The organism is Candidatus Planktophila lacus (assembly GCF_002288385.1).
Classification (GTDB): domain Bacteria; phylum Actinomycetota; class Actinomycetes; order Nanopelagicales; family Nanopelagicaceae; genus Planktophila; species Planktophila lacus_D.
Map to the genome: position 1 here is coordinate 399,226 of NZ_CP016783.1, position 57,671 is coordinate 456,896.

General features: G+C 48.3%; 55 protein-coding genes and 4 tRNA genes (2 of these 59 only partly in view). 40 read left to right on the forward strand and 19 right to left on the reverse strand.

Annotated elements, in window-relative coordinates:
- The 6 genes from A1sIIB60_RS02005 to A1sIIB60_RS02030 all read right to left on the reverse strand — a co-directional run.
- On the reverse strand, positions 1-642 hold the 5' portion of the coding sequence (locus tag A1sIIB60_RS02005) for a beta-ketoacyl-ACP synthase III (RefSeq protein WP_095688936.1). The gene continues 381 nt to the left of window position 1, outside the view; 642 of the gene's 1,023 nt are visible here — the first part of the coding sequence; its start codon is at positions 640-642; its stop codon lies beyond the left edge, outside the window.
- A gap of 16 nt (positions 643-658) precedes the next feature.
- The gene (locus tag A1sIIB60_RS02010) at positions 659-1,573 is read right to left on the reverse strand and encodes an ACP S-malonyltransferase (protein ID WP_095688937.1); all 915 of its coding nucleotides are present in this window, start codon (positions 1,571-1,573) and stop codon (positions 659-661) included.
- Positions 1,574-1,645: 72 nt separating this feature from the next.
- Complete coding sequence (gene glgX, locus A1sIIB60_RS02015) at positions 1,646-3,697, reverse strand: glycogen debranching protein GlgX (RefSeq protein ID WP_223298736.1); 2,052 nt, start codon at positions 3,695-3,697, stop codon at positions 1,646-1,648.
- On the reverse strand, positions 3,634-4,569 hold the full coding sequence (locus tag A1sIIB60_RS02020; protein ID WP_223298709.1) for an SGNH/GDSL hydrolase family protein: 936 nt from the start codon (positions 4,567-4,569) through the stop codon (positions 3,634-3,636). The genes glgX and A1sIIB60_RS02020 overlap by 64 nt, the downstream gene beginning before the upstream one ends.
- Before the next feature lie 2 nt (positions 4,570-4,571).
- Positions 4,572-5,717 (reverse strand): glycosyltransferase, encoded by a 1,146-nt coding sequence (locus tag A1sIIB60_RS02025; protein ID WP_095677194.1) that lies wholly within the window; start codon positions 5,715-5,717, stop codon positions 4,572-4,574.
- A complete protein-coding gene (locus tag A1sIIB60_RS02030; RefSeq protein WP_095688939.1) occupies positions 5,714-6,898 on the reverse strand; it encodes a glycosyltransferase family 4 protein in 1,185 nt (394 codons plus the stop codon). Before A1sIIB60_RS02030 ends, A1sIIB60_RS02025 begins: the two co-directional genes overlap by 4 nt.
- Before the next feature lie 130 nt (positions 6,899-7,028).
- Between A1sIIB60_RS02030 and A1sIIB60_RS02035 the strand changes: the two genes are divergently transcribed.
- From A1sIIB60_RS02035 to A1sIIB60_RS02185, 32 genes are all read left to right on the forward strand, one after another.
- On the forward strand, positions 7,029-7,811 hold the full coding sequence (locus tag A1sIIB60_RS02035; RefSeq protein ID WP_095688940.1) for an electron transfer flavoprotein subunit beta/FixA family protein: 783 nt from the start codon (positions 7,029-7,031) through the stop codon (positions 7,809-7,811).
- A complete protein-coding gene (locus A1sIIB60_RS02040; protein WP_095688941.1) occupies positions 7,808-8,761 on the forward strand; it encodes an electron transfer flavoprotein subunit alpha/FixB family protein in 954 nt (317 codons plus the stop codon). Before A1sIIB60_RS02035 ends, A1sIIB60_RS02040 begins: the two co-directional genes overlap by 4 nt.
- 26 nt (positions 8,762-8,787) lie before the next feature.
- The gene (locus A1sIIB60_RS02045; RefSeq protein WP_095688942.1) at positions 8,788-9,921 is read left to right on the forward strand and encodes a cysteine desulfurase family protein; all 1,134 of its coding nucleotides are present in this window, start codon (positions 8,788-8,790) and stop codon (positions 9,919-9,921) included.
- Positions 9,918-10,991: a tRNA 2-thiouridine(34) synthase MnmA gene (mnmA, locus tag A1sIIB60_RS02050; protein WP_095688943.1), complete on the forward strand. Its 1,074-nt coding sequence runs from the start codon at positions 9,918-9,920 to the stop codon at positions 10,989-10,991. Before A1sIIB60_RS02045 ends, mnmA begins: the two co-directional genes overlap by 4 nt.
- Positions 10,988-13,012, forward strand: a complete 2,025-nt coding sequence (ligA, locus tag A1sIIB60_RS02055) for an NAD-dependent DNA ligase LigA (protein WP_095688944.1) — start codon at positions 10,988-10,990, stop codon at positions 13,010-13,012. The genes mnmA and ligA overlap by 4 nt, the downstream gene beginning before the upstream one ends.
- Before the next feature lie 9 nt (positions 13,013-13,021).
- Complete coding sequence (locus tag A1sIIB60_RS07260) at positions 13,022-13,159, forward strand: hypothetical protein (RefSeq protein ID WP_190276908.1); 138 nt, start codon at positions 13,022-13,024, stop codon at positions 13,157-13,159.
- A 24-nt stretch (positions 13,160-13,183) separates the two neighbouring features.
- The gene (gene nadD / locus A1sIIB60_RS02060; RefSeq protein WP_095670848.1) at positions 13,184-13,738 is read left to right on the forward strand and encodes a nicotinate (nicotinamide) nucleotide adenylyltransferase; all 555 of its coding nucleotides are present in this window, start codon (positions 13,184-13,186) and stop codon (positions 13,736-13,738) included.
- Positions 13,725-14,102, forward strand: a complete 378-nt coding sequence (gene rsfS / locus A1sIIB60_RS02065; RefSeq protein WP_095670849.1) for a ribosome silencing factor — start codon at positions 13,725-13,727, stop codon at positions 14,100-14,102. Before nadD ends, rsfS begins: the two co-directional genes overlap by 14 nt.
- Positions 14,092-14,760: a histidine phosphatase family protein gene (locus A1sIIB60_RS02070; RefSeq protein WP_095688945.1), complete on the forward strand. Its 669-nt coding sequence runs from the start codon at positions 14,092-14,094 to the stop codon at positions 14,758-14,760. Before rsfS ends, A1sIIB60_RS02070 begins: the two co-directional genes overlap by 11 nt.
- A gap of 21 nt (positions 14,761-14,781) precedes the next feature.
- A tRNA-Ala gene (locus A1sIIB60_RS02075) sits at positions 14,782-14,854 on the forward strand.
- 48 nt (positions 14,855-14,902) lie between these two features.
- Positions 14,903-15,817, forward strand: a complete 915-nt coding sequence (locus A1sIIB60_RS02080) for an oxidoreductase (protein ID WP_095688946.1) — start codon at positions 14,903-14,905, stop codon at positions 15,815-15,817.
- Between the two features lie 19 nt (positions 15,818-15,836).
- On the forward strand, positions 15,837-18,317 hold the full coding sequence (gene leuS, locus A1sIIB60_RS02085) for a leucine--tRNA ligase (RefSeq protein WP_095688947.1): 2,481 nt from the start codon (positions 15,837-15,839) through the stop codon (positions 18,315-18,317).
- Positions 18,318-18,374: 57 nt separating this feature from the next.
- Complete coding sequence (locus A1sIIB60_RS02090) at positions 18,375-18,989, forward strand: ComEA family DNA-binding protein (protein ID WP_095688948.1); 615 nt, start codon at positions 18,375-18,377, stop codon at positions 18,987-18,989.
- Between the two features lie 62 nt (positions 18,990-19,051).
- Positions 19,052-21,163, forward strand: coding sequence for a ComEC/Rec2 family competence protein (locus A1sIIB60_RS02095; protein ID WP_095688949.1), 2,112 nt, complete (start codon positions 19,052-19,054; stop codon positions 21,161-21,163).
- Positions 21,164-21,198: 35 nt separating this feature from the next.
- On the forward strand, positions 21,199-22,149 hold the full coding sequence (gene holA / locus A1sIIB60_RS02100; protein WP_095670855.1) for a DNA polymerase III subunit delta: 951 nt from the start codon (positions 21,199-21,201) through the stop codon (positions 22,147-22,149).
- A gap of 132 nt (positions 22,150-22,281) precedes the next feature.
- A complete protein-coding gene (rpsT, locus tag A1sIIB60_RS02105; RefSeq protein WP_095670856.1) occupies positions 22,282-22,551 on the forward strand; it encodes a 30S ribosomal protein S20 in 270 nt (89 codons plus the stop codon).
- A 49-nt stretch (positions 22,552-22,600) separates the two neighbouring features.
- Positions 22,601-24,478 carry a translation elongation factor 4 gene (gene lepA, locus A1sIIB60_RS02110; protein ID WP_095670857.1) on the forward strand — a complete coding sequence of 626 codons (1,878 nt, stop codon included), beginning with the start codon at positions 22,601-22,603 and terminating at the stop codon, positions 24,476-24,478.
- Positions 24,478-25,599, forward strand: coding sequence for a radical SAM family heme chaperone HemW (hemW, locus tag A1sIIB60_RS02115; protein WP_095677206.1), 1,122 nt, complete (start codon positions 24,478-24,480; stop codon positions 25,597-25,599). The genes lepA and hemW overlap by 1 nt, the downstream gene beginning before the upstream one ends.
- Before the next feature lie 22 nt (positions 25,600-25,621).
- Positions 25,622-25,960 carry a DoxX family protein gene (locus tag A1sIIB60_RS02120; protein WP_095677207.1) on the forward strand — a complete coding sequence of 113 codons (339 nt, stop codon included), beginning with the start codon at positions 25,622-25,624 and terminating at the stop codon, positions 25,958-25,960.
- Between the two features lie 34 nt (positions 25,961-25,994).
- Positions 25,995-26,735, forward strand: coding sequence for an HrcA family transcriptional regulator (locus tag A1sIIB60_RS02125; protein WP_095677208.1), 741 nt, complete (start codon positions 25,995-25,997; stop codon positions 26,733-26,735).
- Positions 26,736-27,836: a molecular chaperone DnaJ gene (gene dnaJ / locus A1sIIB60_RS02130; RefSeq protein ID WP_095677209.1), complete on the forward strand. Its 1,101-nt coding sequence runs from the start codon at positions 26,736-26,738 to the stop codon at positions 27,834-27,836.
- The gene (locus A1sIIB60_RS02135; protein ID WP_095677210.1) at positions 27,836-28,555 is read left to right on the forward strand and encodes an RsmE family RNA methyltransferase; all 720 of its coding nucleotides are present in this window, start codon (positions 27,836-27,838) and stop codon (positions 28,553-28,555) included. Before dnaJ ends, A1sIIB60_RS02135 begins: the two co-directional genes overlap by 1 nt.
- A 16-nt stretch (positions 28,556-28,571) precedes the next feature.
- Positions 28,572-28,919 (forward strand): histidine triad nucleotide-binding protein, encoded by a 348-nt coding sequence (locus A1sIIB60_RS02140; protein WP_095677211.1) that lies wholly within the window; start codon positions 28,572-28,574, stop codon positions 28,917-28,919.
- 18 nt (positions 28,920-28,937) lie between these two features.
- Positions 28,938-29,921 carry a PhoH family protein gene (locus tag A1sIIB60_RS02145; protein WP_095677212.1) on the forward strand — a complete coding sequence of 328 codons (984 nt, stop codon included), beginning with the start codon at positions 28,938-28,940 and terminating at the stop codon, positions 29,919-29,921.
- A gap of 13 nt (positions 29,922-29,934) precedes the next feature.
- Positions 29,935-30,372, forward strand: coding sequence for an rRNA maturation RNase YbeY (gene ybeY, locus A1sIIB60_RS02150; RefSeq protein WP_095689613.1), 438 nt, complete (start codon positions 29,935-29,937; stop codon positions 30,370-30,372).
- On the forward strand, positions 30,369-31,649 hold the full coding sequence (locus A1sIIB60_RS02155; protein ID WP_095688950.1) for a hemolysin family protein: 1,281 nt from the start codon (positions 30,369-30,371) through the stop codon (positions 31,647-31,649). The genes ybeY and A1sIIB60_RS02155 overlap by 4 nt, the downstream gene beginning before the upstream one ends.
- Positions 31,642-31,980: a cytidine deaminase gene (locus tag A1sIIB60_RS02160; protein WP_095688951.1), complete on the forward strand. Its 339-nt coding sequence runs from the start codon at positions 31,642-31,644 to the stop codon at positions 31,978-31,980. Before A1sIIB60_RS02155 ends, A1sIIB60_RS02160 begins: the two co-directional genes overlap by 8 nt.
- Positions 31,981-31,989: 9 nt before the next feature.
- Complete coding sequence (locus tag A1sIIB60_RS02165) at positions 31,990-32,778, forward strand: fumarylacetoacetate hydrolase family protein (protein ID WP_095688952.1); 789 nt, start codon at positions 31,990-31,992, stop codon at positions 32,776-32,778.
- Positions 32,775-34,247: a glutamate--tRNA ligase gene (gene gltX, locus A1sIIB60_RS02170; protein WP_095688953.1), complete on the forward strand. Its 1,473-nt coding sequence runs from the start codon at positions 32,775-32,777 to the stop codon at positions 34,245-34,247. The genes A1sIIB60_RS02165 and gltX overlap by 4 nt, the downstream gene beginning before the upstream one ends.
- A gap of 29 nt (positions 34,248-34,276) precedes the next feature.
- Positions 34,277-34,348, forward strand: a tRNA-Gln gene (locus A1sIIB60_RS02175).
- A gap of 48 nt (positions 34,349-34,396) precedes the next feature.
- Positions 34,397-34,469 (forward strand) — tRNA-Glu (locus A1sIIB60_RS02180).
- A 204-nt stretch (positions 34,470-34,673) separates the two neighbouring features.
- Entirely contained in the window at positions 34,674-36,278 is a 1,605-nt protein-coding gene (locus A1sIIB60_RS02185) for an alkaline phosphatase PhoX (protein WP_095688954.1), read from the forward strand.
- Positions 36,279-36,336: 58 nt separating this feature from the next.
- Here A1sIIB60_RS02185 and A1sIIB60_RS02190 read toward each other — a convergent pair whose 3' ends face one another.
- The 7 genes from A1sIIB60_RS02190 to A1sIIB60_RS02220 all read right to left on the reverse strand — a co-directional run bounded on the left by A1sIIB60_RS02190 (position 36,337) and on the right by A1sIIB60_RS02220 (position 43,839).
- Entirely contained in the window at positions 36,337-37,041 is a 705-nt protein-coding gene (locus tag A1sIIB60_RS02190) for an SDR family NAD(P)-dependent oxidoreductase (RefSeq protein WP_095688955.1), read from the reverse strand.
- On the reverse strand, positions 37,038-38,336 hold the full coding sequence (locus tag A1sIIB60_RS02195) for an amidohydrolase family protein (protein ID WP_095688956.1): 1,299 nt from the start codon (positions 38,334-38,336) through the stop codon (positions 37,038-37,040). The genes A1sIIB60_RS02190 and A1sIIB60_RS02195 overlap by 4 nt, the downstream gene beginning before the upstream one ends.
- 13 nt (positions 38,337-38,349) lie before the next feature.
- Entirely contained in the window at positions 38,350-39,090 is a 741-nt protein-coding gene (locus A1sIIB60_RS02200; RefSeq protein ID WP_095688957.1) for an S-methyl-5'-thioinosine phosphorylase, read from the reverse strand.
- Between the two features lie 4 nt (positions 39,091-39,094).
- A complete protein-coding gene (locus A1sIIB60_RS02205; RefSeq protein WP_095688958.1) occupies positions 39,095-40,603 on the reverse strand; it encodes an ABC transporter ATP-binding protein in 1,509 nt (502 codons plus the stop codon).
- A gap of 2 nt (positions 40,604-40,605) precedes the next feature.
- Positions 40,606-41,586 carry an ABC transporter permease gene (locus A1sIIB60_RS02210; RefSeq protein ID WP_095677223.1) on the reverse strand — a complete coding sequence of 327 codons (981 nt, stop codon included), beginning with the start codon at positions 41,584-41,586 and terminating at the stop codon, positions 40,606-40,608.
- Positions 41,587-41,588: 2 nt separating this feature from the next.
- Positions 41,589-42,677 (reverse strand): ABC transporter permease, encoded by a 1,089-nt coding sequence (locus A1sIIB60_RS02215; protein ID WP_095677224.1) that lies wholly within the window; start codon positions 42,675-42,677, stop codon positions 41,589-41,591.
- Positions 42,678-42,804: 127 nt separating this feature from the next.
- The gene (locus A1sIIB60_RS02220; protein WP_095677225.1) at positions 42,805-43,839 is read right to left on the reverse strand and encodes a BMP family ABC transporter substrate-binding protein; all 1,035 of its coding nucleotides are present in this window, start codon (positions 43,837-43,839) and stop codon (positions 42,805-42,807) included.
- 179 nt (positions 43,840-44,018) lie between these two features.
- Here A1sIIB60_RS02220 and A1sIIB60_RS02225 point away from each other — a divergent pair, with 179 nt between their 5' ends.
- Positions 44,019-44,507, forward strand: a complete 489-nt coding sequence (locus A1sIIB60_RS02225) for a hypothetical protein (RefSeq protein ID WP_095677226.1) — start codon at positions 44,019-44,021, stop codon at positions 44,505-44,507.
- Here A1sIIB60_RS02225 and iolD read toward each other — a convergent pair.
- The 6 genes from iolD to A1sIIB60_RS02255 form a co-directional block, all read right to left on the reverse strand.
- Positions 44,504-46,423 (reverse strand): 3D-(3,5/4)-trihydroxycyclohexane-1,2-dione acylhydrolase (decyclizing), encoded by a 1,920-nt coding sequence (iolD, locus tag A1sIIB60_RS02230; RefSeq protein WP_223298711.1) that lies wholly within the window; start codon positions 46,421-46,423, stop codon positions 44,504-44,506. The two genes, A1sIIB60_RS02225 and iolD, sit on opposite strands and share 4 nt — an antisense overlap.
- A gap of 42 nt (positions 46,424-46,465) precedes the next feature.
- Complete coding sequence (locus A1sIIB60_RS02235; RefSeq protein WP_095688960.1) at positions 46,466-47,956, reverse strand: CoA-acylating methylmalonate-semialdehyde dehydrogenase; 1,491 nt, start codon at positions 47,954-47,956, stop codon at positions 46,466-46,468.
- 4 nt (positions 47,957-47,960) lie between these two features.
- On the reverse strand, positions 47,961-49,553 hold the full coding sequence (locus A1sIIB60_RS02240) for an amidohydrolase (RefSeq protein ID WP_223298712.1): 1,593 nt from the start codon (positions 49,551-49,553) through the stop codon (positions 47,961-47,963).
- A gap of 67 nt (positions 49,554-49,620) precedes the next feature.
- Positions 49,621-51,294 carry a hypothetical protein gene (locus tag A1sIIB60_RS02245; protein WP_095688961.1) on the reverse strand — a complete coding sequence of 558 codons (1,674 nt, stop codon included), beginning with the start codon at positions 51,292-51,294 and terminating at the stop codon, positions 49,621-49,623.
- Positions 51,295-51,377: 83 nt separating this feature from the next.
- Positions 51,378-52,064, reverse strand: coding sequence for a hypothetical protein (locus A1sIIB60_RS02250; protein ID WP_095688962.1), 687 nt, complete (start codon positions 52,062-52,064; stop codon positions 51,378-51,380).
- A gap of 3 nt (positions 52,065-52,067) precedes the next feature.
- Positions 52,068-52,961, reverse strand: a complete 894-nt coding sequence (locus A1sIIB60_RS02255; RefSeq protein ID WP_190279220.1) for a CPBP family intramembrane glutamic endopeptidase — start codon at positions 52,959-52,961, stop codon at positions 52,068-52,070.
- 57 nt (positions 52,962-53,018) lie between these two features.
- On the opposite strand from A1sIIB60_RS02255, the gene A1sIIB60_RS02260 reads away from it, so the two are divergent.
- From A1sIIB60_RS02260 to A1sIIB60_RS02290, 7 genes are all read left to right on the forward strand, one after another.
- Positions 53,019-53,092: transfer RNA gene (locus A1sIIB60_RS02260), tRNA-Val, on the forward strand.
- Between the two features lie 349 nt (positions 53,093-53,441).
- Complete coding sequence (locus A1sIIB60_RS02265; RefSeq protein WP_150131908.1) at positions 53,442-54,269, forward strand: hypothetical protein; 828 nt, start codon at positions 53,442-53,444, stop codon at positions 54,267-54,269.
- 43 nt (positions 54,270-54,312) lie between these two features.
- A complete protein-coding gene (locus A1sIIB60_RS02270) occupies positions 54,313-54,801 on the forward strand; it encodes a DinB family protein (protein WP_095688965.1) in 489 nt (162 codons plus the stop codon).
- A 51-nt stretch (positions 54,802-54,852) separates the two neighbouring features.
- A complete protein-coding gene (locus tag A1sIIB60_RS02275) occupies positions 54,853-55,227 on the forward strand; it encodes a hypothetical protein (RefSeq protein WP_095688966.1) in 375 nt (124 codons plus the stop codon).
- Positions 55,228-55,277: 50 nt separating this feature from the next.
- A complete protein-coding gene (locus A1sIIB60_RS02280) occupies positions 55,278-55,820 on the forward strand; it encodes a DUF305 domain-containing protein (RefSeq protein WP_095689616.1) in 543 nt (180 codons plus the stop codon).
- Positions 55,821-55,832: 12 nt separating this feature from the next.
- Positions 55,833-56,834, forward strand: coding sequence for a C40 family peptidase (locus tag A1sIIB60_RS02285; RefSeq protein ID WP_095688967.1), 1,002 nt, complete (start codon positions 55,833-55,835; stop codon positions 56,832-56,834).
- On the forward strand, positions 56,831-57,671 hold the 5' portion of the coding sequence (locus tag A1sIIB60_RS02290; RefSeq protein ID WP_095688968.1) for a C40 family peptidase. Its footprint extends 290 nt past the window's final position; only the first 841 of its 1,131 coding nucleotides appear in the window; the start codon lies at positions 56,831-56,833; the stop codon falls past the right edge of the window. Before A1sIIB60_RS02285 ends, A1sIIB60_RS02290 begins: the two co-directional genes overlap by 4 nt.

A 57,671-nucleotide genomic window follows, 5' to 3' on the forward strand; every position in this document is an offset into this window, starting at 1 on the left:
AGTTAATTGAGTTTCAGTGTTGCGAACGTCAATCCATGATGGATTCATCAAGATGGCATCGCGATTTTCCGAGTCAGATCCCCATTCAACTGGGCCAATTCCTGGTTCAGTTGATTCACCAATCACGACGGCGCCAGCGCCATCGGCGAAGATAAATGCCGTTGCGCGATCAGTTGGGTCGGTGAAATCCGAAATCTTTTCTACACCGATTACGAGAACTTTCGTCGCGCTACCGGCGCGCACCATGTCGTGTGCCATGGCTACCCCGTAACAGAACCCTGCGCAGGCAGCGCTAATGTCGAGCGCAGCCGCAGTTGGATTCCCCATTCGCTGAATAACTGCAGTTGCTGCAGATGGTGCTTGGTGCGGATAAGTAATAGTTGCCACAACGACGGTATCAATATCTTTGATTGTCAGTTTGGCACGAGTTAGCGCTTGTTCTGCTGCGCCGATCGCCATATCGACAACTGATTCATCTGCGCTAGCAAAGCGACGAGATTCAATTCCGGTGCGCTGCACAATCCATTCATCACTGGAATCAATTAAATCTACGATCTCCGAATTTGGAACAAGGCGAGATGGGCGATAAGCACCGACCGATAAAATTGTGCTCTCGCTACCAGTTTTTACTTTGATCGCCATCGCTCTACCTTAACTCTTAATTACTTACTTCTTGGTTATGTCGCAGTGCAAATTCATCGGCTAACGCAAGATCAGCAACTGCCTTGAGCGCAAAGGTTTCAACAATTGGCGCCGCACGCTTTAACAAGCCAACCAGAGTTCCAGCAGGTGGAACTTCTAGCGCACCGGATACGTTCTCGGTGAGCGTTGTCATACAGAGATCCCAACGAACTGGGTTAGAGATCTGCGCAACGATGCGATCTAAGATTTCACGTCCATTGCGAATTACCGCACCATCTTTATTAGAAATAACGCCACACTTTGGATCTTGCACCTCAAGTGAAGCAGCAAGTGCGCGAAGCGGTGCAACCGCAGGTTCCATATAGGAAGTGTGAAATGCCCCAGCGACAGCAAGAGCGCGCACACGTGCGCCTTCGGGTGCTAACTGCGAAAGCGCATCTAAATCTCCCGCAGCAACAATTTGTCCAGCGCCGTTATCGTTTGCCGCGACCAATCCAAGATCTGCAATTGCACGAAGTACGACTTCACGATCTCCACCTAAGACCGCCGCCATCCCAGCCGGTTTAATTGCAGCGGCTTTTGCCATTTCAATTCCACGAGCACGTACCAACTTCATCGCATCCAGGTCGTTAATAACTCCTGCTAGGGCAGCAGCGGTGATTTCACCTACTGAATGACCTGCGACAAATGCAAGGTTATTTTCTTTATTGAGTGCCCGAGCACCAAGTAAACCAGCAGCAACAATTAACGGTTGGGCATTTGCGGTGTCTTTAATTTCTTCGGCATCAGCGGTTGTGCCTAAGCGAACTAGATCAAGTCCTATTTCGTGTGACCACTGCTGCACAAGGAGCTTGGCGGCAGGATCTTGTATCCATGGCTCCAGCATTCCTGGAGTCTGGGCGCCTTGACCTGGTGCAACTAATGCGAGCATGGTTCAGATTTTAGGTGAGCGTGATGTTTACTACCTAGTACCTGCGCATTTCTAGCGCGGTTAATTACAAAATTAATTGCGTGTTACTAGCCACACCTGCGCACAATGCGCCGCCACATCTACTTTGCTGGCGGGCGGACGAATGATCGGTTCGTGTGTTTGCACTGGTGTTGCGGCATCGAAGATTCTGCGGAATGAGTGTCCCCAGTTTTCATCGGGCAAGGTAAATGGTGTCTCTGATTTAGAAGAGTTAAGCAGTAACAGCAAACCGCGCTCTGAACCAGCTTCAATAAATACTGTCAGGCTGCGCTTTTCGCCATCTTGCCAGTGGTCTTCATGCATCTCATGACCGCCAAGTGAGAACCACGCAATATCTTTTCGTTTTGTTCCGGCATCAACTGTGCCGGTAAAGAATTCGTGTGCCACACCTTCTAGGTACTGCTTACGAATATGGGCAAGTTCAGAGACTGCATCAAAGAGATCAGATTCTTCTTCATTTAACTTCCACTTATTTGCCCAACCACCCAGGAAGTTTGCTTCGCTATCTTCCATAAGCGGGTTCATATCTCGTGGCAATGAGTAACCATTATTTGAACCGTTTTGAGTACGACCAATTTCATCGCCCATAGTCATCATCGGCACACCTGAAGAGAGAAGCAGCGTTGCCATCATTGATTTCTTCAATTGATGACGGTGAGCTTTAACCAAAGGATCATTGCTAGGACCTTCAACGCCGAGATTCCAAGAGCGGTTGTCGTTATGGCCATCTTTGCTATCTTCTTGATTCGGGCCATTATGTTTATCTTGGTACATAACTAAGTCGGCCAAGGTAAAGCCATCATGTGCGGTGATGAAGTTAATTGATGAAGTTGGCCCGCGATAATAGAAAATATCGCTTGAGCCACTGATGCGCGATGCAATATCAGCAACGCCTTCGCCGTAACCGCGCGCTAAATCACCTAACCAGAATTGACGTACCGAGTCGCGATAAGCATCGTTCCACTCGCGCCACGGATGCGGGAAATCACCTAGCGAATAGCGAGTTACATCCCAAGGCTCAGCGATCATCTTAAAGTTACGTAAAACTGAATCTGCTTCGATAGCCGACATCAGCGATGAGTTAAATGCGCTGTGGCTGGTGTACAACGCTGCTGCTAAATCAAATCGAAAGCCATCTACGCCAATTACTTCAACCCACCAACGAAGTGAATCAACAATATGTCGCACCGCATGTGGATTACTGCTGGCTAAGGTATTTCCGCATCCGGTGACATCGATGTAATTGCCTTGGCCATCTTGGCGATACCAAGCTTTATTGTCGATACCTTTAAAAGATAACGTTGGTCCACCGACTCCACCTTCAGCGGTGTGGTTGTAAACGACATCGAGAATTACCTCAATATCGTTCTCATGTAAGCGATCAACAGCTTCTTGTAACTCTGAAATCGGATCTGCTGTTGCCGCGTATGCGCCATGCGGTGCGCTAAAGGCAATTGCGTTATAGCCCCAATGGTTTTTGCGGCCACGGTCCCAGATTGATGGTTCGGTTAGATAAGAATGAATTGGCAGAAGTTCAAGTGCGGTAACGCCTAATTTCTTTAGATGCGCAATCGTGCTGGGATGGCCAAGTGCTTTATATGTACCGCGTTCGTTGGCGGGAATCTCTTCATTCTTTGCAGTCAAACCTTGAACATGTGCTTCGTAAATTAGAGTGTTTGCCCAAGGAACAAGCGGACGATGTATCTCGCGCACCGGATGGTTTGTAACGACGGAGTAAGGAACAGAGCCTGCGCTATCGCGATCATCGCGCACCGTGTTATCGCCGCTTCCGACTGCGTCACTTGCGACATGTCCATAAATTTCAGGGACATATTCCAATTGGCCATCTAGTTGATGGGTGTAAGGATCGATCAATAGTTTTGCCGCGTTAAAGCGCACACCATTTTCAGGTTGCCATGGGCCGTAGACGCGATAGCCATAACGCTGGCCGGCCTTTACTCCCGCTAAGTACCCGTGCCAGATCGGGCCATTGCGATGTGACATCGCAAAGCGAGTTTCAACTAACTTGCCATTGGCCTCATTGAAGAGGCAGAGCTCGATGGCATCTGCGGCGTTAGACCAGATTGCAAAGTTTGCTCCACCATCTGTAAGTGTGGCGCCGAGGGTGAGAGGGTCGGCTGGGAGCATGGACTTATCTTGCCCTGCAAGCCTTTAAATTGGGAAACTAGACCTGCAAATTTCTGGCGAATTATGAAGATTAGCTCAGCAGCGCTCAGCAAAATAAGCCCAGGTAGCAGATCGACGCTGCGCTTTAAAAACCATGGAGTGCCATTCCTCAACATCCAGATAATTGAATCGCGACGGCTCCGGTTATTTACGGGATCGATCTTTACTTCACCGATCTCATAACCACGATGAGTTAAGAGGTTGGCATATTGTGCAGCGATAAATTGATGGCCTAATTTGCTGGGATGCATACGATCTACGTGCCATTTCTCGCGCGCATAAATATCCTGCAACGAGCGAGTCTCCATCAGTACTGCTCCAAAAGTTTTGCCAAGGGCTCTTGTAGATGCATTTACCGCGGCAACTCTGCGACGGCAGATTCGCCCAATTAGATATGGCATAGGCACGATCTTGGTTGGATCATGAAGTTCAAGCAACATAATCGTGCAACCTCTAGATACAAGTTCTAGCAAAGTCTTTCGCAAGTTCTCTGCAAACTTCTGTGGGTTGAAGTTGCTGCGCAAAAGATCATTGCCACCTACAACAACTGCTACTAAATCCGGGTTATGGAGCAAAATTTTTGGAAGTTGCTCTTCCAATACTTCAGCTGACCTTGCACCCGGGCGAGATGCATTGATAAAGATCAGCGGTTCTTGAAATGATTTAGCTAGGTGATAACTCCAGCCTAGGTTGTTACCATGGCCGTCAGAATCTCCAACACCGGATGCCGCGCTATCGCCGATCACAGCAAAGGTAAGCGGCGCGCTCATAGTTAAGCCGCTCTCAGAACTTGGAGGTTTGGCTTCTTACCGAGTGAAAGCATCTGCGAGATAGTTGAGGACCAAGGGAAGTTCTCGGCCTGGTGATGGCAACGACTGCGCAAAGTGTTATCTGTCTTCAACTTACCAATTAGCGTTTCGATCGCGTCAGCAAAGTCAGAACCGTTATTTGCCGCCACTTGCCCAACAAAATCTGAAGAATCAACGAGAAGGAATTCACCGACCGCACTTGTTTCTGAGGCAACAACCGGTGTTCCGCTGGCTAAAGATTCAAGGGCCGATAAGCAGAAAGTCTCGATTGGTCCAGGTGCAATTGAGATATCGGCTGAAGCGACAACCGATGCGAGATACTTCTTATCAGAGATATAGCCAAGAAAAGTTACAGGAATATCGCGGGAAGATTCGTAAAGTTTCTTATGTAGCGGCCCAGTTCCAACATAGATTAGACGCGCATTAACTCCGCGCTTTAACAACTCGCGCAGGGCTTGGATTGATCGCTCTGGCTTCTTCTCTGGTGAAAGTCTTCCGCAATGAACGAGAAGTATTTCGCCACCCTTTAAAAGTTTGGTGCGTAACTCAAGATCGCGGTTCTTTGGTGAGAAAGTCTTAAGATCAACGCCCAAGGGAACTTGAATCAAGTTCTTAGTTCCTATGGCAAGAAATTCTGAAGATGCAAATTTAGTTGTGGCAATTACATAGTCAAATGATTTGGCAAGCCGTTGGTTATGCCAGGCAACGAACTTCTTGGCTGAAAATGGTAGATAAGTCTTGATCAACCCGCGCAAAGTTTCGTGGCTAAATACCAAAGTTGTGATCTTGCGTGACTTCGCCCATCGCCCAACGCTGGAAAGGGTAAATCGATCAGATACTTCGATGCGATCAGGTGAAAGCGCAAGCAACATATTTCTGATCTGACGATTTGATTTGATGATGCGGTATCCACCCGTAAATGGAATAAGTAAAGATGGAACTGTAATTCTGGTGCCGTGTGGCGTCTTTTCATGATGCAGACCAGCGCCTGGAACTATGTAGGTAAATTCATGGCCCTGGCTTGTATATCCAGTGCCGAGATTATGAAGCGTGGTCTTTATGCCACCGGACTTAGGGCCATAGAAATTGGCGATGTGGATAATTTTCATGCGACCAGATCTTTCTGTGATGCAACAAAGCGGATAGTTTCTCGATAGCGCTTAATAAGTTCTTCATTTATCTGATCCCATGTTCGATGTTCTACGGATTTACGTGCAGCTTCTTCCATTAGGTCCCGCGCTGGATGCTCGGCAAGAGTGAAGACAGATTCCAAGAGTTCATGTGAGTTTGCCGTGTCGATTAAAAGCCCGGTTTTCCCGTGCTCAATCAGATCTGTAGGGCCACCGGTATCGGGGCCTACGACCACTGTTCCTGAGGCGAGTGATTCTTGAATCGCCTGGCAGAAAGTTTCGTGTTTGCCGGTATGAACAAAAACATCAAGTGCTGCCACATACCGCGCCAGTTCTGCACCAGATTGATATCCCACAAAGATTGCGTTGGGAAGATCGTTCTCTAATTTAGATCGCGCAGGTCCATCGCCCACAATTACCAATTGGAAATCTGGGTGACGATCGATAACTTCTAGATCACTTACTCGCTTCTCGTTTGCAAGACGGCCCACATAACCAACTAGATATTTAGGTGAAGGCTTTCTACCGCGGGTTGTTAAAAGTTCGCTACGGAAATCTGCATCAAATTTTGCTGGTTGGAAGTTCTCAATGTTTACTCCACGCTGCCAGAGTTTTATATTTTTAACGCCAGAGTTTTCAAGATCGCGGCAGGCCCAGGATGAAGGAGCAAGAGTGAGATCGGTAGTCGAGTGAATTCGTGCGACCCAGCGTTTTAGAGTTGCATGCGCAATTGTTAAACCGTAATGACGAGCAAAGCCTGCGATATCAGTTTGATAAACCGAAACAGTTGGTATGCCGGCCTTCTTGGCTAACCGTGCAACGTAATGGCCTAAGAAGATTGGTGAAGCTAGATGGATTACATCTGGTGCAAAGCCTTCGATAAATGGTTCGAGAGTTCGCTGCGGAAGTCCCATCGGAATCAACTTCTTCATATCGATACTTGGAACGTGCTTGATTTTGTATCCGCAATATTCCTTGGGCGCGTTCTCGCTCTCAGGTGCAATTACCAGCACTTGATGTCCCTGTGATCTGCAGAATTCAAGAAGGCGAAGTACTGAGTTGGTCACGCCATTTACTTGGGGGAGAAAGGCCTCTGTTACGACAAGTATTCGTAGCGGGTTGGCGTCTTTAACTTCCAACGCCTCTCTAAAATCCAACATGGTTCACAGGTTGAAGGTTAAAACCAACTTAATGGAACCTGTGAGGTTAAGTGTTGGCAAAGGAAAGATGAAGTATTGGTTGAGGGTTTTGCCCTAGCGGAAAAGGCTACTGGTCGGTAACATCTGCGCTATGAAGATCGCCGTATGCGTAAAGCAGGTTCCAGATTCATGGGCCGAGAAGAAGATGGTCAATGGAGTACTCGATCGCGAAAGCGTTGATGCAGTACTTAATGATCTTGATGAATATGCCGTTGAAGAAGCGTTGCGTATCGCAGAAGCTCATGGCGGCAATGAAGAAGGCGGCGCAAATACCGTCACGGTGATTTCGATGGGGCCAGAGCGCGCAACTGAAGCAGTTCGCAAAGCGCTTTCCATGGGTGCAAACGATGCAATCTTGGTAACTGATGGCGCGCTCGCCGGTGCAGATGCGCTTTCAACATCTGCAGTTCTCGCCAAAGTGATTTCAGATGGCGGCTATGACTTAGTAATTTGTGGAACTGAATCAACTGATGCGCGCATGAGCGTTGTACCAGCGATGATCAGCGCTCGCCTAGGTTGGGCGCAGTTAACTTTTGCTTCCAAGGTAACCGTTGATCCTGCAGGAACAGTTGCAATTACCCGCGTTACAGAAGCTGGCGTTGATGAAATCTCTGCGGCATTTCCTTGCGTGATTAGCGTTGTTGAGAAGATCAACGAACCACGTTACCCATCATTTAAAGGAATCATGGCAGCGAAGAAGAAGACGATTGAACAGAAAGATTTAGCAGCAGTTGGCGCCAGTGCACAAAACGCTTGGTCACAAGTAAACGATGCAACCCCGCGCCCACCACGCGCTGCAGGTTTGAAAGTAACCGATGAAGGTAGCGGCGGAGAAGCGCTAGTTAACTTCCTAGCAGAGAAGAAGTTGATATGAGCAAAGTATTTATCCTCGCTGATTTTTCAGGTGAAAAGGCGAGCAAAACAACGGCAGAGCTAGCAACTGCTGGAGCGCGTATTGGTTCAGTAACAGCAGTTGTTCTTGCTGCCGCAGGTAAAGGGGCAGCGCTTGCTGCAACTGTAAATCAAGGTCCGATCGCCAACGTCTTGGTTGTTGAATCAGATGACTTTGCACAATTTGGCGTTGCTGCATCTGCCGATGCTCTAGCAAACTTGATCAAAGAGAACTCCCCAACTGCGGTTCTGATTGCATCTCATGCCTTCGGTAAAGAAGTCGCTGCCCGCGTTGCAGTACTTAATGAATCCGGCATCATCACAGATGCAGTGGATGTCTCAGCAGATGCCACTGCAACACAGTTGGTATTCGGCGGTTCAACAACAGTTCACTCAAAGGTTTCTCACGGAACACCAATCATTACCGTTCGCCCAAATAGCGTGGAAGCAGATCTAACTGCTGCAACACCCGCGATCGAAAACGCAACTGTTGCGATTTCAGATGCGGCGAAGAAATCAAAGATCTCTTCTTCACAACCTCCGGTTAAAGGTGGACGTCCTGAGTTAACTGAAGCAAATATCGTTGTTTCAGGTGGTCGCGGTACAAATGGAGATTTCGCAGCGGTTGAAAAATTCGCCGACGAACTCGGCGCCGCAGTTGGTGCATCACGTGCGGCAACTGATGCCGGTTGGTATCCACATTCACATCAAGTCGGACAGACCGGCAAGAGCGTTAGCCCACAGTTATATGTTGCTTGCGGAATTTCCGGTGCGATCCAACACCGCGCGGGTATGCAGACATCTAAGACAATAGTCGTTGTAAATAAAGATCCTGAAGCACCGCTCTTTGATATCGCAGATTTCGGCGTTATCGGCGATCTCTTTAACGTCTTGCCGCAGGCTACGCAGGGCATCTCAGCGAAAAAGGGTTAATTACCGTCGTCAACTAGACTGCTCCAATGAGCGTCTACCTAGATCATGCGGCAACTACGCCGATGGCTGATGCTGCGATTGCAGCGATGACTAGCTCACTCTCCAAGATCGGCAACCCTTCTTCACTTCACACACAGGGGCGCGCGACGCGTAAAGATGTAGAAGATGCGCGCGAAGTAATTGCCAAGGCCGTTGGCGCGTTGCCTTCCGAAATTATCTTTACCGGTTCTGGAACCGAAGCAGATAACGCGGCAATAAAAGGTTTGTTCTGGAAATCTGGCAAGAAAGTAATTGTGATCAGCGCCGTTGAACACCACGCGGTTCTAGATCCGGCGCGCTGGTTGGTCGAACATGAGGGCGCAGAGCTAATTGAAATTCCCGTCACCAAGACAGGTCTCATTGATTTAGATTTCCTAAAAGAGTTAATCACAAAGCGCGGCAACGAGATCGCTTTGATTTCAGTTATGCACTCCAATAACGAGACTGGTGTAATTCAACCGGTTGGCGAAGTTGTAAAGATCGCCGGAGATATTCCAGTTCACACTGATGCGGTTCAATCATTTACCAAGACGCCACTTTCTTATAAAGATCTCGGCGTAATGTCGATGGCACTTAGTGCACATAAAGTTGGTGGACCACTTGGCATCGGAGTCCTAGTGCTTCGTCGCGCCATTGAAATTCCTGCGCTCTTGCATGGCGGGGGACAAGAGCGCGAAATTCGCAGCGGAACTTTAAATGCGCCATCGATCGTCGCCTTTGCCGCAGCTGTAGAAAGTTCAAATTACGATTCTGCGCGAGTAAGTGCCCTACGCGATCGATTTGAAAGTGGGCTACGCGCGTCAGTGCCTGATGCTTATATAAATGGTGTGGATGCACCGCGCCTGCCTGGAATCACTAACGTCACCTTCCCCGGAACACAGAGCGATTCTCTTCTCTTGTTAATGGACTCTGAAAAAGTTTCTTGCTCAACAGGTGCGGCTTGTAGCGCAGGCGTGCACCGTCCTAGCCATGTCTTACTTGCGATGGGCCACACCGAAATAACTGCACAATCTTCACTACGTTTTTCTTGCGGCGCCACCTCAACCGAATCCGATATCGATTTCGCCTTATCTGTCCTTCCCACCGTTATTAATCGCGGCAGAGCGGCGGCCTCCAAATGAAGATAATCGCAGCGATGAGCGGTGGCGTTGACTCTGCAGTTGCAGCAGCGCGCGCAGTTGAAGCAGGACACGAAGTAATTGGTGTGCATTTAGCTTTAGCTTCAAACCCACAGAAGTATCGCTCCGGTGCGCGCGGTTGTTGCACCATTGAAGATTCACATGATGCTCGTCGCGCCGCCGACAAGATCGGCATTCCTTTCTATATCTGGGATATGGCCGAAGAATTTCATCAAGGCGTTGTTGAAAACTTCCTCGCCGAATATGCAGCAGGTCGCACACCTAACCCATGTCTGCGTTGCAACGAGAAGATTAAATTTGCCGCAGTGCTTGATCGCGCAAAGGCGATGGGATTTGATGGCGTTGTTACTGGACACTATGCGCGCACCCAAGAAGGTCCGATGGGTCGCACCCTGCACCGCGCGATTGATCCGCTAAAAGATCAATCTTATGTTTTAGCAGTTTTAAACACCGAACAAATTAGCGGTGCGATATTTCCATTAGGCGATACTGAAAAAGTTGATATCCGCATTGAAGCCGAAGCCCGTGGGTTAGCAGTTGCTCAAAAGCCCGATAGCCACGATATTTGTTTTGTTCCATCCGGTGATAACGCAGGTTGGCTGCGCGATCGTTTAGGAAGTGAAACAGGTTCGATCGTTGATCAATCGGGCACAAAGATCGGCGAACATAAAGGCGCTTACACATACACAATCGGCCAACGCAAAGGTTTGGGACTTACCGTTCCAACTGCCGATGGTTCACCACGCTTTGTATTAAAGATCGAACCTGTTACAAATACTGTCGTTGTCGGATCACGTGAAGAGCTAGCGGTGAGCCAATTGCAAGGTGAGAAAACAATTTGGTGCGGTCCAGCCATTGATGAGAAACCACTTCGCGGTTTTGTTCAGGTTCGCGCCCATGGCGCACCTCTTGATTGCACTTATTACTACTCAGATGGCCGTTTGGTTGCAGATTTAGATAAGCCGCTACTTGGTATCGCCAATGGCCAAGCGATGGTTATTTACGATGGTGATCGCGTAGTGGGTTCAGCAACAATTTGCGAGAGCACATGAGCAACCAAGCACGCCACCGTATTACCGAGTTAACAAATGAAATCCGCGATCACCAATTTAAATATTATGTTTTAGATGCTCCAACAATTACCGATGCGCAATTTGATGCGCTGCTAAAAGAGTTAGGGGCGCTAGAAGCCAAACATCCTGAGCTCCTTGCGCCTGATTCACCATCACTAGGCGTTGGTGGGGGATTTGCCACAACTTTTGATCAACACGATCACATCGAGAAGATGATGAGCCTTGATAACGTCTTTGATACTCAAGAGCTTGCCGCTTGGTTTGATCGCGTTGAAAAAGAGATCGGCGAAACCTCTTACCTCTGCGAGTTAAAGGTAGATGGCCTTGCGATCAACTTACTCTTTGAAGATGGCCAGTTAACTCGTGCGCTTACCCGCGGTAACGGTGTTACCGGTGAAGATGTAACGCTGAACGTTAAAACTATTAAGGGTTTGCCACATTCTCTTAGCGGCAAGAAAGTGCCAACGCGTATTGAAGTTCGTGGTGAGGTCTTTTTCCCACTGGCAGCCTTTCAAGAGTTAAATGATGGTTTAGAAGAATCCGGTAAGTCACTCTTTGCCAATCCTCGAAATGCTGCCGCTGGTTCACTTCGCCAGAAAGATCCACGCGTTACGGCATCTCGCCCACTTAGCGTTGTTGTTCATGGAATCGGTGCACGTGAAGGACTTACCTTTACCGAACAATCTGCAGCCTATGAAACTTTAAAAGGCTTAGGGCTACCTACAAGTGAGCGTTTTAAAGTCTGCGGATCGCGCGCTGAAGTTGAGAAATTCATTGAGTATTACAACGAACATCGCCACGATGTTGAGCATGAGATCGATGGAGTTGTTATCAAAGTAGATTCAATTGCAGAACAAGAAAAACTTGGGTTTACATCTCGCGCACCGAAGTGGGCGATCGCTTATAAGTATCCGCCGGAAGAAGTCACCACAAAGTTATTAGATATCAAGGTCAGCGTTGGTCGCACAGGCCGTGTAACACCTTTTGCATATATGGAACCTGTCAAAGTTGCTGGATCAACGGTTACCAATGCGACCTTGCATAACGCGCAAGAAATCGAACGCAAAGGTGTTTTGATTGGCGACGTTGTAATTATTCGTAAAGCTGGCGATGTAATCCCGGAAGTCCTTGGCCCAGTTCTTGATAAGCGCACCGGTAAAGAGCGCGCCTTCGTTATGCCAACGCAATGTCCTGATTGCGGTTCTGCGCTGCGTGCGATCACTGAAGGCGATGTTGATATTCGTTGCCCAAATACCCAGAGCTGTCCGGCGCAGTTACGTGAGCGCATTTACTACATCGGCTCACGCGCCGCGCTAGATATTGATGTGATGGGTTATGAAGCAGCAAACGCGCTATTAACAGATGCGATCATCGTTGATGAATCAGATCTATTTGGTTTAACAACAGAGAAGTTAATGCGCTCTGAATTCTTTACCAAGAAAGATGGCAGCGCGGGAAAGAATATTGAAAAGTTACTGGCCGCTCTGGAAGAGGCGAAGTCACGTCCACTTTGGAGGGTAATAGTTGCGCTCTCTATTCGCCACGTAGGACCAACGGCTGCGCAAGCGTTAGCAAATACCTTTGGCGATATGCACGCGATCGCTAAAGCAGACGCGCAAGAGCTTGCTGACATTGATGGCGTCGGTGAAACTATTGCGCAATCAATCATCGAATGGTTTGCCGTTAATTGGCACCGCGAAATTATTAAGAAATGGGAGAAGGCCGGAGTATTAATGCAGGCGCAAGCGGCTGCAGATCTTCCGCAAACTTTGGCAGGGCTTACCTTTGTTGTTACTGGCGGGCTAGAGAAATTCACACGCGATTCGATCGCCGAAACAATTACCGCCCACGGCGGAAAACCTGCAAGTTCGGTCTCTAAGAAAACAGATTATGTCTTGGTCGGCACAGATCCCGGATCTAAGTTGGCCAAGGCCCAAGAACTCGGCGTCACCATCATCGATGAGGCGCGCTTTTTAGAATTACTAGACGGGCGGGGGTAGTCTGTACCCATGATTAACCAATCGGCTTTGACCAACCTAGCCTCTGAAACCGTACGCGAACTTCCTGCATCTCCTGTTGCTTTCGGCGTCGGCACATTTATCGTCTTTGTAGTCTTTCTCTATCTAGTACTTCGTCTAGATCAATAATTTTTCTCACTAGGGAAATTTCATTTGGCAAAGATCGCTATCTACGGCGGAACATTTGATCCTATTCATTTAGGTCACCTTCACGTAATTACCGAACTATTAACTCGCGAGATAGCAGATCGAATTCTTTTAGTTCCAGCAGGACAGCCCCGCTTGCGAGATCAAGAACCAGTTGCAGCAGGTTCAGATCGTCGCGCAATGTGCCAGGCAGCGTTAAAGGATTTAGCTCCTGAAATTGCTAGCCGCGTAGAAGTAAATCCAATTGAAATTCTGCGCTCCGGCCCGAGTTACAGCATCGATACCGTCTTCGCTGTTGCCCAGACTTATCCGGGAGATCAAATACTTTTGATTTTAGGCACAGATGCCTTTAGCAAGATCGCAGATTGGCATCGCAGCAAAGAATTACAGGATATGGTCGACTTCATTGTTATCGATCGCCCAGACTTTCCAGGTTCGCCGAATCTGGATATCAATGCGCTCAACGTATCTGCAACTGCGGTACGCGCTGGTGAGATAGAAAGTGTTTCACCGCAGGTAGCCGCTTATATAAAGGAGCACAACCTCTATGCCAGCAAGTAAGAGCGTTACAGAGTTAACTCAAGTTGCAGCCCGCGCTGCTGCCGAAAAATTTGGCACAGAGATGATCGCCATTGATCTTTCAGATCAGATGGTTCTCTCAGAAGTATTTCTCATTATTACCGGTGCAAATATCCGCCAAGTCGATGCCATTGCAGATGAGGTTGAAGAAAAACTCCGTTTGATTGGTGAGAAGCCGGCCCGCCGTGAAGGCACCGACGAATGGGTGTTGCTTGATTATTCAGATCTAGTTGTGCATATCCAAAGTAGCGAACTACGCCGTTATTACATGCTCGATCGCCTCTGGAATGATTGCCCAACAATTGAACTCGATGTCGTAAAGGAAACTGTGGCAGATGGCAGGTAAGAACAATCGCATTCTTCTCTGGCGCCATGGCCAGACTGATTGGAACGTTGTAAACCGTTTTCAGGGACACTCTGATATCGAGTTAAATAGCGTTGGAATTTATCAAGCGCAGCTTGCCGCACCGATTATTGCCGTCATGGAACCAACTGCAATTTTAAGTAGTGATCTATCACGTGCTCGCGTTACCGCATCAAAACTTGGCGAGATCGTAAATATGGAAGTACTAGTTGACGAACGTTTACGTGAAACCAACGGCGGACACTGGGAAGGTAAGACCGGCGCTGAAAATCGCGCGGCAGATTTAGAAAATTTTGTGCGTTGGATCGATGGCAACGATAACCCTGCTGGAACTATTGGTGAGAGTCGGAGCCAAGTTGCAGCTCGCGCAAGTGCAGCAATCGATGAGTTCTTAGGCGATAAAGAGAATCAATTAATTGTTGTTGCAACTCACGGCGGTACTGCGCGTTGTTTAATCGGTCATTATCTACATCTACCGATGGCGCATTGGGGAAAGATCGGTGGGCTTTCAAATGCGCGCTGGTCTATTTTGCAGACTAGCCCTAAGGGTTGGCACTTAGCCGAACATAACGCCGGCTCTATCTTGGAGCCAGTATTCGGTGAAGAATCTGGCGCTGATGTGCCAGATCACGTGCGCTAGAGTTACCCTCTCGTACAGCACGGGGATATGGCGCAGTTGGTAGCGCGCTTCCATGGCATGGAAGAGGTCAGGGGTTCGAATCCCCTTATCTCCACTCAATTTATTTAAAATATTTAATTTAAATGAAAAGAATGGAAAGTAAATGTCTATCGTCACCACAATTCCACGTGGCTGGAGCGCATCTGACATTGGTGATCTCACCGGTAAATCATTCTTAATCACAGGTGGCACCAGCGGTATCGGTAAAGAGACTGCGCTTGAACTTGCTCGTGCGGGCGCCCACGTAACAATCACTGCACGTGATGCTGCAAAAGGCGCTGCAGTTGTCGCTGAGATCGCTAGAGAACGCGTTGATTTTAAGCTACTTGATTTAGCAGATCTGGCATCAGTTAAGAAATTTGCCAAGGAATTTACCAAACCCATTGATGTTTTAATTCTTAACGCTGGCGTTATGGCTACGCCATTTTCGCTAAGTAAAGATGGCTTTGAATTGCAGATGGGTACTAATCACTTAGGCCACTTTGCGCTAGCTGGTTTACTTCGTGACAAGGTGAGCGAAAGAGTTGTCGCCGTATCTTCACAGATGCATCGCGCCGCCCGTATCTCTGGCATGAGTTCAGATGATCTGCGCAATCGCGCCCGCGGAATTGGCGCATATAACCCTTGGTCGGCATATGCCTTAAGCAAACTCGCTAACTTACTTTTCATCCATGAATTCGAGCGTCGCAGTAGTCGCAATAATTGGAATATCGAAGCAGTGGCTGCGCACCCAGGCTATGCCGCAACAAATTTAATTAGCGGGGCAACTGTGCAAGATCGCGCTGGCGCACTTGCCAATACATTATTTGCACAGAGCGCCGGACGTGGTGCGCTACCAACGCTCTGCGCCGCAACTTATCCGGGGCTATATGGCGCCTCATATATTGGACCAGATGGATTTATGGAGATGCGCGGATATCCAAAGCTCACCCGCGCCGCTGCAATTGCATACGATCAACAATTAGCGGCGCAATTATGGAGCGTTAGCGAAGAATTGACTGGCGTTACTTGGGGCTAAAGCCCGATAAACTAAGTTAATGACCACTCCACGCGATGAACAAACGCATGCTGCGTATGACTTCGCCTATGTGCAGGAAAAGTGGCTTCCAGTTTGGGACAAGTTAGAGCCATTTAAATCAGGTCGCACAGACGATAAGCGCCCTAAGAAATATGTCTTAGATATGTTTCCTTATCCATCCGGTGATCTACACATGGGCCACGCTGAGGCATATGCACTTGGCGATGTAATCGCGCGTTACTGGATCCAAAAAGGTTTTAACGTCATGCACCCAATCGGTTGGGATGCCTTCGGTCTACCAGCGGAAAACGCTGCTATTAAGCGCAATGAAGATCCGCGCATTTGGACCTACGAAAACATCGCAACGCAGAAAGCATCGATGCGCCGTTATGCCTGTTCTTTCGATTGGGATCGCGTCTTTAACACTTGCGATCCTGAGTACTACAAATGGAACCAATGGTTATTTATCGAACTTCACAAGCGCGGACTTGCTTACCGTAAAGATAGCGCCGTTAACTGGTGCCCAGGTTGCCAGACAGTTCTTGCCAACGAGCAAGTAGTTGCTGGCCTTTGCGAACGTTGTGACACTGCCGTTACCAAGAAGAAGTTAAATCAGTGGTATTTCAAGATCACTGATTACGCCGATCGTTTGCTCGATGATATGAAAGAGCTCGAAGGTAAGTGGCCAGATAAAGTCCTTACGATGCAGCGCAACTGGATCGGTCGCTCTCAAGGTGCCAACGTTAACTTCGTTATTGAAGGCCGCACAGAACCTGTAACGATTTACACAACCCGCCCAGATACTTTGTACGGCGCTACCTTTATGGTCGTTGCTGTTGACTCAGAACTTGCGGCAGAACTTGCTAGTGGCACACCTGCCGAAAGTGAATTTAAAACTTATCTCGAATCTGTAAAGGCTGCCTCTGATATTGATCGCCTGGCAACAGATCGCCCAAAGAGCGGTGTCTTCTTGCAACGTTATGCGATCAACCCAGTAAATGGTGAGAAGTTACCGATCTGGGCATCTGATTATGTTTTAGCCGATTACGGAACTGGCGCGATCATGGCCGTTCCAGCGCACGATCAACGCGACTTAGATTTTGCTCGCGCCATGAAACTTCCTGTGCGCGTTGTTGTGCAGAGCGATGAAGAAGATCCAACTGCTTCAGGCGTTGCAACTACTGGTGATGGAAAGCTAATTAATTCAGGCTCACTTGATGGACTTAATAAAGTAGATGCGATCACTGCAATCAATAAGCAGTTGGAGGCAGATGGACTCGGAAAATCTGCACGTAACTACCGTCTGCGTGATTGGCTCGTTTCACGCCAGCGTTACTGGGGCACACCTATTCCAATCGTTCACTGCGAAAAGTGTGGCGAAGTACCAGTTCCAGCAGATCAATTACCTTTAACGCTTCCTGATGCTAAAGGTCTTGATCTAAAGCCAAAGGGTCAATCACCACTTGCTGCAGCAACAGATTGGGTTAATACCTCTTGTCCAAAGTGTGGCGCAGCAGCGCTTCGCGATACCGACACCATGGATACCTTCGTAGATTCCTCTTGGTACTTCCTGCGTTATCCATCTTCAACTAACCATAACGAACCATTCTCGCGCGCCGATATCGATACTTGGTTGCCAGTTGATCAATACGTTGGCGGCGTTACTCACGCAATCTTGCACCTACTTTATTCACGCTTCTTCACAAAAGTTCTGCATGACATCGGAATGCTCGGCTTTACCGAACCATTTACCCGCCTGCTCAATCAAGGCATGGTTGTAATGGATGGCTCTGCAATGTCTAAATCTCGCGGCAACTTGGTTCGCCTCTCGGATGAACTTGAAAACCACGGCGTAGATGCGATTCGTTTATCTATGGTCTTCTCAGGTCCACCTGAAGATGATGTCGATTGGTCTGATGTTTCACCATCTGGTTCTGTTAAATTCTTAAGTCGCGCTTGGCGTTTATCAGGTGATGTCACATCAAAGCCTGGCGTTGACTTCGCAACTGGCGATATCGCACTACGCAAAGCAACTCATAAAGCCTTGCATGATGCCGCATTCGCTGTTGAATCCTTCCGCTTTAACGTTGCCATCGCGCGTGTTATGGAGTTAGTAAATGCAACGCGTAAGGCGATTGATTCAGGACCAGGTGCTGCAGATCCTGCAGTGCGCGAAGCCGTTGAAGCAATTGCGATCATGCTCTCACTTGTTGCTCCATTTACCGCTGAAGAAATGTGGGATCGCCTAGGCCATAAGCCAGCGATTGCAACTGCCGGATGGCCAGTTGTGGATGAAAAGCTATTGGTTGCAGATGCAGTTGAAGCCGTTATTCAGATCAATGGCAAGATCAAAGAACGCATCGAAGTTCCACCAACCATTACCGATTCTGAGATCGAAGCGCTGGCTCTGTCCCACCCAACAATTGCCGCTGAGTTAAATGGTGCAACACCGAAGAAAGTTATCGCGCGCGCTCCAAAGATCGTCAATATCGTTATTTAGCCACAGCCCAATTAACTTCTTAACGGAGAAAAGTTAAAGCCCTGCACAATCTGGGCTATGAATTCCATACTTGAAAACTTTCGCTCCTGGTGGAGCCATATCTCCTTCACCTCGCCCCAGAAACGCTCACTGCTCGCGCTTTCTGCAATTGTTGTTGCAACATCTGCTTTCTTTGTTGTTCGCGGTACATCTCAGGAAATTGAAGTCGTTGCACCTGAATTAACTATGGTCGAAAGCGTTGCACAGGTAACCGTTGATGTTGCTGGCGCTGTTACAAAACCCGGCGTTTACTCACTGCCAATTAATTCGCGAGTAATCGATGCGATAAAGGCGGCCGGCGATACCGTTAAAGGCGCTGATGTTTCAGATATAAATCTGGCGCGCATCATTAAAGATGGCGAACAGGTTTATATTTATCCACCACAGAAAGGTGGCAGCGCTGCACGTGTATCACCACAGCGCACCAAGGCGAAGGTAACTGGCCCAATCTCGTTAAATCGCGCTAGTGCAAAAGAGCTCGAATCACTTGATGGAATCGGCCCTGTTCTTGCCGCCCGCATCGTTGCCTATCGAAAAATAAACGGACCGTTCTTAACAGTTGAAGATCTGCTTAAGGTCTCTGGGATAGGCACGGCAAAGTACGGACAATTTAAAGAGAAGTTACGCGTCTAATTGATTACCGCGCCTTAGCTTTAGGAGGGGCGGTTTGGGTTGGTGCACTTACGCAAAGTTGGATGGCGCCGTGGCGAATTTCTCTCGGCGCCATCTGCTTTGTTCTGTTGGCACTTTCACAGAAGAAGCGGCGAGTAATTGTTCTGGTAATTGCGCTGACCTTGGGTTCAGTGGTGATGTCGATGCGTCAGCAGAGTCTGGAATCAAGTGCGGTTGCAAATTACTTTCAAAGCACTGTTGAAGTAAGGGCGCTAATAACTACCGATCCACAGCGCACAGCAAAGCGGGTAAGCGGACAGAACTTCTTGCCACCGAGTTATAGCTTTTTGGCATCGCTACGGCAGATTGATAGTGGCAGCGAAAAATTCAATCTGCGAACTCCAGTGCGGATTATTACCTCCGATAAGAGCGTGGTTGGCTTGCTTCCAGGTCAGTGGATTTCTTTAAGCGCCAGTGTCTTAGAGAGTAAAGAGGCGCGCACTGGTGCGCTCTTGATTGCACGCGGTTCGGTTACAGCAACTACCGAAGCAAGTTCATGGGCAAAATCTTTAGCGGCGATCCGTTTAGGACTTCGCAACGCAAGTGGTTCAGGAGATGGCGCATCGCTTATCCCCGGAATGGTTCTGGGGGATACCTCACTGCAGAGCGATCAATTCAAGAGCGATATGCGTAGATCTGGGTTAACGCATCTAGTAGCAGTAAGTGGTGCCAACTTTGCGATCGTTTCGGCATTTGTCTTATGGTGCATGCAATTTCTCTTTCGCAGTATGCGCTTTCGCATTATTGCCACTGCGATCGCGCTTATTTGTTTTATCGCACTGGTTCGTCCTTCACCATCCGTTCTGCGTGCTGCAGCAATGGCTGCGGTATTACTTATCTCTTATGGAACCAGGCGCGGTGCTGATTCATTGCCGGCGTTGGGATTTGCGATCGCACTTGTTGTAGTTGGCGATCCCTGGCAGGCGCGCGAACCAGGTTTTGCACTCTCAGTTCTAGCAACTGCAGGGCTGCTGCTCTATGCCCCGCGGGTTACCAATTTCTTTGCACGAGGTGTTCCGAAGTTATTGGCGCAAGCTGCTGCACCACCGATTGCAGCGATGGTCTTCTGCGCACCTGTCATCGTTGCTTTGTCGGGCTTTCTATCTCCCGCATCCTTGTTTGCAAATCTCTTTGCCGCACCTGCCGTTGCACCGATAACTATCACCGGCTTTATCGCAGCGCTGATTTCACCACTCTTTCCGCAACTTTCTACCTTGCTAATTACCTGCGTTAAACCTTTAGCGATCTGGATCGCCTGGGTTGCTGATTGGGCCGCTGGTTATCGCGTCTTAACTCTGCAGAAAGGTTTGATTGGTTTTCTAGTTATTGCAGTAGTTATTGCCCTCTTTTTGCTAGCGCCAAAGCGGTTGGTAGTAACTGTTGTTGTATTAGTGCTGAGCCTTTCTTACATGCAACGTTTTCCAGCAGGGCAGTGGCAGGTTGCTAATTGCGATATCGGACAAGGCGATGGCGCCGCGATTAACTTAGGCAACCACCGCGCAATAGTGATTGATACCGGTCCCGACCCAGAGTTGATTGATCGTTGTTTAAAACAACTCGGTGTTCGCGAGATTCCGCTTTTGATAATTACCCATGGCCATGCAGATCACATCGCGGGTTGGCCAGGTGTAACCAAGGGGCGCAAGATTGGCCTGACTTGGTATCAAAATGTAAAGCGTGGTGCACGTGCGCAATTGCAAAGCACGCAAGGCCCAGTTGATATTGAAGTCTTATGGCCAGATTCTGGAAGTTACGATCCCAATAACTCAAGTATCGCGGTGCGAATTACAACTAAGGATTACACCTTATTTGCAGGTGGCGATATGGAGCCGTTATCGCAAAGCATGATCGCATCGACTACACGCGAAGTAGATATCTATAAAGTCTGCCATCACGGTTCGGCTTATCAAGATGAGATCTTTACCAAGGCGCTTTCGCCACAAGTTGCGATGATTAGCGTTGGCGCGGGAAATAGTTATGGCCATCCAGCGCCTGCCACCCTTGAACTATTGGAGGCGACAGGCGCTAAAGTACTGCGTACCGACAGAGATGGCGCGATCGCAATTAGCGCCCGTAACCATCGCCTTAAGGTGCGAACCAGCAGATCGAAGTTAACCTTTCTCCGTTGGGAATGATTTTCTAAAATAATTTAAGTAGATGAGGAGCTGCGATGAACGATTTCTATCTCATCCTTGGCTCTGAAGCGGCGCTGGCAGATCGCGCGCTCTCTAAAATTTCTGCACAGTTAAAAGAGGAAAAAGCGGAAGTAACCACTATCTCGGCCGCAGATGCGATTGTCGGAGATATCTCTGATGCACTTGCCCCATCACTATTTTCTGAACGTCGCGCGCTGATCATTAAAGATCTGCAAGATCTACCTGAAGAATCTCGTGATGAAATAACTCGCTATCTGCCAGAGCCAGATGCCACAACCACGGTGATCTTTATCCATAAAGGCGGCGTAAAAGGCAAGGCGCTACTTGATGCGATTAAGAAAGTTAAGCCCGAAATAATTGCCTGCGAGCCGCTAAAGAAAGATGCTGAAAAAGAGCAATTTGTTAAAGAGCTATTTCTAGATTCTGGCCGCAAGGCATCACCTGGCGCAGTTGCAGCCCTTGTCGGTGCACTCGGCGGAGATATGCGCGAACTACAACAAGCAGTTTCCCAGATCGCACTCGATGCACCTGCGGGAGTAATTGATGAAAAATACATCGATGAATTCCACCAAGGCCGCGTTGAGACAACTGGCTTTGATGTTGCTGATGCAACTATTGATGGCAACTTACCAACTGCGTTGATTTCATTGCGCAGCGCAATTGAAACTGGCACAGATCCAGTAATGGTGACATCGGCAATCGCATCCGCACTTCGCAGCCTGGCAAAAGTTTCTGGTTCTGCCACCGGTGCTAAATCTTTCGAACTTGCCGGACAACTCGGTATGGCGCCTTGGCAGATTGATAAAGCCCGTCGCCAATTGCAAGGTTGGACACCGCGCGCACTTTCCAAGGCGGTTCAAGCGATCGCTCTGGCAGATGCACAGGTAAAGGGAGCAGCGACAGATCCGATCTATGCCCTCGAAAAAGCCTTGGCCACGATTACCGCCGCCCGCGCTGCTAGATAACTCCCAGATAAGTCCTAAGTCAGGCGGGGATTTCAACTCAATTTGAGCCTGCGCCCCCTGCGCTGATAACCTACGCCTCTGCTGAGATTACCAAAAGGGTCATCCAAGCTTTAAACGTTCGGAGTAATACACGTGGCAAATATCAAGTCGCAGATCAAGCGCGTTAAGACCAATAACAAGGCGCAAGCTCGCAACAAGTCTGTCTCTTCATCTGTAAAGACCGCTGTTCGCAAATTCCGCGAAGCAGTCGTAAAGGGCGATGCAGCAACAACCACGACTGAACTCCGCGCCGCTTCAAAGGCTCTAGATGTTGCAGTAGCAAAGGGTGTTGTTCACCGTAACACTGCAGCAAATAAGAAGTCTTCAATGGCTAAGGCAGCTGCCAAAGCCGGCGCTCGTTAATTTTCTTTCCACCAGAATTAAAGCCCAAGTTAAGTTAGAGGTCGCATAAGTGCCTGCAATTCCAATTGCCAAGGCTCCGCAACCGGCAGCGACAAACCCCGCGCAGATACGTAACTTCTGCATCATCGCCCATATCGATCACGGCAAATCAACGCTGGCAGATCGCATGCTCGGCATCACCGAAGTTGTAGAAGCTCGCAATATGCGCGCGCAATATCTAGATCGCATGGATATCGAACGCGAACGCGGCATCACCATTAAATCGCAAGCGGTCCGTCTGCCATGGCGCAGCGGTATCGATGGCCAGGAATACATCCTCAATATGATCGATACTCCTGGGCACGTTGACTTTACCTACGAAGTTTCGCGCTCGCTCGCAGCATGCGAAGGCGCAGTGTTGCTCGTGGATTGCGCCCAAGGAATCGAAGCGCAGACTCTTGCCAACCTTTACTTGGCGATGGAGAACAACCTAACGATTATTCCTGTTCTAAATAAGATCGATCTCCCAAATGCGCAGCCCGAAAAGTTTGCGGCAGAACTTGCCCGCTTAATCGGTTGTCAACCAGAAGATTGCTTACGTGTATCTGGAAAAACTGGCGATGGCGTTGCCGACCTTCTAGATCAAATCGTTGCACAGATTCCCGCACCAGTTGGCGATGCCAACGCACCTGCGCGCGCACTTATCTTCGACTCTGTATATGACTCATATCGCGGTGTGGTTACCTATGTTCGCGTTATCGATGGACGCCTTAATCCACGCGAACAGATTCAAATGTTCTCAACTGGCGTTCGACATGAAGCACTTGAAGTCGGCGTTATCTCACCAGAGCCACTACCAAGTAAAGGTTTAGGCGTTGGCGAAGTAGGTTATTTAATTACCGGTGTAAAAGATGTTCGACAGTCACGTGTTGGTGACACTGTCACTAACTATCAAAACCCAACAAAGACCGCACTTGCTGGTTATAAAGATCCCAAGCCAATGGTCTTCTCTGGTCTCTTCCCACTAGATGGCGCAGATTTTCCTTTACTTCGCGATGCGCTAGATAAGTTGCAGTTAAACGACGCAGCCCTTGTTTATGAACCAGAGAGCTCTGCAGCACTTGGCTTTGGTTTCCGCTGCGGTTTCCTCGGTCTTTTGCATATGGAGATCGTGCGCGAGCGTCTAGAGCGCGAATCCGGAATCAGTTTGATTTCAACCGCCCCAAACGTGGTCTATCGCGTGATGCTAGAAGATGGCAAAGAATTTATCGTTACCAACCCGTCAGAATTTCCTGATGGCAAGATCAATTACGTCAAAGAACCGATCGTAAAGTGCACCATCCTTGCGCCATCTGAATACATCGGCACAATCATGGAGCTCTGCCAAGAACGTCGCGGCACGATGCAGGGGATGGATTACATCTCGGAAGATCGCGTGGAAATTCGCTACACCTTGCCACTTGCTGAAATTGTCTTCGATTTCTTCGATCAGCTAAAGAGCCGCACCAAGGGTTATGCCTCACTTGATTACGAAGAACTCGGTGACGAAGAAGGCAATCTCGTTAAGGTCGATATCTTGCTCCAGGGCGAGGCAGTAGATGCCTTTAGCGCAATCGTTCACCGCGATAAGGCTTACTCATATGGCGTAATGATGACCGGCAAACTTCGCGAACTTATTCCGCGCCAACAGTTCGAAGTTCCTATTCAAGCCGCTATTGGTTCACGCATCATCGCGCGCGAGAGCATCCGCGCGATCCGTAAAGATGTTCTTGCTAAGTGTTACGGTGGAGATATTTCTCGTAAGCGCAAACTTCTGGAAAAGCAGAAGGAAGGTAAGAAGCGCATGAAGATGGTGGGACGCGTTGAAGTTCCGCAAGAAGCCTTCGTTGCAGCCCTTGCCACAGATGCTGATATCGAAAAGATTAAAGCCGCGCGTAAGCAAGACTGATCGTGCTCTCATTCTACGTACATATCCCGTACTGCATTAAGCGCTGCGGATATTGCGACTTCAATACCTACACACCTTCTGAACTCCAAGATGGCGCAACCCTTGAGATCGTCTCTAACGATTACATCGACGCAGTTTTGCGTGAGCTAGAGAGCGCTCCTAAAGATCAAGTTCCGACAATCTTCTTTGGGGGAGGTACGCCTTCGCTATTGCCGGCCCATGATCTCGGTCGAGTAATCACCGCGATCAAGGCGCGCAATGGTTTAACTGCTGATTGCGAGATAACACTTGAGGCAAATCCAGATTCAGTAACGCAAGAGAAGTTATCTGCCTATCTCGCCGCAGGTTTTAATCGCATCTCATTCGGTATGCAATCTGCGCAACCTCATGTTCTAGCGGTGCTTGATCGCACCCACAATCCGGCAAATGTAAAGCGCGCAGTTGATATGGCACGAGCTGCTGGATTTGAAAGCATAAGCGTTGATCTAATTTACGGAACACCTGGTGAATCACTGGAAGATTGGCGCAGCACCGTAACGGAGGCGCTATCGCTGGATATCGATCACATCAGCGCTTACGCGCTAATCGTTGAGACCGGCACCAAACTTGCGGCGCAGATCAAACGCGGTGAGTTAACTATGCCAAATGATGATCTGATGGCTGATATGTATTTGCTAGTTGATCAGATGTGTAACGCTGCAGGTTTGAATTGGTATGAACTATCTAACTGGGCAAAGCCTGGCAAAGAGTGCCTGCACAATATTGCGTATTGGAAGAGCGCTAATTGGTGGGGTCTTGGGCCGGGAGCGCATTCACATGTTGATCGCAAACGATTCTGGAATGTAAAGCATCCAACTGCTTACAAACAGAAGTTATTTGCTGGCGAATCACCAATTGCAGATTCAGAGGATTTAACAGTTGAACAATTACGTGATGAATCAATTATGTTGGCGATTCGGATGCGTACTGGTTTGGCGCTCTCGCTATTGACAGATAGTGCAAAAGAAAATTTAGAAGCATATAAATCATCGGGCCATCTAGAGTTAATTGAAGGTGCCTTCCAATTAACAGCACAAGGGCGGTTAATCGCCGATCGTTTAGTCCGAGAGGCGCTGGGCTAAGCGCCTGTAGTACCTTTAGCCCATGACTACTAGCGCAACGATCATCCTGGCATTTCTCGCCGTCGTATTTGTTATCTCTGGCCTTTCTAAAGCTAGCGGCAACGATAAGGGCCTATCTGGCACCCGCGATGTAAATGTTAAAGATGGAATCGCGCGCGTTATTGGCTTCTTCGAAGCGCTATTGGCACTTGGCTTAATTCTTGGCCTCAAGTGGAATTGGATGGCTTACTTCCCACTCGTTGGACTTTGGTTCACCATGGCCGGTGCAATATTTGTTCACTTCAAGGCAAATAAGGCAAAGACTGCATTCCCTGCCTTCTTCCTCTTAACTTTAATTTCTATCGCGCTAGTTTTGATCTAGAGACTAATAAGAGAAAAGAACTATAGAAAAAGCTATGCAATCACAACGCCGACTCGAGATTTTGCGCGCCATCGTTGATGAGTACGTAGCTACCCAAGAACCGGTTGGCTCTAAGGCGATTGCCGATAAGACATCGCTCGGGCTCTCGCCAGCAACAATCCGCAACGAGATGGCAGTTCTGGAAGATGAAGGGCTAATCACTCATCCGCATACATCTGCCGGACGTATTCCAACTGATCTCGGTTATCGCGTCTTCGTAGATAAGTTAGCAACGGTGAAGCCGATGTCATCTGCCGAACGCCGTGCGATTGAAACTTTTTTAGATGAAGCAAATAACTTGGATCAATTGATGAAGAGATCAGCCAAGTTGTTGGCAGATCTAACCAAGCAGGTTGCAGTAATTACCTATCCCATAACTGGCGAAGGCTCTGGTAGCGAAAAGATGACAATTTCTGGAACCGCGAACTTGGCCCGTTCTGGAGAAGATTTAGGAACATCTTTATCACCAATCCTTGAAGCATTAGAAGAACAAGTTGTTCTACTGCGCTTACTTGGCGATGCCAATGACACCGTTAAGGTGCGCATCGGCGGCGAACAGAGTGAAAGTAATTTACGTCAAACATCCCTTGTCACAGTTGGTTATGGCGCAGCGGAGTCTCCAGTTGGAGCGCTCGGTATTCTTGGGCCAACGCGTATGGATTACGCAGGCTCGATGGCAGCAGTCTCTGCAGTGGCTCGTTATGTTGGGCGCTACATTACGGAAGGCCCACAATAAATGGCTGATCATTACCAAACACTTGGCGTTGATCGTGGGGCAAGTTCAGACGAAATTAAAAAGGCTTATCGCAAAATTGCGCGCGAACTGCATCCCGATGTAAATCCTGATCCTGCAGTACAAGATAAATTTAAAGAAGTAACTGCCGCCTATGAAGTTTTAAGTGATCCGCAGAAACGTCAGTCATATGACATGGGCGGTTCTGGTTTCGGTGGTGGATTTGGTGGCGGTGGATTTAGCGACATCATGGATGCCTTCTTCGGTGGTGGCGGAAATCGAGGACCGCGTCCACGTATGCGCCAAGGACAAGATGCCTTAATCCGCGTTGAAGTTGATTTAAATGAAGCCTGCTTCGGAACTGAACGCGACATCTCGGTAGAAAGCGCAGTCGCCTGTACCAAGTGCAACGGACAGGGTTCTGCCGATGCTTCAGCACCTGCAATGTGTCAGGTATGTAAGGGTCGCGGCGAAACCCAACAAGTTCAGCGTTCCTTCTTAGGACAAGTTATGACTTCGCGTCCATGTTCTGCATGTCAGGGCTTTGGCAGCGTTATTCAAAATCCATGTCGCGAATGCGCTGGCGATGGCCGCGTACGCGCTCGTCAAAATATAAACGTCAAAATTCCCGCAGGTGTTGAAACCGGCAACCGTATTCAACTAGCCGGTCGTGGTGAAGTCGGAGCCGGTGGCGGACCTGCAGGAGATCTCTACGTTGAAATCGTTGAAGCAGAACACCCATTCTTAATTCGCGATGGCCACAACCTGCATTTAGCAATCGAAGTTTCATTTGCTGCAGCTTCTCTTGGTACCAAAGTTAAAGTTGAATGTTTAGATGGCGAGATCGAAGTAGAAGTTCGCGCCGGAACACAGAGCGGGGCAACGATCCCAGTTCGCGGCAAGGGTATGACCCGCCTGCGCGCTGCAACCCGTGGAGATTTAATTGTTCACGTTGAGGTGCAAACTCCACATAAGTTAAATCGCGAACAAGAAGAACTGCTCCGTAAATTTGCAGCAGCCCGTGGTGAAAAGCCTGGCGATGTAAAGATCAAGGGGCTTGAGCAAGGATTCTTTAGCAAATTTAGAGATGCCTTCGGTCGCTAATGCTTAGCCTCTTCTTCGTCGCCGATCTTCCTACGAAAGTGGGAAGTACTTACCAATTCGGGGGAGATGAAGCAGCGCACGCAATTCGCGTTCTTCGCACCCAAGTTGGAGATTCACTTGCTTTGTCCAGCGGACAAGGTGGTTGGTCGGTTGTAAAAGTTTTAACCGTTGGCAAGAAAGATATGACGGTGAAAGTCTTATCGACTGGTTATGAAGATAAGTTGTCTGTTGAACTACATGTCGCACAGGCGCTTACCAAGGGCGATCGCATCAAAGAATCTATCGAGTTAAATACTGCAGGCGGCGCCGATGTAATTCTGCTCTGGGCTGCGGCGCGTTCGATCGGTAAAGGCTCTCCCGATCTAATGCAGAAGTTAGCCACCACTGCGCGCGAAGCCAGTAAACAAACGCGTCGTAATCGAATTCCCTTTGTCATGGGCGTATTGGATGCCGCAAAGATTGCCGCCGAAATTCCAAATTATGATCTGGTAATTGTTTTGCACGAAGGCGCACAACGTAAATTTACTGAAGTGATTAAACCGGGTTCGAAGAAAGTTCTAGTCATCATTGGTCCAGAAGGTGGGCTAACCGATGAGGAAGTCGCGCTCTTTAGCAAAGCTGGTGCGCAAGTTGCACTACTAGGGCGCCCAATATTTCGTTCGGCTCATGCCGGAATGGCGGCGCTTTCTGGCTTAAACGCAGCTTTGAGAATTTGGTAAAGGTATAGTCGCGCTCATGGCACTTGATCCAAATTGCATCTTCTGCAAAATTATTGAGGGACAGATTCCAGCCGAGATTGTTTATCGCAGTGAGAACGTTGTTGCATTTAACGATTTGAATCCGCAGGCACCAACTCATGTGCTTTTGATTCCGACGGTGCATACTGAAAATGCGGCAGGTCTTGCCAAGATGTCACCAACGATTACCGCAGATCTTTTCACCGCAGCCGCCCATATCGCCGCCGAGCGCGAGCTAGATGGCTACCGCACCGTCTTTAATACCGGCGCAGATGCTGGGCAGACCGTCTTTCACGCTCATTTACATCTGCTGGGCGGGCGTGGGCTCGCTTGGCCACCCGGTTAAAAGTAGTATCAGCGATATATGGAACGCACTTTAATAACCGTCCCACCAGCGATTCCGATGGTCTCACTCATCGGAGCAAACGATGCCAACTTACGAGCGATCGAAGCGGCTTTCCCAAGCGTTAACATCACAGTTCGCAGTAACGAGATAACTCTGCGCGGACCACATATTGATTGCTTAGCAATTGAAAAGTTATTTGCTGAGATGTCCTTGGTTATTCGCTCTGGACAATCTCTAACAGTTGATGCAGTTGCACGCAGTATCGCAATGCTCGGCCAAGAACCTGCGGAAAGCCCTGCCGAAGTCTTATCTTTAAATATCGTCTCTAACCGCGGTCGCACCATCAGACCAAAGACGGCAAATCAGAAACACTATGTTGATGCGATCGAAGATAACACCATTACCTTTGGAATCGGCCCTGCCGGTACCGGTAAGACTTATCTAGCAATGGCGAAAGCGGTTGCCGCTTTGCAAGCGAAGAAGGTAAATCGAATAGTTCTAACGCGCCCAGCGGTTGAAGCCGGTGAGAGTTTAGGTTTTCTACCTGGCACTTTAAGCGAGAAGATCGATCCGTATCTGCGCCCGCTCTTTGATGCGCTGCACGACATGATCGATGTTGATTCGATTCCGCGCTTGATTCAGACCGGGGTTATCGAAGTAGCACCGCTGGCTTATATGCGTGGCCGTACCTTAAATGATTCATTTATTATCTTGGATGAAGCACAGAACACCACACCTGAGCAGATGAAGATGTTCTTAACGCGTTTAGGTTTTGGTTCCAAGATGGTCGTGACGGGCGATGTGACACAGATCGATCTTCCAAATGGAGCAAAGTCAGGGCTTCGCGTCATCACCGATATCTTGCAAGATATTGATGACATCGCATTTATGGAGTTAACTGCAGAAGATGTGGTTCGCCACCGCTTGATCGGCGATATCGTCAAGGCTTACGAGAAATTTGATGCGGCAAAAGCTGCACCTCGTAATATCCGAAACTCCTAATTTAAAACCACTTATGACTATAGAAATCACCAATAAATCTGGCGAACTCGTGCCCGCAGATCAAGTGCGTACCTTGCTTGGCCACAGCCTGGTGCAGTTAAAGCTAAACCCAGAATGCGAAGTTAACTTAGTTTTTGTAGATGAAAACGAGATGACTGAACTACATATTAAATGGATGGATGAACCAGGTCCTACCGATGTTCTCTCATTTCCTATGGATATGCCGGCAGCGCCAGGCGATGCGGTGACGCTCGGAGATATTGTGATTGCGCCAACTGTGGCAGCGCGCCAAGCAGCAACTGCTGGACACTCGGCCGAACACGAGATCTATATCTTGGCCGCGCACGGCTTGCTACATATCTTGGGTTACGACCATGCCAATAAGGAAGATGAAAAAGTTATGTTCGCCCTACAAGAAGATCTAGTTAAGAATTGGCAGGCAAGTGCATGAATGCGGTAAATATCAGCGCCATCGTTGCTCTAATTGCATTTGCCGGCTTTCTCGCCGCATCTGAATCAGCGCTGACTTCAATTTCACGCATCTTGATTGAAGAACTAGAAAGCAAGCGCGGGGGACACCTTCTAAAGAAGTACTCACAACATCCTTCGCGCTATTTAAATGTTCTGTTGCTTGTTCGCAAGATCTGCGAATTTTCTGCAGCCGCGCTTCTAGCAGTTGCGCTCTTGCGCGAATATTCATCTGCACAAGCGATGATCGCAACTGTTGTCATCATGGTTGTTCTCTCATATGTGGTCGTCGGCGTTGGTCCACGCACCTTGGGTCGCCAGCAACCACATAAATGGGCGCGCGCCGGAATATCTGTTGCCTACTTCTTGGCCTTTATCTTGGGTCCAGTAACAAACTTGCTCATTGCGATCGGTAACGCGATAACTCCAGGTAAGGGTTTTCGTGGTGGTCCATTTACCAATGAAGCAGAGCTTCGCGATCTAGTAGATCAAGCGCACGAGCGCGGTTTAGTGGAATCAGATGAGCACGAGATGATCCACTCGGTATTTGAACTCGGCGATACCTTGGTGCGCGAACTCATGGTTCACCGCACAGATATGGTCTGGATTGAAGGCGATAAGACTCTGCGCCAAGCGCTCTCACTTGCCCTTCGCAGCGGTTATTCACGCGTTCCTGTCGTCGGTGAAAACCTCGACAAGATTATTGGCATTGCCTACGTTAAAGATTTAGCAAAGCGTGCACTCGATCACCATGAAGCAGAGACCACTGAAAAAGTTGAGCAACATATGCGCCCAGCCGTCTTTGTTCCCGAGATCAAGATCGCGGCTGAACTTCTGAAAGAGATGCAGCGCGATCAGATCCACTTGGCGATTGTGGTTGACGAGTACGGCGGTACCGCCGGAATCATCACGATCGAAGACATTATTGAAGAGATCGTCGGTGAGATCACCGATGAATTCGATGATGGCGATGAAGCATTTACTTGGATCAATGAAGATAAGGCGCGCGCGAAGGCAACGCTACATATTGAAGATCTAGCCGATGAGTTAAAGATCGAGATCGATAAAGAAGACTTTGAAGATGTCGACACTATTGGTGGCTTGATGGCACAGAAGCTCGGGCGAGTTCCGATCGCGGGCAGCACAATTTCTATGCTGGGTTGGTCGATTACATCTGAGCGTCCAGTTGGTCGCCGTCGTAAAATAAGTTCGGTAATAATTGAGCGAGTTAAAAATGGCGAGGTTGATGAACATGAGTAATTCAGATTCAACTAACCTCTTTGAAAATCCAGAAGATCAAAAGTTAGCAACTCTTGCTACATCAACTTTGGCACGCTCTGGTGCTAAACAAGCTGCCGCTCTGCGCGATTCAACAGGGCGTACCTATGTTGCAATAAATGTGGCATCACCTGAATTAACTCTCGATGCAGTTGAAGCGGTATTTGTTGTCGCCTTGGCATCACAGATTTCTGGAATTGAAGGCGTTGTCTATGCAGGTTTGCCCGATGCCAAAGTTGCGGTAATCAAGGAACACTCAGCGCAAGCAACGCTCTTTCATATCGATGCAAGTGGAAGTGTGACAAGGGCGTAAGATAGCCCAATGCGTATTGTTCGCTTCTCACCAGGTCCTGAATCAGGTTTAGGTACCGACCCGTTATTCGGCATCCTCGAAGATGACAATCAGATCAGCGTTATCTCAGGCGATCCGATCTATCACGGCGTTACCAAGACAGCGGCAAAGGTCGAGCTAACTAAGGTTCGCCTGCTTGCTCCAGTTATTCCGCGCAGCAAGATCGTTGCCGTCGGAAAGAACTACGCCGATCATGCAAAAGAGATGGGCTCAGAAGTTCCGAAAGAACCAATCATCTTCTTGAAACCTAATACCTCTGTCATTGGCCCGGGCGACACCATTGTTTGGCCCGCTATGGCGCCAACAATTGATTACGAAGCAGAGCTAGCAGTTGTTATCGGTCGCGTCTGTAAAGATGTGCCAAAAGAGCGCGTACATGAAGTTATTTATGGTTACACCTTGGCCAATGATGTTACCTGCCGCGAACTTCAGAAGAGCGATGGCCAATGGGCGCGCGCTAAAGGTTTTGATACCTTCTGCCCAATCGGACCTTGGATTGAAACTGATTTTGTTCCTGGCACGCAAAGAATTTTCTCTAAGGTAAATGATGAAATCCGCCAAGATGCAACCTTGGATCAGATGATCTTTAGCGTTGCCGATATCGTGGTCTTTGTTTCACAGGTCATGACCCTTTTGCCGGGCGATGTAATCATCACTGGAACCCCAGCAGGAATTGGACCGCTCATCGAACGTGGCAACGTCGTTGTCGGAATCGATGGACTTGGCCAACTAGCAAATAAGGTGAGTGCAAAACCGTGAGTACTAATACAACTGTTAAAAAGGTAAAAGTACGTTTCGCACCTTCACCAACTGGCGACCTACACGTCGGAAATATCCGTACCGCCCTTTTTGATTGGGCTTACGCACGCCACACAGGTGGCACATTCTTATTCCGTATTGAAGATACCGATACAACTCGCGTTACCGATGAATATATCCAAGCAGCGATCGATACTCTGAAATGGCTCGGCTTGAATTGGGATGAGGGTCCAGAAGTCGGTGGCGAAAATGGCCCTTACTTACAATCGCAGCGTTTAGATATCTACGCACACTGGGCGCAGAAGTTTCTTGATCAGAAAGATGCTTACCACTGCTACTGCTCACCAGATGAGTTAGAGGCTGTGCGTGAGGCACAACGCGCTGCAAATGTGGCACCTGGTTACAACGGCCACTGTCGCGAGCTAACTGCTGATCAAATCGCAGCGTATAAGGCGCAGGGTCGCGAAGCAGTTGTCCGTATGCGCATGCCTGATGGCTCAACGACATTTACCGACGAGATCCGCGGCGACGTTACCTTCGATCATAAATTCGTACCTGACTTCGTTCTAGTTCGCGCCGATGGTTCACCGCTCTACACGCTGGCTGTTGCCGTCGATGATGTTTTGATGAAGGTCACCCACGTACTGCGCGGAGAAGATCTCCTCTCCTCAACGCCACGACAGATCCGCGTTTATCAGGCGATGGGCGTTGCTATTGAAGATTACCCAGTCTTTGCCCACTTGCCATTCGTTATGGGACAGGACAATGCCAAGTTGTCTAAGCGCAACGGTGAGGTTTCGATCGCTTGGTATCGCGAACAAGGTTATTTGCCAGAGGCGATCTGTAATTACCTAGCGCTGCTTGGTTGGTCACCTGGAGATGATCGCGAGAATGTCACGATGGCTGAACTCTGCGAACTCTTTACCGTAGATAAGGTGCATTCATCACCTGCACGTTTTGACATGAAGAAGTTGGAAGCGATCAACGGCGACAAAATTCGTGCGCTAACCCTTGATGAATTCCTTAAGTGGTCGCTGCCATTCTTAACTAAGGCAAATGTGATCACCGGAAGCGATTCTGAGATCGCACTTGTTAAGCAGGCGCTGCCGCTTATTCAAGAGCGCATCGTTAAGTTGGATGAAGTTCCTGCGATGTTGCGCTTCTTATTTGTTAAGGATTTCAAAGTTGAGGAAGCATCGCTTTCAAAGGTTACCGATAGCGCATCAAAGGACGTGTTAAAGCGTTCACTTGCTGAGCTAACACCGCTTACAACTTGGAACCACGAGAGCATCGAAGCCGCACTTCGCACATCACTTATTGAAGAGATGGGGCTTAAGCCACGCATTGCATTCGGTGCAGTTCGTATCGCAACAACCGGCAGCACCATTTCACCACCGCTCTTTGAGTCGATGGAGTTGCTCGGAAAAGATGCGTCGCTGGCTCGAATTTCAGCGGCGATAGCGCTTTAATTTTTGGGGTATTCTTACCCCTGTTGTAATGGGGTATGGGGTAATTGGCAGCCCTGCTGATTCTGGTTCAGTAAGTCTAGGTTCGAGTCCTGGTACCCCAGCGCAGTACCCAAGCACCACCGCAATAAAGAGCAGTAAAAATGTACTAGGGCCCCGTCGTCTAGCGGCCTAGGACTCTGGCTTCTCAAGTCAGCTACGAGGGTTCGAATCCCTTCGGGGCTACAAATCGTGCATAGCGCTTACAGAATTTAACTTTTTGTAAGCGCTTTGTTCATTTACGAAGTTTCTTATTCTTCTCTAATTTTCTCACTCTACACAGCTCGTTCACAGGTTCTTTATTTCAAAAGACCCTGTTATTCATAATCAAAAGATTAGATCTCCACGTTGTAACCCACAACTAACTAAATTCTAACGAGGAGAATTAAAGTGAATATTTCAAAAGCTAAGCGTGGGATTGCTGTTATTTCAGCTACTGCGTTTCTAGCAATTTCAGCGGCGCCCGCCAATGCGGCTGCACCTGTTTACATGGAGGCTGTTGCTACATCAGCAACACTCACTCCAATCACCTCAGCCGGCGACATGATCGGCACCTACCTAGTTCCAGGAATTCCTGACGGATTAGGTGCAATCAAGAACGGAAACTCACTTCGCATCATTACAAACCACGAGTGGAGCGCAACTAACGCTGTTGCTGCAGGTCGCACAACTGCTGGTGGCCTCGTTTCAGGTTCATTCTTGAGCGATATGACCTACGACATCGCATCAAATAAGGTGACCAAGGCTGTTGATCTATTTAAAGATGTCGTTTGGTATGACTACGCAACCGGCAAGTACGGGCAGAACCCAGGCGCTCCTGCAAGTGCTGCGGTTAAGGATTCATTCGGAACCCTAAATCACTCTTATCTACTTAATCGTTTCTGCTCAGGCTCCCTAGCTCCAGCAGGATCATTCTTTGACAAGACATCTGGCTTCGGCGTTAACGATGCAGTGTTTCTTGCCGGAGAAGAAGGCGGAGATGAATCTCGCGCATTCGCAACAAACTTAACAACTGGTCAACTAGTTCAGCTTCCAGCTCTTGGGTTGGCTGCTTGGGAAAACGTCATCCCTGCGCCAACTAAGGGTAAGACAACTGTGCTTATGACCAACGAAGATGGCGCTGCGACAGATAGCCAGCAATGGATGTACGTCGGAACAAAGACCAAGACTGGTGCCTGGTATGAAAAAGCGGGCTTTACAAATGGAAAGTCATACGTTCTAGCAGCGGCTGCAGATGCAGTTGTAGCAAACGACAATGAAATCCGCACAAAGTACGGAAAGAACAAACCTTTCCCAATCACATTCGCTGAAGTGAACACGAAGGCAAATGGTAAGGATCAGAATATCGAAGCCAACGCTAAGGGTATTGAACTCTCACGCGTTGAAGATGGTCACTTTGATCCAAATAAGCCAAATGATTACTACTTCGTAACAACTGAATCAAATAAGGATCCAAAGGCAACTGCTGCTAACCCAGCAACTCCAACAGTTTCACGTGATGGTGGAGCCCTATGGCGCATACGTTTCAAGGATGTTTCAAAGCCACTAAGCGGCGCAACTCTAGAGATGTTGCTTGATGGTTCAGAAGATATCTACATGTCAAAGCCAGATAACATTGCAGTAGATTCACTTGGAAACGTCCTAATCCAAGAAGATCCAGGCAACAATGCACACGTTGCACGTATCGTTTCTTACCGCATTAGTGATGGCAAGCTAGCAACAATTGCTCAATTCGACTCAAAGTACTTCGATTCAACTCGCCCTAACTACATCACTCAAGATGAAGAATCATCGGGAATTATCGAGGTCAGCAATGAATTGCGTACTTCAAAGAACGATAAGGCTAGTTACTACATGTATGTAGCTCAGATCCACGCAACACCTGCAAAGGCTCGTCCAGATATGGCTGCAGATGATGCAACCCTGGCCAAGGCTATTGAAGGTGGACAGTGGTACATCTTGAAGATTACGAACTGGACTGACGTCTACAAGTAATACTTTCTTGCGAGGGATAAGGAAAGAGGCCAGACGATCCTGGCCTCTTTTCTTTTGCTTACCAAGAGCTTGTGCCTAGGCCACCATCGAAGTCGTAAGTACTTCCGGTAGCCCAGGCATTTGCATCAGATAATAAAAATTCCGTAACTCCGACAACTTCACTAGCTGATGCATAACGTCCTAGCGGTGTTGCAGCCTTCCAAGCAGCAACGCCTTCTGGCCATGCTTGATCAATTCCGTCACGACCGATTAAACCTAAACGCAGACCAAGTACGCGCATCGGTGCATGTGCACGAGATGCTGAACGAGTTAAGACATCTAACGCCGCCTTACTTGCGCCATAAATTTCATGGCCCGCACGTGGGTTAAGCCCTTCAACTGATGAGATATTTAAGACAACCTGCACTCCTGATTTCGCTGCTTCATCGATAATCTCTTTTGGCGCATCAACGTTGATTCGCATCATAAGTTCTATTTCAGAGCGCGATGCCGCAGCAGGATCGAGGATCGCTTGGTTAGCCGCATTATTGATTACATAATCTAACTTTCCTGCACGAGCGAGTGCCTCTTGCACTAGCGAATTTCCTGATTTAGTAACCGATAGATCTTCGGCAATGACATGTAAATTTGGACGGGCGTGGATCTCGCCAGTATTTACTTGGGCGCAGACGGTGAAGCCAAGTTCTAGAAAGCGATCAACGTAGGAGCGCCCGATAAAGCCCGAGGCACCGGTGATTAGGATGCTGTTGCCAGCAAAGTTCATCGAAGTGGGTCCAGCGCTTTTACTCGATGATTTACCCGCTTAATCAAATCTGTTAGATCGATCTTGGTGCTGGTTCGGTTAGCAACTACTTGATCACCTGCAACCCAGACATCTGTAACATCGCCACGGCCTGCTGCAAAGACTAAGAGCGCGTTGACATCATGCACTGGCGTTAAATGTGCGGCGTGAAGATCAATGGCAATGAGATCTGCCTCTTTACCGATCTCGATACTTCCTACTCGGTCGGCTAGACCAACCGCATGCGCTGCTTCGATAGTTGCCGCACGCACAATTGATATCAGGTCAACATCGGCAGGGGATTGGCGAAGGGCAACAACGTGGGCTGCCATACGCATTACTGAGAACATATCTAGATCATTAGATGAAGAACATGAATCTGTGCCCAGGCCAACTTTGATGCCAGCTTTACGTAGGTCATTAAAGCGCGCAAGGCCTGAGCCAAGTTTTAAATTACTGCCCGGGCAATGGCCAACTGATGCGCCTTTACTTGCCGCAATCGCCATATCGGAATCTGATAAATGCACGCCGTGTCCGAAGATAGTTGGGACATCCAAGATGCCGGTATCGCGACAAACTTCGGTAGGAGTCTTGCCATAACGCGTTGCCACATCATCGTTTTCTGCTTGTGTTTCCGAGACATGTAAGTGAATACGTGCGCCAAGTTCTTTAGCGATTGCAGCCACCTGCGTCAAGTTTTCTGGTGAATCTGTATAAGTTGAATGCGGCATTAAATATGTTGGAATATATGGGCCGCCGATTTCAGCAAGTACGGCCTTCCACTGGTGTGCTCGTTCGATGCGTTGCTCCCATTGCAGACCATCTAGGCCTGGGAAATCAAAGAAGATTGGCCCTGCGATATGGCGAAGGCCAACGCGCACTGCGCCACGATGTGTTGCGGCAGGATTTAAATACATATCCATCGTGGTTGTTGTGCCAGATAGCAAAGCTTCTAGCGCGCCGAGTTCGGTACCGAGTTCGCAGGTTGCCTCATCCATGATCTCACCTTCAGCGGCCCAGACGCGTTCTAGAAAACCTTGCAGGTTTACGCCCTCTGCCCAACCGCGCAATAGCGACATTCCTAAATGGGTATGGCTATTGATTAAACCTGGTGCGATCAACTTGCCCGACGCATCATAACTTTTAGTTGCAGCAGGTTTATCTGTACCGATATATGCAATCTTGCCGTCTTTGATACCGATCGAGATATTTTCTAAGATCTCATCGCTACCGTTAGAGGTTACTGCGTACCGCGCATTGGTGATTAATAGATCCATATTATATTTTCAACTACGAAGCCAGGATTTTTATCGCACCATCAATGATCGTGATTACATTTCCTGCACAACCCTTGATGACTTCACCGACGCCTTCATGGCTAATCTCTTCCTTAGAAAGGCCTGCTGCCGGGTTGGCAACAGCTGCGATTGCGGCGTAACGAAGCCCTGCTTCACGTGCCAACGTAGCTTCAGGTACACCAGTCATTCCAACCACGGTTACACCCAACATGGCGCACATGCGGATTTCAGCTGGTGATTCAAAACGAGGACCGTTATAGACGGCGTAGATTCCACCTTCGTGCAATTTAATATCAGACTTCTTTGCAGATTTCGCAAGAGCTTTTTGAATCTTCTTGTCATAGATATAGGTCATATCAATATGCTGAACGCCACCTTCTTGAACGCCATCAAAGAAGGTATCTGCGCGACCATGAGTGAAGTCGATGAAATCATCAACTAACTGCAAGGCACCTGGCTTTAACTTCTTATCGACGCCGCCAACTACATTTACACCGATAACGAGCTCTGCACCCCAGTTCTTTAGCGCTTGGATATTTGCGCGGTAGTTAACTTGGCTAGGTGGCACGGTGTGGTTAACGCCATGGCGAGTTAAGAAAGCAACTTCTGCGCCATGCCATTTTCCAGTTGTGATAACTGCCTGGCCGTAAGTGGTATCGACAGTTGTAGGGGATTGGCCTTCGAGCGCCGGCAGATTGTAGAAACCTGTGCCAGCGATTATTGCGATCTTCAATTTATTACTCCTTAAGACCGGCCATTAGACGGCCGATGTAGTTGCGATCCGCATCTTTGGAGTCAACGATCGCAACGATCTTTCCACCCGACATAACCGCGATGCGGTCTGAGAGGGAGAGAATTTCATCGAGTTCGGCAGATACCAAAAGTACGCCAGCGCCGTTATCGCGCGCTGAAATTAACTGGTTATGGATAAATTCAATCGAACCAACATCCACACCACGCGTTGGTTGAGCGGCAACCAACACTGGAAGTTCTTGGCTTAGTTCGCGAGCAACAACAACTTTCTGCTTATTTCCACCAGAGAGTGAACTCGCTTGATTAAAGGCTGAAGGTGTGCGGATATCGAACTTCTCAACAAGTTGTTCGGCATTCTTAGCAACTTCGCCAAGGTTTCGAATCCAACCTTTAGCAAAAGGCGCTTGATCGAATTGGTTTAACACCAAGTTATCGGCGATCGAGTAATTAGCGACTAGACCATGCTTTTCACGATCTTCAGGTACATGTGAAATACCGGCTTCGTGTACTGAATGTGGGGCCATATCTCTAGAAGCAACGCCGCTGATTAGAACTTCGCCTGCCTCGCGATGGCGCATACCGCAAATTGCTTCGACTAATTCGCGCTGACCATTTCCTTCCACGCCTGCAACACCAAGAATCTCGCCTTTATGAAGTACGAGATCTACTCCCTTAACTGACAAGATCTTGCGATCATCGCGAACTTGTAGCCCTTTAACTTCTAGAACTACTGCGCCGCGCTTAGCCTCAGTGCGATTGACCTGCAGAACAACAGAGCGCCCCACCATCATCTGCGCCAAGCCTGCTTCGTCGGTCTCTTTAGGAGTTGTTGTTCCGACTAGCTTTCCACCGCGTAAGACGACTACGCGATCGGCTACAGCCATAACTTCGTGGAGTTTGTGGGTAATCAAGACCACGCCAACACCTGATTTAGCGAGGTTACGAATAACACCTAATAGTTCATCGATCTCTTGTGGAGTTAGAACTGCAGTTGGCTCGTCGAGAATCAAAAGCTTTACATCTTTACGCAGCGCCTTAAGAATTTCCACGCGCTGCTGCATACCAACTGGCAGATCTTCGATTACCGCATCAGGATCTACTTCAAGGCCATAACGCTTTGATAGCGCGATAATTTCTGCGCGTGCTGCCTTCTGATTGATAAATAATCCGCGCTTTGGTTCATCTCCCAAGATCAAGTTTTCAGCAACAGTCATAACCGGTACCAACTGGAAGTGCTGGTGAACCATACCGACGCCACGTGAGATAACTCCTGCGGTATCGCCGAAGACGATTGGAGTGCCACCGATCTTGATCTCGCCAGAATCTGGCTTAATCAAACCGAATACTGCTTTTAGCAACGTTGATTTACCAGCACCATTTTCGCCAAGCAGTGCAACAACTTCGCCAGCGTTAACAGTTAGCGAAACATTGTCATTTGCAACAACTCCGGGATAGCGCTTGGTTACGCCAGTTACTTCAAGAAGAGCGCTCATGGTTACTGTCCCTTCTCATATGGTTGACCTTCTGCGGCAGGTGGTCGCACCTTGCCGGCAGAAATTGTTAAGACAACGATCGTTAAAACATATGGAAGTGCCGCGGTAAATTGTGAAGGAATATTTACAACCTGATCGATCATCAACTGGCTGGCGTAAGCCTGAGTCAGCCCGAAGAAGAGCGCTGCCGCAAGTGCACCGAGTGGATTCCAGCGACCGAAGATCATCAAGGCAAGTGCGGTGAAGCCCTTGCCGGCGATAAAGCCGCGTTCAAATGAACCAACTAGTTCGAGTGCCAGGTATGCGCCAGCAAGTGCACCGATCGCACCTGCGATCGTGACATTTATATAGCGCAGGCGAGCTACTGAAACACCTGCAGTGTCAGCGCTAGATGGGTGTTCGCCAACTGCACGAGAGCGCAAGCCCCAAGGCGTGTGATAAATCCCGACATAGAGAATCAGAATTACCGCAAGACCTATGAAGGTAAGTGCGCCGTGGATAAAGAGAACTTGTCCAAAGAATGGAATCTTGGAGAGAAGTGGAATTTCAAATGATTGGAAGACCGAAGGAATTGTCTTTCCCTGAACGTAGAGAAATGAAGTCAGTCCAGTCGCCAAAATATTGATAATAGTTCCGGCGATAATCTGATCCATGCGCCAAGAAACTGCCATCAACGCCAAGATAAAGCCCATCAGCGCACCAACCATGAGAGCGGCGATGAGTCCGATGACGATGTTTTGAGTCAGATAAGAAACAAAGAAGGCGACGAATGCTGAGATAAGCATCGTTCCCTCAATACCAATATTTACGATACCGGTACGTTCGCACATGATTCCGACCATCGCTGCGAGTGCAAGGGGGAGTGCGAAAGCAGTACCTGTTGCGTAAACGGAAGTTGTTATATCTGCGTCACGAGAGTAGAAGAAAGCTGTTGCTGCAACTGCGAGCAAGATATAAATATTGCGCTTGGTGAGGTGTTTCATAATTAGTTACCCCATCCGCTAGTCATAGATTTATTTGAGCTGTTTTTAAAGAAACGGGTAATTAAAGGCGCTGTGACAAAGAGCAGAATCAGCGCCATCAAGAGATCAACAATTTCTGGGGCAACACCGGCATCAAATTGCATATTGGCAGCACCTGCCCGCATGCCACCAATCAAGATTGCGCCCGGAATAATTCCAATCGGATGAACGCGGCCCAGCAGTGCAATTGTGATTCCATCAAATCCCAAACCTAAGTTAAATGCTGGTGCGTAGCGGTAGGTGATACCCAAAGTTTCGATCGCTCCACCTAATCCAGCTATTGCACCAGATACGACCATCGCTGATACAACTGTGCGCTTTACCGAGATACCTGAATACCAAGCGGCATGGCGGTTGCGACCAACGGTTTCGATTCGGAAACCGCTGGTTGTGCGACCTAGAACCCACCAGATAAAGACGCCAAGGATTACTGCGATAAAGAATCCTGAAGGCAAGTTTCCAATGATCGGAAGCCTTGCACTTTCGGCGATCTCTGAAGTTCGCGTTAAGAATTGACCTGGTTCGCGCAATTTTCCTGATGCCAAATAATCGGCAATTGCCATCACAATACTGTTAAGCATGATCGTTGTGATAACTTCATGGACACCGCGGTAGGCCTTTAACAGCCCTGAAATTGCAGCAACAATTGATCCGAAGAATGCGCCGATTATCAACGCAACTGGAATGTGAATGTAGCCAGGAAGACCATCAAAGGTAACGCCGGCCCAAGCCGCAGCAAGTGAACCAGAGAGAAGTTGTCCTTGAGCGCCGATATTAAATAAGCCAGCGCGTAAACCAACTGCAACTGCGAGTCCGCTTAAGACAAGAGGAGTTGATTTGCCGAGAGTTGCTCCAATTCCTTCAATGGAGCCAAAGGCGGTTTTAAAGAGTGACTTGTAAGCAACAACTGGATCGAGTCCTTGCAACTTTATTAATATTCCGCCAATAAAGAGCGCAATAAAAACTGCAATTATCGGAATCAACCAAGAGCCAACATCAAACTTTTTATCTGTCTTTTCCAGATCGGTTTTTATGGATTTCGTCTCGCTCATAATTGGCTATCTTATTGGTTTTTTGTAATAAAGAAAGAGGAAGGGAACTTCTAAAGATGGCTGGAGAAATGAAAGAGCGGGTGTGCAAATGCACACCCGCTCTTTCAACTAACTCTCAGATTATTAATTAACCCTTGAAGCCAGTTGGGATTGAACCAGCAAGAACGCCAGTTGTTGTCTTCTTCAAACGTACCTTGACTGCTGCAGGAACTTTTGAATCCAAGTCGTGGTGTGGTGCGAGACCAACTTGACCTGTGTAGTTTCCGCCCTTGATTGTTCCGGCCTTAGCCTGACCAACAAGTGTTGCAACTCCAAGTACTAGCTTCTTCTCTGCAGAAGTTACGAGACATGACTTTGCTTCAGGAACTGTGTAGTACTGATCGATGTCAACACCGATGCAGAGCGCGCCAGCCTTTTGGGCTACCTTGCCGATAGCACCGTTACCAGTTGATCCACCTGCACCGAAGATAACGTCGTATCCCTGTGTAAGTAGCTGGTTAGCAGTTGTTGCGCCCCATGCTGGATCTGAGAAAGCGTTATCGCCAGCTGCGTGGTAAACAACAGTTGACTTGATCTTCTTGCTGCGCTGCTTTGCTGCGTATGCAATTCCGCCTTCGTATCCTTCACCGAACTTGCGAACAGGAAGTACTTCCTTCATACCGAATACTGCGCCGACCTTATTGGTCTTTGTTAGGTATCCAGCGAGGTAACCGGCCAAGAAGCCAGCCTTATCTTCGTCGAAGATCAAACCTGTGTAGTTAGTTTCTGTTGATGCGTTGAACTGATCAACACCGATGAACTTGATCTTTGGATAAAGCTTTGCAGCAGCTGCTGAAGCATCACCCATCAAGAAGCCGACAGTTACGATTGCGTTGTAACCCTTGTCAGCGAAAAGTTTGATGTTCTTTGCATAATCTTTTGAATCTGTAGTTTCGATGTACTTAGCGAAACCGCCGGCTTTCTTAGCGCCTGCTACAGCGCCTTCCCATGCTGCTTGGTTGAATGACTTGTCGTCAATCTTTCCAAGGTCAGTTACGAGACCAACGCAAAATTCGCCAGCCTTACCGCAATCTGCTTCTGTTGTTGCAGCATTTGCTGGAACAATGAAGCCAACTGTTGCAAGAGCGAGTGCAGCTGTAATGGCTGAAATTCTCTTAATCAAGTGGAGCTCCTTATATAGACGCGGTCGATTAGGGCAATCGACCTACAAAACGTTTGTGAGGTAAGAGTAACCGAGCCCAAGAAATGTGCTATTCACTCGCCGTTTTCTGCACGTTAATCTTTATTACGTTTTGATTAACTTAAACCTTCAACTTGAGGTTTAGGTCCTATGATTTACGCATGAGATCAAAGAGATTGGCAGCATTCGCAGTGCTAGCGCTCTTATTCTCGGGTTCGCCCACCGCTGAGGCTTTATCTAAAGGCTCTTTCTACCTAGAGCTAAAGACTGGTTGCTACAGCGCCAATAAAGCGCCAACTAAATCAAGCCGCTGGACCGATACAAATTACAAAACTCTTTATCCAACCGGTTGCACGGCACCACATCATTACGAAGTCTTCTACATCGGCAAGATAAAGGCGAAAGATTTAAACTCTGATGCGGCAAAGAAAGAGGCAGGAATCGCTTGCGACAATGCCGCGATTGCAACGCTTACTGGACAGAAAGAGTTGCCACCGACTTTAACTTACGGATATTTCTTTCCAGATCCAGGTGCCGAAGAGAAGAAGTACGGCAAGAAAATACTGTGCTTCTTTAGAGTCGCCGATCCCAAGAACGACAAGTTAACGCTTTCGATCAAACGCACTTTCCGCGAAGTCAGTTACGTTTAATTTCTTTCAATAGCGCCCTTACCGAAGTATCTCTTCTGCGCTTTGCGCGCCTCTGAATAATGCGCGTATGCCTTCTGGGTGCTTTCCAAAGTAGAGACTGCAGGAATCGGAACTTCCCACCACGCTTCTCCACCTGGTGCATAAAGCAGCGGATCGCTATTGATATGGATCAGCGTTGCAGTTGGGTGCGCCTTAGCAACCTTCATCGCTGCAGATAGATCTGCAATGGCGTTAGGAGTTTCAGCGATGCGAATTACATTCATTCCGAGGCTCTCGGCATTTGTTGCAAGATCAACTGGCAAGACATCGCCGGTTTCGTGGTTATTGGCTTTCTTATCGCGGAAGCGGTACTTGGTACCAAAGCGTTGTGAGCCAATATCTTCAGAGAGATGGCCGATCGAAGCAAAGCCATGGTTCTGCACCAAGACGACAATAAATTTCAGGCCTTCAGCAACCGCGGTAACGAGTTCGGTATGCATCATTAAGTAAGAGCCATCACCCATCATCACAACTGGTGTACGTGATGAATCAGCGCGAGCGACACCTAAACCTGCAGCGATCTCATATCCCATACAAGAGAAGGCATATTCCATGTGATATCCAAGTGGATCACGTACGCGCCATAACTTATGGAGATCACCAGGAAGTGAACCGGCTGCACCAACCAGAACATCACGCGGATCGGTTGCCGCCTGTACTGCACCGATGATCTCGCTCTGGCTTGGCTTGGCTAACTTTTGATCAATAAAAGATGCATCAACAATTGCATTCCAGGTTGTCTTCTCTTCAGCAATCTTCTTGGCATATGCCGCATCTAGCGCATATCCATTTAGCTCTTGTAAAAGTTCAGTTAACGCCTCGCGCGCATCGGCAACAACCGGAATTGCGCTGCCATGCTTAAAGGCATCGAAGGCGGTTACGTTGATATTGATAAATTTAACATCTGGGTTTTGGAAGACGGTGCGAGATGCGGTTGTGAAATCGCTATATCGAGTGCCGATACCAATTACTAGATCCGCATCTTTAGCTAGTCGGTTTGAAGTAGTTGTACCTGTTGCGCCCACTGAACCGCACATTTGTGGGTGATCCCAATTAAGTGAACCCATTCCGGCTTGTGAAACCCCAACTGGAATGCCAGTTGCTTCCACGAACTTAGTTAGCGCTGCATGAGCATCAGAGTAGATAACTCCGCCACCAGCGACAATAAATGGACGCTTTGCGTTGCGGATCGCCTTTGCAGCAACTGCGCTGACACCAGCATCAGGGCGTGGACGGCGGATATGCCATTCGCGATCTGCCAAGAATTCTTCAGGGACTTCAATAGTTTCGGCCTGCACATCTTCTGGAAGACAGATAGTTACTGCACCTGTTTCGGCAGGATCGGTCAACACACGCATTGCGCCAAGCAGCGAACTAAAGATTTGTTCTGGGCGATTAATGCGATCGAAGAATTTAGATAGCGGCTTAAATGCATCATTTACCGACATCGTTAAGTCATATGGTTGCTCTAGCTGCTGCAGAACAGGATCGGCAACCCGGTTAGCAAAGGTGTCCGCCGGAAAGAGCAGCACTGGTAAACGATTTGTTGTCGCAACTGCGGCACCAGTGAGCATATTTGTCGCACCTGGCCCAACTGATGATGCACATGCAAAGGTAGAACGGCGACGAGTCATACGGGCATATGCCGATGATTCGTGAACCATTGCTTGTTCATTACGCGCTTGGTGGTACGGCATTAAATCTGGATCAGTTGTTGATAATTGTTTTAACGCTTGTCCAATACCTGCCACGTTTCCGTGTCCAAAGATTCCAAAGACGCCCTGAATAGTTCGCTCGCGATGTGTGCCATCAACTGTGTATTGATGGGCCAAGAATTCGACGATTGCTTGACCGACGCTCATCTTGCGAGTTGCCATTTGTAGCTCCCTTGATGTCTCTATTAAATAGTTCTAGATCAATTAGTTCTGTGGGAAGCCGAGGTTGATTCCACCATGGCTTGGATCTAACCAGCGGCTAGTGATCGCTTTGCCGCGAGTAAAGAAGTGCACGCCTTCTTCACCGTGCGCCTTAGTGTCACCAAATAACGATTGTTTCCAACCACCGAATGAGTAGTAAGCAACTGGCACAGGAATCGGAACGTTAATTCCGACCATGCCAACTTGAATCTCATTCTGGAAGCGACGCGCTGCGCCACCATCGTTGGTAAAGATCGCAGTTCCGTTGCCGAATGCACCGCTATTAATTAGCGCAACGCCTTCGTCGTATGTCTTTACGCGAACAATAGAAAGGACTGGACCGAAGATTTCATCCTTATAAACACTTGAAGTAGTTGGTACTTGGTCGATCAGGGTTGGTCCAAGCCAGAAACCTGCAGCCTCACCGTCGGCCTTTACGCCGCGACCATCAACAACAACCTTTGCACCATCTTTAACAGCGACATCAATGTATGAAGCGACCTTGTCACGGTGTTCTTTAGTAACAAGTGGACCCATATCGCATCCACGGCGACCATCACCGGTGCGCAGCTTGTCCATACGAGTAACAATCTTCTCGATTAACGCATCTGCAACTGGCTCGACTGCAACGACAACTGAGATCGCCATGCAACGCTCTCCAGCTGATCCGAAGCCTGCGTTGATTGCTGAATCTGCAACGAGTTCTAGATCAGCATCTGGCAAGACCAACATGTGGTTCTTTGCGCCGCCAAGTGATTGCACACGCTTTCCAGCCTTCGCGCATTCTTCGTAGATATAACGCGCAATAGGAGTTGAACCAACGAATGAAATTGATTCAACATCAGGGGAGTGCAGCAATCCATCTACTGATTCTTTATCGCCATTCAAAACGTTAAATACGCCATCAGGCAGACCCGCTTCTTTCCAAAGCTTGGCGATCCAGATTGATGCAGTTGGATCTTTTTCGGAAGGCTTCAGTACAACTGTGTTACCGGCAGCGATTGCGATTGGGTAGAACCACATCGGAACCATCGCTGGGAAGTTAAATGGAGAGATGATGCCAACTACGCCAAGTGCCTGGCGAGTTGAATAAACATCCACACCTGTTGAAACGTTTTCAGAGTAATAACCCTTAATAAGTTGTGGCATTCCAACTGCAAACTCGACTACTTCTTGGCCTCGGGTAATTTCACCTAGGGCATCAGATAAAACTTTTCCGTGTTCGCTAGTGATGATCTCGGCGAGCTCGCCCTTCTTCGCATTTATAAGTTCGCGGAATTTAAAGACGATCTGTTGACGCGCTGCGAGTGAAGTCTTCGACCAACCAGGAAAAGCTTTCTTCGCAGATGCGATAGCAGCGTTGATCTCTGCCGCATTTGCTAGCGCAACGCGCTTTGTCTCAACGCCTAAAGCAGGGTCATAGACAGGTGCAGTGCGACCTGATGTGCTTGGTACTTCTTTATTATCAATCCAGTGGCCAACAGTTGTAGTCATAGCCTCATCCTATGACGGCAACCCCAGATTTATAAACGGCCTTAATCTTGATACTGGCCACATCATGCGGCGCGATTGCCAGCGGGTTCTGCTCCAGAATCATCAAATCCGCCTGCATTCCAACGGCGATCTCACCGAAGCGCTTTTCATTAAAGCCTTGGTAGGCAACGCCTGCGGTGTAGAAAGACAGACTCTCTTCAACCGTTATCGCCTCGTGTGCGCTCCAACCTTCAGCCGGCCATTTATCTGGCGACTGGCGATGGGTTGGAACAGCCAGCGCCAACAAAGGAATGTAAGAGGTAACTGGCCAATCGCTTCCGTAACTCATACGCGCACCGCTTTTAACCATCGACTTCAATTGGTACTGGCGATTATTACGCTCATCACCAATGCGCGGTGCAATAAGTTCTTTATTCATCGGATCTAAGTAAGTCCACAACGGTTGGAAGTTTGCAATTACGCCTAGGGATGCAAAACGTGGCAGATCTGCTTCATCAATTAACTGCGCATGTGTAATTACCGGACGGCGATCCCACTTGGGATTTACTGCAACCATCTTTTCAATCGTATCTAACGCCTGACGCACCGCAGCATCGCCGATGGCGTGCATATGTAATTGAAAACCTTGCGAATCAAATAGAACAGCGGCATCCAAGATTTCGTCATCGTTCCAGATCAATAGACCCTTTGATGTTGGATCATCTAAATAAGGAGATAACAAAGCAGCAGTGCCGGCAGATAAAGCGCCATCGCCAATAATCTTTATCGTCTTACATGCCAACTTCGACTTTGGACCAAGTGCCTTAACTTGTTCGCGAATCTGCCCAAAGTATTCGACGTTATCTCGCCATGAATCAGGCTGTGCCAACAGATATAGGTCCATATCAATCTTTAGCGCACCACTTTTATCAGCGGCCATATATGCCTCTGCCATACCCTCGCGAACCCACGCATCAACGGATGCGGTTACTCCACTTTCTAAGTAGCGCTGCGATGACCATGCAATTGCCGCCACATCATCTTCCAGCGTGCGCTCTGGCGCATGTTTCATAATCAAATCCATGGCAGATGGCTCGCGCAAAGTGCCACGGGCTGAACCATCGAGGTTGCGCGCAATAGTGCCGCCATCAGGATCAACGGTTGCAACGGTGATTCCAGCAATCTCAATAGCTTTGCTATTTACCCAAATCGTATGGTGATCAACTGCCTGCAATACAACAGGACGATCGCTAACAACTTCATCTAACCAAGTTGCTAAGAAGTCTCCACCGTTAACAGCGGCAGCTTCATAAGCACCGCCCACAATCCACGGCGTATTTGGATTGGCATCTGCAAACCTTTTTACTTCGGCAACCATTTCAGCAACAGTCTGCAGACCATTTACCAACGGCCCTTGTGCTTCACGCCCACCAAACAAGGGATGTGCATGTCCATCCATAAATGCTGGTGCCATAAATGCACCTGCTAAATCGACAACGTTATCTCCAGGTTCAGCTGCACCATTTATCTCAACGATCTTCTCGCCATCGATGCGCACAGAATTGGCAACGCAACCGATGCCACACCAGATAGTGCCGCCGCTAAAGAAAGTTGCCACTTGCGCTTGCCGCCTAATCTCTCAAGAAACCAAATCTCTAAATAGAGAAGCGGCGCAAGTCTAGGGGTTACTTCTTTTTATATCCCGCCGGGCACTTAGGACTTACTGCCGTTACCTTTTTAGTGGTCTTTCCCTTTACGCAAGAGATTGTGACCTTCTTCTTAGCAACCGGTGTTACCACGGGAGTTTCAGAAGGTGATGGCGCCGGAGCCGGTGCAACAACCTTCTCCTGCGAAAGCTTGACGTTGATAGTTGGAGATGAGAAGCCAAATCCCTTCGCTGACAAGTAAAGCCAACCGTTCTTCTCGCTTACTATCGTTGTCGCAACCTTCTTCTCTCCACCTGAAGTTGTGACTGAAATTTCAGCCTGAATTGGCGCGCTAGAGAACTCATAGATACAACGCGCAACCTTGCTGTTAATTGCTAAGTCATACGTGCCAGATGCTTCAGCGCCACTTGCCTCATAGTGCGGAGATGCAACCTTGTATTCAAGTGCACCAGTTGCTTTATTAAATGTTGGGGGACCGGCGCTATAGGTAAGCGCGTTGGTTGTAACAACGCCACCAAGTTCATCCTTTGATTTACTGCAGCGTTCAATCTCTGGGTTCTGCCACGTATTTAGCGCGCGATAAGACCAATACTGCGTTGTCTTTGTCGCCTTATCTCCGATAGTCGGCAACATATCGTTCATAATCTGCATCGTCTGCGGATTAGAGAGCCCATTTAGCATTGTCTTAACGCTGTCGCCATTGACATTACCCTGCAAACCCCAATCGACATCAGCAAAGATGACTTTGCGAACTGATTCAGGGATTTGCGCATTAGGAATTGTGAAATCTAAAGTAGAAATCTTTACCGGCTCAGCCTCGATATTTACAATCTGACCTGTTCCATTTGGCGTGATCTCAATCTGCGGAAGTGCGATACGTCCGTGGAACCAACCGCTTAACTTCTGCGCCAGTTGCACAGACATTCCAAAGCGATAACCGGTTGGGAAATCCTGTGGAAGTTGGCAGACACCGGTATCGACAACCATGCAACGTTCTCCTTGCGGAGTATTCGAAGGACCCGAGTTCGCAGGAGCACCTGTTGGCCCCCAGTTAGGGCGCGAAGTCATCGGTGCATAATTTCCAGAAACTGGTTTCACTGGGGTTATGCCCGCCATAAAGCTTCCGTAATAAATTTTAGTTGTACTCATTGGCACGCCCGCGGCTTTATCTACATAAGAATCAATTCTTAACGAAACAAAGTATTCATCGGTTCCGCCACCATTGATAACGCCCGGAACTTTCCAGAGCCCACCGAACCCATTTGCCGCAGATAACATCATCGATGGAATCGCTGGGCGATCAGTGGTTCCCTTAACTGGCAAAGAATTTAAGAATTGGCCATCGATTCTCTTGCCGGCCGAATCAATGGCCCAAATAGATTTGATGCAATCAAAAGATGAATCAACGGCACATGTAGGAAGATTGTTGATTGTCTTAACTGAAGTTGCTTGGGTGCAGATCGGATCATCAACAGATTCACATCGCAACATCTTGCTGTGGTCTGCAGAATCAGCATTTGCCCAGAAGTTATTTGGTTCGATCGCCAAGTCAAAGCTTTCGGTTAGATAGAGACCGAAGTTTGGAATCGTGGACGGAATCTTTCCTCCAGCGCTAGCTGTATTAGCCTGAACCAACGAACCCAACAAAAGCGCAGCAACTAGAGCTGCTCCATATTTACGGACTGACTTCACGTAAAACCCCATTCGCAACTGACCGATACAGCCTACTTAGGCCTACATATCCGCCGTCAATTACCCCCGCGATTTATGCAGGCCTACTCGAGTTCCTTGGGCGCCTGCATCTTAAGCGGCGGGATCGCAGGCTTATCTTCCTCGAGTTCTTTCATATTCTTATCTATCTCCTGAATTACCCGATCTATGCCGTACTCGGCGGCGATCAGGGCGCAGGATAAGAAACGGTTAAATTCTCGGCCATCACGGGCGCCGAATAAAACCCCCGAAGTCTTCTGACGATTGCTGACATGAAAGATGTAATCAGTCTCATCGGCGGATGCGGCAGCACCGTTCCACTTTGAAAAAGCCCACTCTTTGGTATTAAACATTCCGTTAAACAAAACGCGCTGGGTTGTTAAAAGCACATCGCCGATTTCAGCATATTTCTGAATTGGATCACCGGAAACATATGTACCGCGCGTTGCACCAACGCGATAACGAATACCGGCAACCACCGGAATGCTTAGCCCTTGGCTAGAGCCTTGAAAACTTCCGGCGCCTCGACCTGCTTCGTGGAATTGACCTTGCGCAGTCCAGAGAACTATTTCGCCAGCCTTTTGAATCGTCTGATTAACAACAACATCTTCACCTTTAGCAGCGAGCACAAATGCATCGCGCGCCTTCTGAAAGATTTCAATATCGCTCTGCCAATCAGTTAACTCGGCATCGTAAACTTCCATCGCGCTTTTATATGCGCGCTTAGCTTTCCAATTAGCGATAAATCCCATGGCCTAATTCTGCCCAACTAGCGCCGGTTTGTCCGAACTTTCGTCAACTAACTTCCATTTAATTGCTAGACGGATAGCAAAGCCTTTCAACCACCGCGGAACCCAGATCTTGCGTGGCTTTGAAAAGTAGAGAATCAAGAGAGCGGGAAAGAGAATCATTAAGAAATCTGAAAATGGCGATGTCAGCCCTTCCCAAAATGGATATGAAGTCGGCGGGTTATCAGCCAATTTTGGGGGAGTTTTATCAAAAACAACGCTCCAGTCCATTAGCGCGTGCACCAACACTGGAACCCAAATGCTGCGCGTTGCAATCATGATCGCGCACATCAAGAAACCAAAACAGAAAGCGCTCATCACATGCCAATAGGCCAACCATGGATCCCAGTCACTGCCCGTGTAGAGATTTAAATGCATCAACCCGAAGAAGAGCGATGAAACAAATATCGCCGCCTTATGGCTTCGCCGCTTTAATACGCCATATATAAAGCCACGAGCAACGATTTCTTCACCGAAACCGATAGAGAGCAAGAAGATAATCCCGGGCACCGCAACTTTCCACGGTTTCATCGCGTTATCTTCGTTAGAGATAACGGAAATCAAGATCGCAGCAGAGAGAGCTATGGCAAAGATTGAACCAGGTGAAATACGCGGCAAACCAAAGTATTCAAGCGATGGCAAATTAAATCGCTTAATGAAAAAGAGAAAGACTAAACCCATCACAACGAAAGCCGCGATATTGCTGGCGCTTCCGGATGGATCCATAAATGGAACGCGCACGTATCGCAATAACAATATGGCAAAGAACGAGAACCCCGCTAAGGTCAACCCGATCTGCAATCGCTTCATACCTGCAAAGCTAGCGAGCCCCACTGACAAACGTGGTTCATATCTATCCACAGCAAAGTAAAAAACCTAAGTCAGCAAACTTCTACTGACTTAGGTTCCGTCCTGCGTACCGCTGTAGCTCATTGGATAGAGCATCCCACTAACTACGGGAATGGTAGCGGGTTCGAACCCCGCCAGCGGTACGCACACCTAATGGCCACGCCGTAGTTAAGCGTGGCCATTAGTATTTCCTAACGCACAGTAACTATTTACTTAACAACCAAAGACCCAATACTTTTACCTATGCAATTTCGCGCAGCCGCCTTGGCCTTAGCCCTATGCGCATCCACATTTACCCAACCCGCAAACGCTGGATTAAACGCAGCAATTGATCTCTCGAATCCCAGAATTGTGCCAATTTATACTTCCAATGTTGATGCAATACCGAACGCAGGGAACCAGGCTTCATATTCTGGATTCCTATACTCGTCACGAATCGTTTTCTCCGCAGCGCACTCCGAGTATCAATTTGACTCGCAAGGTAACAAGATCATGTTCGGGGCAAAGTATGCCTTTGTTGGTAAACCCAACTCGACGGCTGGTGACTACAACGGAGCGATAAAAGTGGAAAAGAGGTTTATCGCCAAGGGTTATCGATATAACAATGCGGCGGTCGATGACTTTGCAGTTTATGTTTTGGAGAAAGATTTAATCCCGGCGCCACCTGTGAAACTCTTGACTCCTGAGCTCGAACTTGAAATCCGTGAATCGCGCACGCCAATTAAAATGCACGGATACGGAGAGTATAGAGATCGCTGCGATGCCAACGAAAAACTACCGTGTTCTTCTAAGTACCAAAAAACTTTTCAGCCCAGGTCGTTGACTACTATTTTGCGAACTCTTCAAGAGGTCGAAGCGATTGTTGGTTATGAGCGCAAACAATTAGAAAACCATCTAATTATGAATAATGGGAAGGCAGGATTCGGTTGCGGTGGCGATTCAGGAGGCTCCATCACGTCAACTTACAAAAATGAGTTTATTTACATGGCTACAACTCCAAATGGTATGAACGGTTATTCCTGCGGTGCATCTGGAGATTACGACGGCAAAGGTGGAATCAACTACGCATCTCCTGTTTACAAGCACCTCGATATAGTGAGGGAAGCTGAAGCCTACGTTGCTGCAGCGCTGGCGCAAGAAGCGATAGAGAAAGCAAAAGCAGCACCTTCGCCATCAGCATCTCCAACACCGGTAGCAAAACCAATCGCGGCGCCTAAGAAATCAACAATTACCTGCGTTAAGGGCGCTACCGGAAAGAATGTAACTGGAGTAAATCCAAAGTGTCCGAAGGGCTACAAGAAAGTCATTATCCGCCCATAAAGTAATGGGCCCAACTGGCTATAAGAAGAAGTAGAGTCCACACATGACAATCTCACTTCAGCGCGCACTCGAACATATGGCTTGGGCCAACCAAGAGATCTACAAGTTAATTGCCGAGCTACCCGATGAAGCACTCGATGCCTATGCCACAGACCCAGAATTTCCAGTCCGCGAAATCCTGCGCCACATCGCATCTTCATCCGGCGGTTACGCATCGCGCCTTGAAGGCAAAGAGGCCGAAGTTCTAGAGCAGCCAAAGAACATGTCCGAACTACGCGAGATCGCAAAAGTATTAGCCACCAACGATGCCCGCTTATTGAAACTCGTTGATCTTGAAGATCAATCAATTGAAGTTATCCGCGATGGCCAAACATTCCACTGGATGCGCTCGACAATCATCACGCAAGCGGTACATCACTCAATCGAACACCGCGCGCACGCAGTTTCTGCACTCGAAGCCCGCGGCTACAAAAAGGTAGACCTAGATGACTTCGATGTCTGGGGCTACGAACTCAGCCTGAGAATCGATTGAGAAGCCTGTTTTAACGAGAATATTCAAGGCTCGGTTGGTACCGTTTACTTCATGTTCGCCTTCAAATCGCTAGCGGCCAAGTACAGCGGGGCAATGGCGCTATTTCTGGTGATCTTTTCCGCCGGGTTTGTTGTCGTGCATGCATGTCACTCAGAGCAGGCGACTCATGCCAGCGCAGCCGGTCATCATCAAGTTCTCGAACAATCCGGCGGCAATGTAATTGGCGGTAATTCACTGGTTGCAAATGTTTGCACAGCAGCCTTCTTTTTAGTACTTCTAGCAAGCCGCAAATATCTTCTGAAAAAATCTCTGAAGGCTCTTCTGCATTATAAATCTCAAGTTTTTCTCTTGGGTAGCGTGATGCAAAGACCTCCAAATATTAAATATGCACTATCTCTTCCGCAATTAGGAGTCATTCGAATCTAATCCTCTCTCGCTACTGAATTGAAATGTTCATCGACGAGAAAAGGATTAATATGTTTAGAAAACTAATTATTGCAGCGATTGTTGCTATTTCATTCTTTCCCAGCAACCCTGCCACTGCGACCTCGCATGGCAAAACACTTTCAAACTTAAATAACAACGACATCATGTTCGCTCAAATGATGATTCCGCATCATCAACAAGCGATAGATATGTCCAAATATGCTCAGAAGAATAGTTCCAATAGAGAGATAAAGGCGCTGGCGTCGGCTATCTCATCAGCCCAAGGGAGAGAAATTACGCAGATGAAGTATTGGCTGAGCGCCACTAAATCACCGGCGACTATGGGCCATCACATGGATATGAACGGCATGATCTCAGATAAGCAGATGAAGGAGTTGAGCGCCCTAAAGGGAGCTAAATTCGATAAAGCATTCTTGAGCGCAATGATCGAACATCACCAGGGAGCCCTGGAAATGGTGGAACTTTTAAATTCAACTAAGAACGCAGAAGCGAAAAAATTGGCAAAGGAAATAATCCGAGTGCAAAAAGCTGAGATTTCTTCGATGAAGAAGCTATTGGCCAAGTCCGCTTAAGGCGATTTCCCCATGATGCGCATAATTCTCGTCTTTGCCTTATTTCTAACTTCTCTCATCACTTCACCTTCTGCGGTAGCGGCGCCATCGGTTGCTTCTGCCCAGCGCGATGTGAACCGACTTAGGACACTGGCTGCTGAAAAATTTGAAGCAGCCAATGAGGCAAATATTAGAATTAAGCAGCTTGAGAAAGAGAACTCTGCGCTGGTTGCCAAGGAGGCAGTTCTCAAGGAGAAGTTAAACGCCTCGAGTGAAATTCTTGCACGAATTGCAATTGCAAATTTTCAAGGCCATGGCTTTGGTAAAACTGTTGATTTGATGTTTTCAGCAGATCCAACTCAGTATCTGTCAGATGCCTCTGTTTTGGAGATCATCACTCGTGGTTATTCCCAAGAGTTACAAGAATTCACTCGGAATAAACAGAAGGTAGAAGCATCGCGATATGTAGTCTCAGATAAAACGGAACTCTTGAAGAGAGAAAAGTTGCGTTTAAATAAAGAGGTTGCATCCGCAAAGACTGCATTAGCAAAAGCAGAGAAAATCTTAAAGTCGTTAAAGAAAGAAGATAGAGAACGCCTGGCACGCGAAGAGGCCGAACGCGAAGATAAAATCCTCAACGACTCCAAGAAATACGCAGCCAGTTACGCTGGTGACAATTCGCGCGGCTCAATCGCCCTTAAGTATGCGCTAAAACAAATTGGCGATATCTATGTCTGGGCCGCGGCAGGTCCAACCCGTTGGGATTGCAGTGGTTTAACGATGCGGGCATATCAAACAGCGGGAGTTTCGCTGCCTCATTCATCGCGCATTCAAGTCAAATATGGAAAACCAATTTCATATAACGCTCTCAAACCAGGTGATTTGCTCTTCTTTGGTAAGCCAATCAGCCATGTTTCGCTCTATATGGGCGGCGGAAAGATGGTCCAGGCACCACGTCCCGGAAAGCGCGTTGAAGTTGTGAAGTTAACTAAACGCTTTGGATCAAAGCCATTTGTTGGAGCAAGGCGGCTATGAAGTTATCCAAACGGTTTGCACTCCTTACCTTAATTGCGGCATTCACATTCTCAAGCACTGTCACCGCTCCAATTTCGGCAACTAACCATAAGCCAACCTTGGCACAGATTGAAGCTGCTAAGAAAGCAGAACTTGCCAAGAAGAAGATCGCAGATGAAGCATTTAAAAAGTTGGCGAAGGCACGTGGAAATTTAAAGGCGCTCGTTCAATTAGCTAACGCCGCCGATGCAAAATATAAGCGCGCTAGGGCCGATCTCGCTGTCGCCGTAAATCAATCACAGCAGGCACAGGCATCATATGAAGTAGCAGTAGCCGCCGTTGCCGGTACGCATCGCGAGATCGGTAAGTTGGCGATGAATGCATATATTTCAGGCGGTGGCTTAACAGATCTCGAATCAATTCTGAGTTCTAACGGACCACAGGATGTAATAGATCGATTATCAACTTTAGATAATTTAGGTGAGGGAAATAAAACTGCGCTAAGACGATTTAAAGTCGCTGAAGATATAGCAGAGGCGGCGAAGATTAAGGCAGAAGTTGCCAAAGCAAATCAAGCTGCAGTGACCGTCCGTGTTGCCGCGGCAAAGAAAGAGGCAGATGATGCCCGTAGCGAGCAGCAGAAAGAAGTTGATAAATTACAGGCTGTTCAAGATAAGTTGCAGCGAGATTTAGCATCAGCGAAGAAAGTTCGCATTACCTTGGAACAGAAGCGACAGTTGGCGATCTTGGAAGAAACGCGCGCTAACGAAGCTAGCAAAACCAAGACGCAGTCAAAAATTTGGAAAGGCGGAGGACCAACTGGCGTCTCCCGGATCAGGACCACGGAAGAACAACGTT

Coding starts and splice junctions, on each gene's coding strand:
- A1sIIB60_RS02010 (WP_095688937.1), bottom strand. CDS start 1,573: ATGCTCGCATTAGTTGCACCAGGTCAAGGCGCCCAGACTCCAGGAATG.
- A1sIIB60_RS02020 (WP_223298709.1), bottom strand. CDS start 4,569: ATGAGCGCGCCGCTTACCTTTGCTGTGATCGGCGATAGCGCGGCATCC.
- A1sIIB60_RS02025 (WP_095677194.1), bottom strand. CDS start 5,717: ATGAAAATTATCCACATCGCCAATTTCTATGGCCCTAAGTCCGGTGGC.
- A1sIIB60_RS02030 (WP_095688939.1), bottom strand. CDS start 6,898: ATGTTGGATTTTAGAGAGGCGTTGGAAGTTAAAGACGCCAACCCGCTA.
- A1sIIB60_RS02035 (WP_095688940.1), top strand. CDS start 7,029: ATGAAGATCGCCGTATGCGTAAAGCAGGTTCCAGATTCATGGGCCGAG.
- A1sIIB60_RS02040 (WP_095688941.1), top strand. CDS start 7,808: ATGAGCAAAGTATTTATCCTCGCTGATTTTTCAGGTGAAAAGGCGAGC.
- A1sIIB60_RS02045 (WP_095688942.1), top strand. CDS start 8,788: ATGAGCGTCTACCTAGATCATGCGGCAACTACGCCGATGGCTGATGCT.
- mnmA (WP_095688943.1), top strand. CDS start 9,918: ATGAAGATAATCGCAGCGATGAGCGGTGGCGTTGACTCTGCAGTTGCA.
- ligA (WP_095688944.1), top strand. CDS start 10,988: ATGAGCAACCAAGCACGCCACCGTATTACCGAGTTAACAAATGAAATC.
- A1sIIB60_RS07260 (WP_190276908.1), top strand. CDS start 13,022: ATGATTAACCAATCGGCTTTGACCAACCTAGCCTCTGAAACCGTACGC.
- rsfS (WP_095670849.1), top strand. CDS start 13,725: ATGCCAGCAAGTAAGAGCGTTACAGAGTTAACTCAAGTTGCAGCCCGC.
- A1sIIB60_RS02070 (WP_095688945.1), top strand. CDS start 14,092: ATGGCAGGTAAGAACAATCGCATTCTTCTCTGGCGCCATGGCCAGACT.
- A1sIIB60_RS02080 (WP_095688946.1), top strand. CDS start 14,903: ATGTCTATCGTCACCACAATTCCACGTGGCTGGAGCGCATCTGACATT.
- leuS (WP_095688947.1), top strand. CDS start 15,837: ATGACCACTCCACGCGATGAACAAACGCATGCTGCGTATGACTTCGCC.
- A1sIIB60_RS02090 (WP_095688948.1), top strand. CDS start 18,375: ATGAATTCCATACTTGAAAACTTTCGCTCCTGGTGGAGCCATATCTCC.
- A1sIIB60_RS02095 (WP_095688949.1), top strand. CDS start 19,052: ATGGCGCCGTGGCGAATTTCTCTCGGCGCCATCTGCTTTGTTCTGTTG.
- holA (WP_095670855.1), top strand. CDS start 21,199: ATGAACGATTTCTATCTCATCCTTGGCTCTGAAGCGGCGCTGGCAGAT.
- A1sIIB60_RS02120 (WP_095677207.1), top strand. CDS start 25,622: ATGACTACTAGCGCAACGATCATCCTGGCATTTCTCGCCGTCGTATTT.
- A1sIIB60_RS02125 (WP_095677208.1), top strand. CDS start 25,995: ATGCAATCACAACGCCGACTCGAGATTTTGCGCGCCATCGTTGATGAG.
- dnaJ (WP_095677209.1), top strand. CDS start 26,736: ATGGCTGATCATTACCAAACACTTGGCGTTGATCGTGGGGCAAGTTCA.
- A1sIIB60_RS02135 (WP_095677210.1), top strand. CDS start 27,836: ATGCTTAGCCTCTTCTTCGTCGCCGATCTTCCTACGAAAGTGGGAAGT.
- A1sIIB60_RS02140 (WP_095677211.1), top strand. CDS start 28,572: ATGGCACTTGATCCAAATTGCATCTTCTGCAAAATTATTGAGGGACAG.
- A1sIIB60_RS02145 (WP_095677212.1), top strand. CDS start 28,938: ATGGAACGCACTTTAATAACCGTCCCACCAGCGATTCCGATGGTCTCA.
- ybeY (WP_095689613.1), top strand. CDS start 29,935: ATGACTATAGAAATCACCAATAAATCTGGCGAACTCGTGCCCGCAGAT.
- A1sIIB60_RS02155 (WP_095688950.1), top strand. CDS start 30,369: ATGAATGCGGTAAATATCAGCGCCATCGTTGCTCTAATTGCATTTGCC.
- A1sIIB60_RS02160 (WP_095688951.1), top strand. CDS start 31,642: ATGAGTAATTCAGATTCAACTAACCTCTTTGAAAATCCAGAAGATCAA.
- A1sIIB60_RS02165 (WP_095688952.1), top strand. CDS start 31,990: ATGCGTATTGTTCGCTTCTCACCAGGTCCTGAATCAGGTTTAGGTACC.
- A1sIIB60_RS02190 (WP_095688955.1), bottom strand. CDS start 37,041: ATGAACTTTGCTGGCAACAGCATCCTAATCACCGGTGCCTCGGGCTTT.
- A1sIIB60_RS02195 (WP_095688956.1), bottom strand. CDS start 38,336: ATGGATCTATTAATCACCAATGCGCGGTACGCAGTAACCTCTAACGGT.
- A1sIIB60_RS02205 (WP_095688958.1), bottom strand. CDS start 40,603: ATGAGCGCTCTTCTTGAAGTAACTGGCGTAACCAAGCGCTATCCCGGA.
- A1sIIB60_RS02210 (WP_095677223.1), bottom strand. CDS start 41,586: ATGAAACACCTCACCAAGCGCAATATTTATATCTTGCTCGCAGTTGCA.
- A1sIIB60_RS02215 (WP_095677224.1), bottom strand. CDS start 42,677: ATGAGCGAGACGAAATCCATAAAAACCGATCTGGAAAAGACAGATAAA.
- A1sIIB60_RS02225 (WP_095677226.1), top strand. CDS start 44,019: ATGAGATCAAAGAGATTGGCAGCATTCGCAGTGCTAGCGCTCTTATTC.
- iolD (WP_223298711.1), bottom strand. CDS start 46,423: ATGGCAACTCGCAAGATGAGCGTCGGTCAAGCAATCGTCGAATTCTTG.
- A1sIIB60_RS02235 (WP_095688960.1), bottom strand. CDS start 47,956: ATGACTACAACTGTTGGCCACTGGATTGATAATAAAGAAGTACCAAGC.
- A1sIIB60_RS02250 (WP_095688962.1), bottom strand. CDS start 52,064: ATGGGATTTATCGCTAATTGGAAAGCTAAGCGCGCATATAAAAGCGCG.
- A1sIIB60_RS02265 (WP_150131908.1), top strand. CDS start 53,442: ATGTTCGGGGCAAAGTATGCCTTTGTTGGTAAACCCAACTCGACGGCT.
- A1sIIB60_RS02270 (WP_095688965.1), top strand. CDS start 54,313: ATGACAATCTCACTTCAGCGCGCACTCGAACATATGGCTTGGGCCAAC.
- A1sIIB60_RS02275 (WP_095688966.1), top strand. CDS start 54,853: ATGTTCGCCTTCAAATCGCTAGCGGCCAAGTACAGCGGGGCAATGGCG.
- A1sIIB60_RS02280 (WP_095689616.1), top strand. CDS start 55,278: ATGTTTAGAAAACTAATTATTGCAGCGATTGTTGCTATTTCATTCTTT.
- A1sIIB60_RS02285 (WP_095688967.1), top strand. CDS start 55,833: ATGATGCGCATAATTCTCGTCTTTGCCTTATTTCTAACTTCTCTCATC.